Origin of the sequence: Corynebacterium bouchesdurhonense (assembly GCF_900078305.2) — a bacterium.
In the GTDB taxonomy this organism is placed as follows: domain Bacteria; phylum Actinomycetota; class Actinomycetes; order Mycobacteriales; family Mycobacteriaceae; genus Corynebacterium; species Corynebacterium bouchesdurhonense.
Genome location: NZ_LT546028.1, coordinates 982,112 through 1,037,526, shown reverse-complemented (window position 1 = coordinate 1,037,526; position 55,415 = coordinate 982,112). Strand labels below are relative to the sequence as shown.

55 protein-coding genes (2 of these 55 running past the window's edge) are annotated in these 55,415 nt (G+C 69.8%); 19 read left to right on the top strand and 36 right to left on the bottom strand.

The annotated features are described in order from the left end of the window. The 7 genes in view from BN4252_RS09675 to BN4252_RS09645 are tightly spaced (at most 19 nt apart) and all read right to left on the bottom strand, a layout consistent with a single transcriptional unit that may run on beyond the window. On the bottom strand, positions 1-463 hold the 5' portion of the coding sequence (locus BN4252_RS09675) for an NAD(+) diphosphatase (protein WP_066530116.1). It extends 275 nt beyond the left edge of the window; only the first 463 of its 738 coding nucleotides appear in the window; its start codon is at positions 461-463; its stop codon lies beyond the left edge, outside the window. Position 464: 1 nt separating this feature from the next. Further along, the gene (locus BN4252_RS09670) at positions 465-1,559 is read right to left on the bottom strand and encodes a potassium channel family protein (protein ID WP_066530919.1); all 1,095 of its coding nucleotides are present in this window, start codon (positions 1,557-1,559) and stop codon (positions 465-467) included. 2 nt (positions 1,560-1,561) lie between these two features. Continuing rightward, positions 1,562-4,969, bottom strand: a complete 3,408-nt coding sequence (locus tag BN4252_RS09665) for an ATP-dependent helicase (protein ID WP_066530115.1) — start codon at positions 4,967-4,969, stop codon at positions 1,562-1,564. A gap of 4 nt (positions 4,970-4,973) precedes the next feature. After that, a complete protein-coding gene (locus tag BN4252_RS09660) occupies positions 4,974-8,045 on the bottom strand; it encodes a PD-(D/E)XK nuclease family protein (protein ID WP_066530107.1) in 3,072 nt (1,023 codons plus the stop codon). A 19-nt stretch (positions 8,046-8,064) separates the two neighbouring features. After that, positions 8,065-8,808 (bottom strand): hypothetical protein, encoded by a 744-nt coding sequence (locus tag BN4252_RS09655; RefSeq protein ID WP_230208626.1) that lies wholly within the window; start codon positions 8,806-8,808, stop codon positions 8,065-8,067. 12 nt (positions 8,809-8,820) lie between these two features. Continuing rightward, the gene (locus BN4252_RS09650) at positions 8,821-9,786 is read right to left on the bottom strand and encodes a DUF3152 domain-containing protein (RefSeq protein ID WP_078056887.1); all 966 of its coding nucleotides are present in this window, start codon (positions 9,784-9,786) and stop codon (positions 8,821-8,823) included. A gap of 11 nt (positions 9,787-9,797) precedes the next feature. After that, a complete protein-coding gene (locus BN4252_RS09645) occupies positions 9,798-10,022 on the bottom strand; it encodes a DUF3107 domain-containing protein (protein WP_066530104.1) in 225 nt (74 codons plus the stop codon). Positions 10,023-10,229: 207 nt separating this feature from the next. Between BN4252_RS09645 and BN4252_RS09640 the strand changes: the two genes are divergently transcribed. From BN4252_RS09640 to BN4252_RS11645, 4 genes are all read left to right on the top strand, one after another. Then, positions 10,230-11,495 (top strand): DEAD/DEAH box helicase, encoded by a 1,266-nt coding sequence (locus tag BN4252_RS09640; RefSeq protein ID WP_066530910.1) that lies wholly within the window; start codon positions 10,230-10,232, stop codon positions 11,493-11,495. Further along, positions 11,492-12,586 (top strand): Rv3212 family protein, encoded by a 1,095-nt coding sequence (locus BN4252_RS09635; RefSeq protein WP_066530101.1) that lies wholly within the window; start codon positions 11,492-11,494, stop codon positions 12,584-12,586. Before BN4252_RS09640 ends, BN4252_RS09635 begins: the two co-directional genes overlap by 4 nt. 455 nt (positions 12,587-13,041) lie before the next feature. Beyond that, a complete protein-coding gene (locus BN4252_RS09630) occupies positions 13,042-13,305 on the top strand; it encodes a WhiB family transcriptional regulator (protein ID WP_066530093.1) in 264 nt (87 codons plus the stop codon). Between the two features lie 86 nt (positions 13,306-13,391). Next, the gene (locus BN4252_RS11645; RefSeq protein WP_096877815.1) at positions 13,392-13,466 is read left to right on the top strand and encodes a 50S ribosomal protein bL37; all 75 of its coding nucleotides are present in this window, start codon (positions 13,392-13,394) and stop codon (positions 13,464-13,466) included. Between the two features lie 137 nt (positions 13,467-13,603). On the opposite strand, the gene rsrA is transcribed toward BN4252_RS11645, so the two are convergent. Further along, positions 13,604-13,879 carry a mycothiol system anti-sigma-R factor gene (gene rsrA / locus BN4252_RS09620; RefSeq protein ID WP_066530090.1) on the bottom strand — a complete coding sequence of 92 codons (276 nt, stop codon included), beginning with the start codon at positions 13,877-13,879 and terminating at the stop codon, positions 13,604-13,606. Next, positions 13,879-14,505: a sigma-70 family RNA polymerase sigma factor gene (locus tag BN4252_RS09615; RefSeq protein WP_066530907.1), complete on the bottom strand. Its 627-nt coding sequence runs from the start codon at positions 14,503-14,505 to the stop codon at positions 13,879-13,881. Before BN4252_RS09615 ends, rsrA begins: the two co-directional genes overlap by 1 nt. A 28-nt stretch (positions 14,506-14,533) precedes the next feature. On the opposite strand from BN4252_RS09615, the gene BN4252_RS09610 reads away from it, so the two are divergent. Beyond that, the gene (locus BN4252_RS09610) at positions 14,534-15,007 is read left to right on the top strand and encodes an aminoacyl-tRNA deacylase (protein WP_066530087.1); all 474 of its coding nucleotides are present in this window, start codon (positions 14,534-14,536) and stop codon (positions 15,005-15,007) included. Between the two features lie 5 nt (positions 15,008-15,012). Here BN4252_RS09610 and BN4252_RS09605 read toward each other — a convergent pair whose 3' ends face one another. Further along, positions 15,013-15,675, bottom strand: a complete 663-nt coding sequence (locus BN4252_RS09605; protein ID WP_066530082.1) for an SOS response-associated peptidase — start codon at positions 15,673-15,675, stop codon at positions 15,013-15,015. 21 nt (positions 15,676-15,696) lie between these two features. Between BN4252_RS09605 and aroA the strand changes: the two genes are divergently transcribed. After that, complete coding sequence (gene aroA, locus BN4252_RS09600) at positions 15,697-16,980, top strand: 3-phosphoshikimate 1-carboxyvinyltransferase (protein WP_392389930.1); 1,284 nt, start codon at positions 15,697-15,699, stop codon at positions 16,978-16,980. Continuing rightward, the gene (gene rsgA / locus BN4252_RS09595) at positions 16,980-18,002 is read left to right on the top strand and encodes a ribosome small subunit-dependent GTPase A (protein ID WP_066530076.1); all 1,023 of its coding nucleotides are present in this window, start codon (positions 16,980-16,982) and stop codon (positions 18,000-18,002) included. Before aroA ends, rsgA begins: the two co-directional genes overlap by 1 nt. 4 nt (positions 18,003-18,006) lie before the next feature. Here the strand turns inward: rsgA and BN4252_RS09590 are convergent, their stop codons facing one another. From BN4252_RS09590 to BN4252_RS09580, 3 genes are all read right to left on the bottom strand, one after another. Continuing rightward, complete coding sequence (locus BN4252_RS09590; protein WP_066530904.1) at positions 18,007-19,317, bottom strand: MFS transporter; 1,311 nt, start codon at positions 19,315-19,317, stop codon at positions 18,007-18,009. 85 nt (positions 19,318-19,402) lie between these two features. Beyond that, positions 19,403-19,897: a DUF6912 family protein gene (locus BN4252_RS09585; protein ID WP_066530075.1), complete on the bottom strand. Its 495-nt coding sequence runs from the start codon at positions 19,895-19,897 to the stop codon at positions 19,403-19,405. Further along, the gene (locus BN4252_RS09580; RefSeq protein ID WP_066530067.1) at positions 19,898-20,311 is read right to left on the bottom strand and encodes an HAD family hydrolase; all 414 of its coding nucleotides are present in this window, start codon (positions 20,309-20,311) and stop codon (positions 19,898-19,900) included. A 154-nt stretch (positions 20,312-20,465) separates the two neighbouring features. Here BN4252_RS09580 and BN4252_RS09575 point away from each other — a divergent pair, with 154 nt between their 5' ends. Continuing rightward, a complete protein-coding gene (locus BN4252_RS09575; RefSeq protein ID WP_066530062.1) occupies positions 20,466-20,840 on the top strand; it encodes a hypothetical protein in 375 nt (124 codons plus the stop codon). 9 nt (positions 20,841-20,849) lie between these two features. Here BN4252_RS09575 and secA read toward each other — a convergent pair whose 3' ends face one another. From secA to BN4252_RS09530, 9 genes are all read right to left on the bottom strand, one after another. Further along, a complete protein-coding gene (secA, locus tag BN4252_RS09570) occupies positions 20,850-23,408 on the bottom strand; it encodes a preprotein translocase subunit SecA (protein WP_066530060.1) in 2,559 nt (852 codons plus the stop codon). A gap of 158 nt (positions 23,409-23,566) precedes the next feature. Further along, positions 23,567-24,256 (bottom strand): ribosome hibernation-promoting factor, HPF/YfiA family, encoded by a 690-nt coding sequence (hpf, locus tag BN4252_RS09565; RefSeq protein ID WP_066530054.1) that lies wholly within the window; start codon positions 24,254-24,256, stop codon positions 23,567-23,569. Between the two features lie 70 nt (positions 24,257-24,326). Further along, a complete protein-coding gene (locus BN4252_RS09560; RefSeq protein WP_230208625.1) occupies positions 24,327-24,956 on the bottom strand; it encodes a ComF family protein in 630 nt (209 codons plus the stop codon). A 24-nt stretch (positions 24,957-24,980) separates the two neighbouring features. Beyond that, a complete protein-coding gene (lpqB, locus tag BN4252_RS09555; protein ID WP_066530048.1) occupies positions 24,981-26,690 on the bottom strand; it encodes an MtrAB system accessory lipoprotein LpqB in 1,710 nt (569 codons plus the stop codon). Continuing rightward, positions 26,671-28,248: an MtrAB system histidine kinase MtrB gene (gene mtrB / locus BN4252_RS09550; RefSeq protein WP_392389929.1), complete on the bottom strand. Its 1,578-nt coding sequence runs from the start codon at positions 28,246-28,248 to the stop codon at positions 26,671-26,673. The genes lpqB and mtrB overlap by 20 nt, the downstream gene beginning before the upstream one ends. Before the next feature lie 78 nt (positions 28,249-28,326). Beyond that, the gene (gene mtrA / locus BN4252_RS09545; protein WP_066530034.1) at positions 28,327-29,010 is read right to left on the bottom strand and encodes an MtrAB system response regulator MtrA; all 684 of its coding nucleotides are present in this window, start codon (positions 29,008-29,010) and stop codon (positions 28,327-28,329) included. Between the two features lie 12 nt (positions 29,011-29,022). Continuing rightward, positions 29,023-29,628, bottom strand: a complete 606-nt coding sequence (locus BN4252_RS09540) for a dTMP kinase (protein WP_066530031.1) — start codon at positions 29,626-29,628, stop codon at positions 29,023-29,025. A 4-nt stretch (positions 29,629-29,632) separates the two neighbouring features. Continuing rightward, the gene (ahcY, locus tag BN4252_RS09535; protein WP_066530029.1) at positions 29,633-31,087 is read right to left on the bottom strand and encodes an adenosylhomocysteinase; all 1,455 of its coding nucleotides are present in this window, start codon (positions 31,085-31,087) and stop codon (positions 29,633-29,635) included. A 114-nt stretch (positions 31,088-31,201) separates the two neighbouring features. Beyond that, on the bottom strand, positions 31,202-31,570 hold the full coding sequence (locus tag BN4252_RS09530) for a DUF4259 domain-containing protein (RefSeq protein ID WP_066530025.1): 369 nt from the start codon (positions 31,568-31,570) through the stop codon (positions 31,202-31,204). A 292-nt stretch (positions 31,571-31,862) separates the two neighbouring features. Between BN4252_RS09530 and BN4252_RS09525 the strand changes: the two genes are divergently transcribed. Continuing rightward, positions 31,863-32,519, top strand: a complete 657-nt coding sequence (locus BN4252_RS09525; RefSeq protein ID WP_066530022.1) for a hypothetical protein — start codon at positions 31,863-31,865, stop codon at positions 32,517-32,519. Here BN4252_RS09525 and manA read toward each other — a convergent pair. Genes manA through BN4252_RS09505 form a run of 4 tightly spaced genes read right to left on the bottom strand, consistent with a single transcriptional unit; the run spans position 32,516 to position 36,596 of the window. Next, positions 32,516-33,679, bottom strand: a complete 1,164-nt coding sequence (gene manA / locus BN4252_RS09520) for a mannose-6-phosphate isomerase, class I (protein WP_066530019.1) — start codon at positions 33,677-33,679, stop codon at positions 32,516-32,518. The genes BN4252_RS09525 and manA overlap by 4 nt on opposite strands. Before the next feature lie 14 nt (positions 33,680-33,693). Next, positions 33,694-34,716 carry a hypothetical protein gene (locus BN4252_RS09515; protein ID WP_066530015.1) on the bottom strand — a complete coding sequence of 341 codons (1,023 nt, stop codon included), beginning with the start codon at positions 34,714-34,716 and terminating at the stop codon, positions 33,694-33,696. A 10-nt stretch (positions 34,717-34,726) separates the two neighbouring features. Continuing rightward, positions 34,727-36,094 (bottom strand): phosphomannomutase/phosphoglucomutase, encoded by a 1,368-nt coding sequence (locus BN4252_RS09510; RefSeq protein ID WP_066530008.1) that lies wholly within the window; start codon positions 36,092-36,094, stop codon positions 34,727-34,729. Between the two features lie 10 nt (positions 36,095-36,104). Continuing rightward, complete coding sequence (locus tag BN4252_RS09505) at positions 36,105-36,596, bottom strand: DUF3499 domain-containing protein (RefSeq protein ID WP_230208624.1); 492 nt, start codon at positions 36,594-36,596, stop codon at positions 36,105-36,107. Between the two features lie 94 nt (positions 36,597-36,690). Between BN4252_RS09505 and BN4252_RS09500 the strand changes: the two genes are divergently transcribed. Next, entirely contained in the window at positions 36,691-37,176 is a 486-nt protein-coding gene (locus BN4252_RS09500; protein ID WP_066529993.1) for a metallopeptidase family protein, read from the top strand. Positions 37,177-37,204: 28 nt separating this feature from the next. On the opposite strand, the gene BN4252_RS09495 is transcribed toward BN4252_RS09500, so the two are convergent. The 3 genes from BN4252_RS09495 to BN4252_RS09485 all read right to left on the bottom strand — a co-directional run bounded on the left by BN4252_RS09495 (position 37,205) and on the right by BN4252_RS09485 (position 39,791). Next, positions 37,205-37,453, bottom strand: a complete 249-nt coding sequence (locus BN4252_RS09495) for a WhiB family transcriptional regulator (protein WP_187370955.1) — start codon at positions 37,451-37,453, stop codon at positions 37,205-37,207. Positions 37,454-37,767: 314 nt separating this feature from the next. Continuing rightward, positions 37,768-38,862 (bottom strand): mannose-1-phosphate guanylyltransferase, encoded by a 1,095-nt coding sequence (manB, locus tag BN4252_RS09490; protein WP_066529976.1) that lies wholly within the window; start codon positions 38,860-38,862, stop codon positions 37,768-37,770. Positions 38,863-38,867: 5 nt separating this feature from the next. Beyond that, positions 38,868-39,791 carry a glycosyltransferase family 2 protein gene (locus BN4252_RS09485; protein WP_066529974.1) on the bottom strand — a complete coding sequence of 308 codons (924 nt, stop codon included), beginning with the start codon at positions 39,789-39,791 and terminating at the stop codon, positions 38,868-38,870. Positions 39,792-39,880: 89 nt separating this feature from the next. Here BN4252_RS09485 and BN4252_RS09480 point away from each other — a divergent pair, with 89 nt between their 5' ends. The 5 genes from BN4252_RS09480 to BN4252_RS09460 all read left to right on the top strand — a co-directional run bounded on the left by BN4252_RS09480 (position 39,881) and on the right by BN4252_RS09460 (position 45,446). After that, positions 39,881-41,461 (top strand): LCP family protein, encoded by a 1,581-nt coding sequence (locus BN4252_RS09480; protein ID WP_066529963.1) that lies wholly within the window; start codon positions 39,881-39,883, stop codon positions 41,459-41,461. Between the two features lie 20 nt (positions 41,462-41,481). Continuing rightward, on the top strand, positions 41,482-42,144 hold the full coding sequence (locus tag BN4252_RS09475) for a TIGR03089 family protein (protein ID WP_066529955.1): 663 nt from the start codon (positions 41,482-41,484) through the stop codon (positions 42,142-42,144). 94 nt (positions 42,145-42,238) lie between these two features. Further along, the gene (locus BN4252_RS09470; protein WP_066529954.1) at positions 42,239-43,495 is read left to right on the top strand and encodes an ABC transporter substrate-binding protein; all 1,257 of its coding nucleotides are present in this window, start codon (positions 42,239-42,241) and stop codon (positions 43,493-43,495) included. 86 nt (positions 43,496-43,581) lie between these two features. After that, positions 43,582-44,628 (top strand): carbohydrate ABC transporter permease, encoded by a 1,047-nt coding sequence (locus BN4252_RS09465; protein ID WP_078056885.1) that lies wholly within the window; start codon positions 43,582-43,584, stop codon positions 44,626-44,628. Continuing rightward, positions 44,625-45,446: a carbohydrate ABC transporter permease gene (locus tag BN4252_RS09460; RefSeq protein ID WP_066529952.1), complete on the top strand. Its 822-nt coding sequence runs from the start codon at positions 44,625-44,627 to the stop codon at positions 45,444-45,446. The genes BN4252_RS09465 and BN4252_RS09460 overlap by 4 nt, the downstream gene beginning before the upstream one ends. A 13-nt stretch (positions 45,447-45,459) precedes the next feature. Here BN4252_RS09460 and BN4252_RS09455 read toward each other — a convergent pair whose 3' ends face one another. The 4 genes from BN4252_RS09455 to BN4252_RS09440 all read right to left on the bottom strand — a co-directional run bounded on the left by BN4252_RS09455 (position 45,460) and on the right by BN4252_RS09440 (position 49,150). Then, entirely contained in the window at positions 45,460-46,602 is a 1,143-nt protein-coding gene (locus BN4252_RS09455; protein WP_066529947.1) for an HNH endonuclease signature motif containing protein, read from the bottom strand. Positions 46,603-46,989: 387 nt separating this feature from the next. Beyond that, complete coding sequence (locus tag BN4252_RS09450; protein WP_066529938.1) at positions 46,990-47,454, bottom strand: YdcF family protein; 465 nt, start codon at positions 47,452-47,454, stop codon at positions 46,990-46,992. Next, complete coding sequence (purE, locus tag BN4252_RS09445) at positions 47,447-47,947, bottom strand: 5-(carboxyamino)imidazole ribonucleotide mutase (protein WP_066529936.1); 501 nt, start codon at positions 47,945-47,947, stop codon at positions 47,447-47,449. The genes BN4252_RS09450 and purE overlap by 8 nt, the downstream gene beginning before the upstream one ends. Beyond that, entirely contained in the window at positions 47,948-49,150 is a 1,203-nt protein-coding gene (locus BN4252_RS09440; protein ID WP_066529930.1) for a 5-(carboxyamino)imidazole ribonucleotide synthase, read from the bottom strand. It abuts the gene before it with no gap. Positions 49,151-49,157: 7 nt separating this feature from the next. Between BN4252_RS09440 and budA the strand changes: the two genes are divergently transcribed. Next, complete coding sequence (budA, locus tag BN4252_RS09435) at positions 49,158-49,886, top strand: acetolactate decarboxylase (RefSeq protein WP_066529928.1); 729 nt, start codon at positions 49,158-49,160, stop codon at positions 49,884-49,886. A 7-nt stretch (positions 49,887-49,893) separates the two neighbouring features. Here the strand turns inward: budA and BN4252_RS09430 are convergent, their stop codons facing one another. Both BN4252_RS09430 and BN4252_RS09425 read right to left on the bottom strand, forming a co-directional pair. Beyond that, positions 49,894-50,343, bottom strand: coding sequence for a hypothetical protein (locus tag BN4252_RS09430; RefSeq protein ID WP_066529925.1), 450 nt, complete (start codon positions 50,341-50,343; stop codon positions 49,894-49,896). Positions 50,344-50,350: 7 nt separating this feature from the next. Beyond that, on the bottom strand, positions 50,351-51,073 hold the full coding sequence (locus BN4252_RS09425; RefSeq protein WP_066529917.1) for a biotin--[acetyl-CoA-carboxylase] ligase: 723 nt from the start codon (positions 51,071-51,073) through the stop codon (positions 50,351-50,353). A 138-nt stretch (positions 51,074-51,211) separates the two neighbouring features. On the opposite strand from BN4252_RS09425, the gene BN4252_RS09420 reads away from it, so the two are divergent. Next, the gene (locus BN4252_RS09420; RefSeq protein WP_078056883.1) at positions 51,212-53,443 is read left to right on the top strand and encodes a catalase; all 2,232 of its coding nucleotides are present in this window, start codon (positions 51,212-51,214) and stop codon (positions 53,441-53,443) included. Between the two features lie 4 nt (positions 53,444-53,447). On the opposite strand, the gene BN4252_RS09415 is transcribed toward BN4252_RS09420, so the two are convergent. After that, positions 53,448-54,743: a hypothetical protein gene (locus BN4252_RS09415; protein WP_066529915.1), complete on the bottom strand. Its 1,296-nt coding sequence runs from the start codon at positions 54,741-54,743 to the stop codon at positions 53,448-53,450. A 103-nt stretch (positions 54,744-54,846) separates the two neighbouring features. Here BN4252_RS09415 and BN4252_RS09410 point away from each other — a divergent pair, with 103 nt between their 5' ends. Together BN4252_RS09410 and BN4252_RS09405 are read left to right on the top strand one after the other, a co-directional pair. Continuing rightward, positions 54,847-55,251 carry a DoxX family protein gene (locus BN4252_RS09410; protein ID WP_066529911.1) on the top strand — a complete coding sequence of 135 codons (405 nt, stop codon included), beginning with the start codon at positions 54,847-54,849 and terminating at the stop codon, positions 55,249-55,251. A gap of 10 nt (positions 55,252-55,261) precedes the next feature. Then, on the top strand, positions 55,262-55,415 hold the 5' portion of the coding sequence (locus BN4252_RS09405) for a DUF3253 domain-containing protein (RefSeq protein WP_222859816.1). The gene runs 122 nt beyond the window's last position; 154 of the gene's 276 nt are visible here — the first part of the coding sequence; it begins with the start codon at positions 55,262-55,264; the stop codon falls past the right edge of the window.

Genomic DNA, 55,415 nt, shown 5'->3' with positions numbered 1-55,415 from the left:
CCTCCGCCGTCTCGCCGACGTCGATGTAGCCTGCGACGCAGGTGAAGTAGCCGGGGCGGCGGGCGTTCTCGCCGAGAAGGATGGCGTCGCCCGCGAGGTTTTCCACCAGCCCGATCACGCACGGGTCGATCCGCGGGAAGACCTCGCGCCCCGACGCGCCCCGCGCCGAACGGGCCGCCGGGTCCCAGGTCAGCTCGGAGCCGTCCGCCGGGTCGAAGCGGGTGCGCTCCACCGCCCGCAGCCGGCCCACGGCCTGCGCCCCCAGCGGGGCGCCCGCCCCGGCGCGGGCGGCTCCCCCCCGGTCGGCGAGGTCCGCGGCGCGGGTGCCGGCGAGGCGGGCCGCCGTGATCCCGCCGGGGAGGGCGACTTGGGTGGTGGTTGGCGCTGGGGGTGCGTCGACAAGCAAGAGCCCCCCATCGGCGCCGAGTGGGAAGGCGTTGTCCCTGTCAATAAGCAGGTACATGCTATTCCGGCAGGCGCTGCGAGTCGGAGGAATCCGTCGGCTTGGTCAGGCGCACGTACAGCAGGCGGTCCCCCGGCTCGACCGTCTCGGCCTCGGGCGAATCAATGCGGTAGAGCTCCCCGGAGCGGACCACACCCAGGACGATGTCCGCCAGGTGGCGGGGGTTGGCGCCCACCTCGTCGTCCGCGATCGGACGCTCCGCCACCGCGAACCCCTCGTCCGGGCTGAGCAGATCCTCCATCATCTCCACCACCGGCGGCGTGACGGTGGCGAGGCCAAGCAGGCGGCCCGTGGTCTCCGCGGACACCACCACCGAGTCCGCGCCGGACTGCATCAACAGGTGCTGGTTCTCGCTCTCGCGGGCGCTGGCCACGATCATCGCGCTCGGCGCCAGCTCGCGGGCGGAGAGGGTGACCAGGACCGCCGTGTCGTCGCTGGACGGGGCAACCACCACGGAGCGCGCCTTATTCGCGCCGGCTACGCGCAACACGTCGGACTTGGTGGCGTTGCCGTGCACCGTGACCAGGCCGCGCTTCTCCGCGTGGGACAGGGCGACCGGGTCCGTGTCGATGACCACCACGCTCGACGGCGCGGCACCGCCCGCGAGCAGCGCGTCCACGGCCGAGCGGCCCTTGGTTCCGTACCCGATGACAACGGTGTGATTGCGCACGTTTTGCCTCCATTGCTGGATCTGGAGTGTTTTGCGGGAGTCCTCCGTGAGCACCGACAGCGTGGTACCGACAAGGAGCATCAGGAAGGCCACCCGCGACGGGGTGATGAAGAAGATGTTCACGAGCCTGGCCCGCTCGCTCACCGGGGTGATGTCGCCGTAGCCGGTGGTGGAGAGGGATACCGCGGAGTAGTACAGCGCGTCGATGAACGACAGCGGCTCCGAGTACCCCTCCCGGTCCAGGTAGACCACGGCCGCGACCACCACCATGAGGATGAGCGCGTACGCGAACCGGCGGGCCATGAGCGCCCACGGTGTCACCCGGCCGGACGACGGAATGGTGATGACGTCCGTGAGCGTGTGGACGGGGACATCGAAGTCGGTGTCACCCCGGAACTTGCTGCCCCAGGCCGAAGAATAGGGCAGTTTCACCTCCGGCTCCTTTCCGCGCCACCCTCGCCCGCGTCGCGCTCTGCGGAGGGCTCAACGGGCTTGACGGGGGAAAGACTACCCCACCCGCGCGCCTGGGTGGGGTCCAGCAGCGCAGCGAGCTGGTCACCCCCGGGCAAATCCGCCGGCGCGAAATCCTCGCCGGTGCGGACGTAGAAGAACACCGCGCGGACATCCCGGCCGTCGTTAGCGATCCTGCGCCACGCTTCCCGGTACACCGCCAGCTGCAGCTTCGCCGCCTCCATCTCAGCCTTGCCGGGTTTGAGGCCCGTCTTCCAGTCCACCACGGTCCACCCGCCCGTCTCCGGGTCCTCGAAGATGGCGTCGATGCGCCCCCGGACCACGGACTCCCCCAACGCCAGCTCGAACGGCCGTTCCACGAATGCCGGCGTACGGCTGGCCCAGTGGCTCGCTTCGAACGAGCGCTTAAGCTCGGCCAGCGTGGCCGGGTCGACGTCCGCCTCGCCACTGCCCGGCAGCTCGTCCTCATCCAGCAGGGGGCGGGCGCCGTAGAAGTCTTCGAGCCATTCGTGGAACGCGGTGCCGCGCTTGGCGTAGGTGTTCGGTTTAAACGGCACCGGCCGCCTCGCGCGCCTGGCAAACTGCGCCGGGTCCGCGCGCATCGCCACCACATCGGAGGCCGTCAACTCCGCCGGCACCTCCACAGCAACCTCGGCACTCTGCGACGCCTCGTGTTCCTCGATCAGCGCGGTAACATCGCGCTCCCAGAGGCCGAAGAGCTCACCTTCGCTCAGGTTGGGCACGCTATCCAGTGCCCGTGCTACCTCGGTAGCGGCCGCGAGCTGCGACTCGTCGGGGCCCGTACCGGGCCAGGACCCCTCGCGCACGCCGGACGCGGCGGCTGCCTCCGCCTCGTTCTCCGTGGCCGGGTCGCCACCGGCATCCGAATCGGTGCCGTCTGCCCAGCACACCACGCGATCCTCCGGGACGAGGTCGCGCAGCGCGTCGAAGTGGGCGTAGGGCTTAGCCCCCTGGGCTGTCCCCGCGGCGGCGCGCGAACCGGTGACCATGAGTTTGCGCTCTGACCTGGTCACCGCCACGTAGAAGAGCCGGGCCGCCTCCTCCGCCTGGTTCTCGCGCACGGTGGCGATCCACTCCTCCGCCGCGCCCTGGAACTGGGTGCGGGTCTCCGCCTCGGCGAAGGCCGGGGTGACGTCTGGGTCGGCGAAGGTGTCCTCCTGCAGGACCTTGAGGTTGGTGAGGAACGTCTCGGCCTTGGCCGCGTACGTCCTGTCGTCCGCGTGGAGAACGGCGACGGTGTCCCACTCCAAGCCTTTGGCTTTGTGCGCGGTGAGGATCTGCACGCGGTCCGTCTTCACCGCGACCGGCCCGGGCGCGAACCCGCCCTCGTGCGCGCGTGCGAGGTCGAAGAAATCGAGCAACCCCTCCAGACTGGTGCCCGGGTACGCGGCAACCTCCTCGAGGAGGCGGGTGAGGTGGGTGGCGCCGGCCGCTCCGGGGTGGGCGAGCACTTCCGTGCGGATGCCGAAGACGGCGATGATGTCCGCGAACAAATCCACGAGCCTTTTTCCCATGCTGTGGGTGCGCAACCACCGCAGCTTGGCCGACAGCTCCCGCAGCCGTGCAAGTCCCTCCTCCGAGTAGCGCTCGGGCTCCCCCAGGTCCGCCACCGCGTCAGCCAGCCCCGCCGGGCGCTCGGACGCCGCGTCAATCGCCGCGGCCCGCTCGACGAGCTGGCCGAGTTGCGCCTGCAGCGCTGACAGTGCGGACGGGGCCGAAGAGCCCGACGGGTTCGACGGGTCCGACTCGGCTGCGTGGAGATCCTTCCCGGCCCGCTCCCCCTGCTCGCGTCCGCGGAGATTCGAGGCGCGGTTCGCCAGCGCCTGCAGGTCCGCAAGGCCCAGCCCAACCGCCGGGCCGGCGAGGACCCGCAGCGCCGCCTCCGAGTCGCTAGGGCACACCAGCATGGTGGCGATGGCCACGGTGTCCGCCACCTCCGGGACGTCCAGCAGGCCCGCCACGCCGACTACTTCGTACGGAATCCCACGCTGCTCGAGCGCCTCGGCCATCTCCGCGCTGTGGCGGTTCTTGCGCACCAGCACGGCGGCGGAGAAATCCGCCCCGCCTAGCTGCGCGGCCACGTACTGCGCGGCGAGCTCGTCGGCCACGTAGTCCACCTCCGCCTCGGCGTCCGGGAAGAAGCCGAGCACCACGTCGCCCTCGCCCGCCCCCGGCCGCGGCTCGAGCTGTTCCACTGCCCGGTTCGGGCCGTTGCCGAGGATTGCCGCGGACACGTTGTTGGCCAGCCCGAGCACCTCGGGCGGGTTGCGCCACGAGGTGGTGAGCTGTTTTTTGGGCGCCGGCGAGCCGTCCGCGAGCGGGAAATCGTCCACGAAGGCCTCTAGGTTCGCGGCGGTGGCGCCGCGCCACCCGTAGATGGCCTGCATGGGGTCGCCCACCGCCGTGACGGTCAGCTCGGAGTCCGCCCCACCGCCGAACAGGCTGCGCAAAAGCACGCGCTGGGCGTGGGAGGTGTCCTGGTACTCGTCCAGCATCACCACCCGGTAGCGGGCGCGCTGACCGCTGCCCACCGCGGCGTGGTCGCGCGCCAGTGCCGCGGCCACAGACATTTGCTCGTTGAAGGTGACCACGCCACGGCGGCGCAGCTCCGCGTTCAGCTCGGCGGCGAGCGGCAGGTACGCCGCCCGCTCCTGCTGCTTCGCGCGCCAACCGGCGAGCTTCTGGGAGAACTCCGTTCTGGAGCGCGGGCTGCGGGGCAGCGTTTCCGTCTCGGCGAGGAAGACCCGCGCCTGCTCTGCCACTTCCTCCGGATGCGCGAGCTCGTTGCCCATGGCGGTGGTGAGCCCGAGCACGTTTTCCACCACCGTGCCGAGCGAGGGGTTGGATCCGCCCTCCGCGATCAGCTCGCTCGGGTAATTGGTCACCACGTCCAAGGCGATGGCGTGCAGCTCCGCGTCGGTGATGAGGCGCGCGTCAGCCTCCACGGGCACGAGCAGGCCGTACTCGCGGATCAGATCGCCCGCGTACGCGTCATACGTGGACACGGTCGGGGCGATGACGGTGAGGGCATCCGCCAGCTCGCCGCTCGGGTCGAGGCGGCGCACTAGGGCATCGTCGCCCGCGAGCACCCCCAGGCGGTCGCGGATGCGCTTGCCCAACTCCTGGGCAGCCTTCCGGGTAAAGGTGAGGCCGAGGATCTCTTCTGGGCGGGCGTAGCCGTTGGCCACGAGCCACACCACGCGCGCGGCCATCGTCTCCGTCTTGCCCGCGCCGGCGCCCGCCACCACGAGTAGCGGGCCCGGTTGGGCGCCGATCACGTCCGCTTGCTGGGGCGTGGGCGCATGCTTCTGCCCGAGCGCCCGCGAGAGTGCCACGGGCCCCATTGCGCTACACATCGGTCAGCTCCCTTCCCTCGGGCTGCACGGGGCACAGGTGGCGCACCCGGCAGCGGTCGCAGTGCGGCCCGGTCCGGGCGGTGAGCTGCGGCCCCTCCATTTCACCCGGCAGCGGCCGGATCGCCTCGGCGAAGGCGGCGAGCTCCGCGTCGTCCTTCGCCGCCTGCTCGCGGGTGGCCAGCGTCTTCTTCTGCGCGTTGGGGTAGACCAGGGTCGCGCCGCCGACCTCGGATCCTGCGCCGGAGGACGTGGTCACGCGCCCACCCGCGAACTCCCCGGCGCGCAGCGCGAGTTGGTACGCCATCAACTGCGCGTTGGACTGCGTCTCCGCTTTGGTGGGCGGCTGGGACCCGGTTTTCAGGTCCACCACGTGGAGCGCCCCCGTGCGGTCGCGCTCGAGGCGGTCCACGCGGCCGCGGATGCGCACGTCCTCGTCCACGCGCACGTCCACCTCTGCCTCGACGGCAACCTGCTCGAAGGCCGCGCGCGAGGTGGCCAGCCACGTATCGATGCGGTCGAGCATCGCGGCGAAATCGGCTAGGTCCCGCTCCGCCTTCCACACCGGCCCCTCCTGCGCCTCTGCACGAGCGGCCATCACCAGTTCACGCGCGGCTGCCGGGTCCGCCCCTCCGCCCACCGCCTCGAGGTAGGCGTGGGCCATCGAGCCGTAGATCATCTCGCGGGTCTCATCGAGGCCGACCATCCGCTCGAGCACCTCCCGCATCGGGCACTGGAGCAGGGACTCGATCCGCGACGGGGAGAGCCCACCGCGAAGAGGGAGCTTTTCGCTTGTCGACGCTCCCCGCAGCCCCCACCACTGCCCCGGGTCCGCGCCCGCCACCCCGGCCGACGCGAGGCGCGCCAGCTGGCGCGCCGCCTGTGCTCGCTCCACCTCTGAGGAGGCCGGGTTGCTCACCGCGCGGCGCAGCTCCGCCACCACGTGGTCGCGCGAGAGGACCCGCACCACCGCGGCCTCCCCGTGCCGCGGCGCGGTGGCGGGTGCGCTCAGGCTCACCACCTCGGTGTCGAGCCCGTGCGCCTTGGCAAACTCCTCCACGAACCGGGAGGGCTGGACCACTTCGTCCGCGTCTTGGTCGTCCACGGCAGTGACCATCAGCGTCTCGGTGGCGCGGCTGGTGGCGACGTGGAACAGGCGCCGTTCCTCCACCATGCGCTCCGCCGTGTGCGAGACCGGCACGGCCGGGTCAATGCCCTCGTCGATGAGGTCTATCAGGTCCTCCTGCCGGAAGATCGTGCCCGTCTCGCCCAGGCTCGGCCAGCTCATTTCCTGCACCCCTGCCACGATGACGTGGGGGAACTCGCGCCCGGCCGCGCCGTGGGCGGTGAGCAGAGCGACGGCATCGGGCTTCGCCGTGCGCCGATCTCGTACGCCCGTGGGCAGCTCCTGTTCAGTGATCGACGAGATGAAGAGCTCGATGCCTGCCGACGGCCGGCGCTCCGTGAAGTCGCCCGCGGCGTCGAAGAGCGCCATCACCGCGTCCAGGTCGCGGTCCGCCTGGGAGCCCGTTGCCCCACCCCGCAGCGCCGCCGCGAGCAGCCTGTCCGCCAACCCCGTGGCCGACCACAGCGCCCAGAGTACCTCCTCCACGCTCCCGCCCGCGGCGTGTACCCCGCTCCCCTGGCGCAAAACGCCGCGGACGCGCTCGAGGATGTCCAGCTCGCGCTGGGTGAGCACAGTACCGAAATCGGGCAGCTCACCCTTGGCCACCAGCAGCTGGCGCAACGTCTCCTCGGCGCGCTGATCGGGTTTCCACCGGCGCAGGCCGCGCAGCAGGCGCCGTAGCGTGACCGGGTCCGCACCCCCGACGGGGCCGAGCAGCAGGTCGCGCCATTCCGAGGCGGTGAGCTCCTCTGACAGCGAGCGCAGGCCCAGCAGGAGCGCCCTGACAATGCGCTGCTCCGCAAGCACAACGTCCGTGGGATCCAGGCTCACGGGCACCCCGGCGTGTAGCAGGGAGCGGCGCAGCGGCTCGATCATCGGTGTCGAGCGCACGATCACCGCTATATCTCTGTATGCGGTCCCGGCCTCGAGGTGGGCGCGGCGGATCTCGTCCACCACGAACGCCTCGTGGGCCTGCGCGTCCGGGGCCTGCACCACCCGGCGCAGTGGCGCGCGCTTGGTTTTCCCCAGGTCGATCACGGTGTGCTCGAGGCCCCCGAGGGTGCGGAGGAACTCCGGCGTGGCCCCGCGGAAGCGGAACACGGCCTGGTCCACGTCGCCGCCGACCACGCCCAGGTCCGCCCGTTCGAGCAGGCGGGTAACGAGGGCGGCGGAGGCGGGCGCGAGCTGCTCCGCGTTGTCAACAAGCACGATGCTCCAGGGCGCGTCCAGCTCCAGCTCCGCCGCGCGCGAGACGAGCTCGGACGCCGAGTAGCGCGAGGTACCCGTGAGCGCCATGACCTGCTGGTACTCGGCCAGAAAGTCGCCCGCGGCGGACCAGATACCGATGCCGTGGGTCTGGCCGAGGCGGCGCAGGCTATCCGGGCCGAGCCCGCGCTCGACGGCCCGCAGGAGGAAGTCGCGCAGCTGGCGTGCGAAGCCGACCAGCGGCAGGGCGGGGCGCAGCTCCGCGGGCCACGTACCGCCGCCGTCCTCCGCGTGGCCGAGCAGTAGCTCGCGGATCACGGCGTCCTGCTCCGCGCCGGAGATCAGGCGGATCTCCGGCGCGGAGCGCTGCCTGAGCACCGCGAAGGCTAGGGAGTGCACCGAGCGCACCACCGGTTCGTCGGCGACGAAGCCGCTCGCCGCGAGGCGGTCTGAGAGCTCGGCCCGCAGCCTCGCCCCGGATTCCTTCGACGACGTGAGCAGCAGGACGCCGCGCTCCGCCGCGCGGGCCGGGTTTTCCGCGATGGCCTGCACCGCCGTGTCCACGAGGAAGCTGGACACGCCCGAACCCGCCTCGCCGGTGACCTTCCACCGCCCGCGAGTGGGCAGTTCCATCGGCCACCGCCTTGGCTCGGCCCGCCGCGTGCGCGCAACCAAGTGCGCGCGGGGGGTGACCGCGGGCGGCAGCGACGGCAGGTTAGGGCGTATCGGGTCCATGGCTCGCGATTGTGGCACGCTAGCCCGACACGATCCCCGACACGATCTTTGACACCCTCGTAAAGTTAGAACGCACGTTCGAATCCGCGCCGGCTGAGGTCAGGTCCCGGAACTCGAGCGCCTTCGCGGCCAGCTCGCCCAGGTGCGGAATGTGGGCCCACCGCCGCATCACCCCCGGGTCCACCGCCCCCGCCAGCAGCCCGTCCACAATCACCAGCGCCGCGGTAAACCCGCGCGGGCGCGGCTCGAAGGAGGGCGTGATGCCTGCCAGGGTGGGCGGCAACGAACCCTCGAACAGGCAGCTCGCCAAGAAGTCCAAGTGCGCCACCACGTGCTCGCCGCTCCAGCGCTCGGACGCCCAGACGTGACGGTCCGCCTCCGCCCACGCGTCCGGACGAGTGGGGGCTGCCGGGGGTTCGGTGGGCTCGAGGGCTGCGTCGAAAAGCAACGCCCCAGCAACCGCCTCATCCACGCGCGCGGCGGGCGCGCCCTCCGCAAACTCACTGGCTACGAAACCGCCCACCACCAGCCGGCCGTCCGTGGAACGCACCGGGCGGCTGATGCGCAGCCCGTCGAGGGTGCCGGCTAGGCGCTCGCGAACCTTGCCGGACCACGCGGCCGCCGGCCCCGCTGGGGAGACCACCACCCGGCCAAACCGCCGGCCGTTATCCCACGCGGGGGAGGTGGGCTCGCCGGTGCCCTCCAGCTGGAACGCCGCGAGGACGTGCTGCGGAATCTCGTGCGTCGCGTCTGGGGTGCTCACAGCTTGCAAAATCTACAGCACTGCCGGGCGCGGGTACGGCCACGGGTTGGAGCGGCACGTGTTGTTGTTGTCCGGGTAGACCCCGGTGGCTCCGAACGCGCGGAGCTCCGCGTTATTCAGGCTCAGGGTCTGTTGCATCATGATCGGCGCGAGCTCGCCGTCCGTGTGGCAGCCCTCGTGCTCCGCGAAGCCCACAGCGTGCCCCACCTCGTGGTTAATCACGTACTGGCGGTAGCGACCCAGGTCACCCTCGAACGGCACCGCGCCGCGGACCCAGCGGGACTCGTTGAGAATCACCGAATCCTCGCCCGTAATCGTGGTGCGGCAGCTGGTCTCCAGCCCGATGTCCGCGCCGCACAGCTCGCGGGTGGTGCCAACCGACGTCAGGCGGATGCGCAGCGTGGGGTTGTCCGCTGAGGTCACGTGCTCGAAACGGAAGCGCGGGTCATTGATCCACCCGCGGGGATCCGCCAGCGTGGCGTCGATCATGCGCGCGAACGCGTCGTCCCCGCCGTAGCCGGTCGTATCCACCCCGTGCTCGACCTCGACCACGTAGCGCTGCACCAGCTCATCGCCTTTGCCTGCCGACGCCCCCGGAGTGCCGACCTCATAAAACGTCTTCTCCCCCACCTCCGCGTATGGCCCGCCCGGGGGCAGGGTCTTTTCGTCCAGATCCCAGATCGGCAGGTCCGCCGGCACGATCTCCTCGGTCGGCTCATCCCCCTCCGCGGAGCGCGGGGTGCGGCCCGTAGTCCCCGCATCCGCGGACTGCGCGGTATCCACCACCGTGTCGCCCGGGTTCTGCACCATGTTGATGAGCACGAACACGGTCACCACGGCGAGCACCGGGACGGCGTAGGCGCGCCACCCGTACTCGCGCGCGAAGTGGACTAGGCGCCCCTCCCCGTCCTGATGATCCGAAGCCGCGCCGCCTGCACGGTCGGCGCGGCGGTGCAGCTGCGGATCCCTGGGTTTCATAAGCAGCTAATTTAGCGCATAAAGCCCACGGAATGAGCCGTGGCGCTCCCCTGCTCCACGTAGAGGATCTTCTCGGTGCGGATGAGGAACTGGCGGCCCTTCTCGTCCGCGAGCTGCATCACGGGGTTGCCCGCCTCGATCGCCTGCGCGAGCTGGGAAAGCACTGCCGCACCGTCCTCTGGGACGCGGATAACCAACTCGCGCGGGCTGTCTGCCAGGCCAATCTTGATGTCCATAGCCGTACTACCTTCCTTCACAACTTCTCTCGAATCGATTGCCCCGGCCATTGTAGTGACCCCACCACACGCCACGGTCAGCCCGCGGCCAGCAGTTATGATGAGGAGGTGCCCACACCCGCTGACACCGCCGCACGTGCCCGCCCGGACAAGCGCCCTGGCAAGCCTGACAAGCGCCCGGACAAGCGCGGCCCGACGTTCGCCGAACTGGGAGTCGCCGCCGAGTTAGTCGAGGCGCTCGGCGAGTTGGGGATCCGCGAAGCCTTCTCCATCCAGGAGCTGGCCGTACCCATCGCACTCGATGGCCGGGACATCATCGGCCAGGCCCGCACCGGCATGGGCAAGACATACGCCTTTGGCATCCCGCTTCTAGATAGGGTCTTCGACTCGGCGGACGTGGAGGAGCTCGACGGCACCCCCCGTGCGCTGGTGGTTGTGCCCACGCGCGAGCTGGCGGTGCAGGTGGGCGAGGACCTCGCGCGCGCCGCCTCCCGCACGCCGCTGCGCCTAGCAACGATCTACGGCGGCCGCCCCTACGAGGAGCAGATCGAGGCGCTCTCCGGAGGCATCGACGTGGTGGTAGGCACCCCGGGCCGGCTGATCGACCTGCACCAGCGCGGGGATCTCCGCCTGGACAAGTCCGCGATCTTGGTGCTCGACGAAGCGGACGAGATGTTGGACATGGGCTTCCTGCCGGACGTGGAAAAGCTGTGGGCTGCGGTGCCGGGCAGCGTGCAGACCATGCTGTTTTCCGCCACGATGCCGGGGCAGATCCTCACCCTCGCGCGCGCGAAGATGCGCCAGCCCCTGCACATCCGCGCCGAGTCCGCAGACGCCCCCGCCACGCACACCACCACCCGGCAGGTGGTATTCAAATCGCACCGCATGGACAAGCCGGAGGTGCTCGCCCGCATCCTGCAGGCCGAGGGCCGCGGCCGCACCATCATCTTCACCCGCACCAAGCGCACCGCCGCGGAGGTGGCCGAGGACCTCGGCCGCCGCGGGTTCGCAGTCGGCGCGGTGCACGGGGACCTGAGCCAGGGCGCGAGGGAGAAATCCCTGGACGCGTTCCGCGCCGGGGACGTGGACATCCTCGTGGCCACGGATGTTGCCGCACGCGGCATCGACGTCGAGGACGTCACTCACGTGGTCAACTACCAAACGCCGGATGACCCGATGACGTACGTCCACCGCATCGGCCGCACCGGGCGCGCCGGCCACAGCGGCACCGCAGTGACGCTGGTGGGATACGACGAGCTGCACAAGTGGCAGCTCATCGACACGGATCTACAACTGGGCCAGCCCAACCCGCCGGAGTGGTTCTCCACCTCCCCGGAGCTGTACCAATCGCTCACTATCCCCGAGTCCGCCGCCGAGCGTGTGGGCCCGGCGCGTAAAGTCCACGGGGCGCGTCCCGCCGGGGACACGCGCGACAAGCGAGACAACCCCAGCAGAGGAAGGAGGCGCCGGTGAGTGCCCCGCTGCGCCGCACACGAGGCGACCTCATCGCCACCGCCGCCATCGCCGCCGTATCGGCCCTGTTGGTGGGCACCGCGTACTTCACCGCCCCGATCCGCGCCGATCACCTCGCGCCGGCGGTGCAGGAGCTTGACAACGCCGGCAAACTCGCCGTCGCGCCGAGCTCCCTCACGGAGGCCTTCCGCCTGCCGGATCACTCCCCCGGCGTACAGCCGGTGGTGGCCAACGGCCTGATCATCACCTACAACGAGGGCACGCTGACCGCCACCACCCCGCAGGGCGATACGGCGTGGACCTACCACCGCGAGTTCCCGCTTTGTTCCCTGAGCCAGGCTTGGGGCAAGGTGGTGGCAAACTACCGGGGCAACGCGGGCTGCGGGGATGTTGTCGCACTCGACGCGCTGGGCGGCACGTACGCCGGCACCCGCTCCGCAATCGGCCCGGAGGAGGTTGCGGGCATCTCCTCGAATGACCGCGTGGGGTACGTGGGCGCCAACCGCACCGAGCTGTGGCGCTCCGACATGGTCCGCACCGTGGAGTACGGCGAGGTGGAGGCCCCGCAAGAGCCTGACATGCAGCCGAACCAGTGCCAGATCACCTCGGCCCTGACGCGCACCGAGCTGTTCGCCGTCACCGAGACATGCGCGGACGGCTCCTACCTGCGATTCCAAGACACTACCCCGGAGGACTCGCGCAAGCCGGAGCTCACCGCGAGCGTGGAGATCGCAGAGGGCGCCTACCTCGTTGCCATCTCGCAGGATTCCGCCGCGGTGTTTGACCCCGCAGCCTCCCGCATCACCACCTACAACAAGGACGGCAACGAGGTCAGCTCTTCGTCCATTCCGGCGCTGCCCGGCCCGATTACGCTGGACAGCGGCGTGCGCGTGCTGCCGGTCGCAGACCTGCCCCACCACATGACGTACCACGAGGGCGATTACCTCGTGCTCATGGAACCGGCCAAGCTCACGGCTACGGGCGTGTTCAAGGGCGCGTTGGGCACCGGCTTCGCGGCTGGGGACCGCCTGCTTTACGCCTCGGAGGGCGGAGTGGCGGTAATCAACTGGGACACCAATACCGTGGAATAGTAACTATCTCATCATACGCAGTTGATGAGTGTCTATCAGGAGTTACATTACATGATGCTTTGATGTATAGAGCTGCAAGAGCCCCCGTGCGCCCACCCGGGCAAGCCCGCCGCCGGCTTGAGTTGTGAAAAAGAGCCCCCCCCCGAGCCCGCCACTCGGGCGTACGGCCGGGCCCCTAGTCGGTGATTTACGCCACATTTCCGCGTTCACCCCTAGCGGGCTCCAGCGTATCGTGCCATTATTCACGGGTAGCAAAAACAACGGGCTGGTTACACAGCCCTTAACCCTCGGTCACCACAGGGTTAACGCCAGGGAAACCGGAAGACGGGGCCTCGCCAGGGGCACACCGCCTGGGACCTGGAATCAAACATTCTTTGCAACAACCCCGTTTAACCGGGGCTGAAGTGGTGCGCGTGAAATATATCGATGGATCGAATTTGAAGGAGTTTGTCACAATGGATTGGCGCCACGAAGCTGTTTGCCGCGACGAGGATCCGGAACTGTTCTTCCCCGTTGGTAACTCCGGCCCGGCCCTCACCCAGATCGCCCAGGCGAAGCTGGTGTGCAACCGCTGCCCCGTCACCTCCCAGTGCCTGAAGTGGGCGCTCGAGACCGGCCAGGACGCGGGCGTGTGGGGCGGCCTCTCCGAGGAGGAGCGCCGCGCCCTCAAGCGCCGCAACAAGGCGCGCGCCCGCAACCGCGCCCGCCTCGCCGTCTAGGCTCCGGCTGATTTCCGCCCCGCTGCGTGCGGACGATAGAGTAATTGCCCGAGTAACCCCCGCACCTATATATAAAGGAGGCCACGATGAGCAAGCGTGGACGTAAGCGCAAGGACCGCCGCAAGAAGGGCGCGAACCACGGCAAGCGCCCCAACTCTTAAACCGCGCCGCGGCCCGCGTACCGCGCGCGGCAGCGCGAACGCCGCCCCTTCTCCACCGCACGGTGAGAAAAGGGGCGGCGTTTCGCATCGCTGCCTACTGGCTGTCTACTCTTGGCGCCCATGTTGCGCCAGGCGGGCTAGCGGTAACGCACCTGCGTGTACGTCACGGTCGTGATCGAGGTGATGATGCGCTCGCGCAAGGGCTCCGGTGCTTTGGCTTTGCCGCAGCAGTCCCGCACGATACCGCGCACGGCCTGCTCGGACTCGAGCTGGGTGAAGCACTCGGGGCACCGGGCGATCTCGGCGCGGATCTCGCGAGCCCGCTGGGCGGTAGTTTCCGGGTCGAACAGCTCGTGCAGGAGCGCCTCGGCACCCCCGCATCCGCATCCGCAGTTCGCGTTCTCGCTACCCATCACTTCTCCTCCGGTTCGCGGTCGAGTCCTATGCCTTGCTCGTGGGCTACGTCTTTCAACAGCTCCCGCAGCTGTTTTCTTCCCCGGTGCAGCCGGCTCATCACGGTTCCGAGTGGGATATCCATCACTTCCGCGATTTCCTTGTACGCCAGCCCCTCCACGTCGGCGTAGTAGACCACCATGCGGTAGTCCTCGTTGATCGAGTTCAGCGCCTCGGAGATCCGCGAGTTGGGCATGTTCTTCAGCGCCTCAACCTCGGCGGATTCCAGCCCGGTCGAGTCGTGCGAGCTGGAGGTGTAGAGCTGCGAGTCGGTCACGTCCTCCGCGGATGTCACCAGCGGGCGGCGCTGCTTCTTGCGGTAGGTGTTGATGTACGTGTTGGTCATAATCCGGTACAGCCACGCCTTCAGGTTGGTCCCGGGCTTGAAGCTGTCAAAGGCGTTGTAGGCCTTCAGGTACGTTTCCTGCACCAGGTCCTCGGCGTCCTGCGGGTTGCGCGTCATGCGCAGCGCGCCGCCGTAGAGCTGGTCGAGCAGCGGCATCGCCTCCTGCGTGAAGCGCTCCTTCAGGTCGACCGCTCCGGCTGCGGTGTCGGGCGCTGCGGTGTCGGGCTCGGTTTCGGGCATAGTGGTCATTGTAAGGAAAGGAGCCGACATGGCCGCACGCACCCGCGCCCTCGCCGCGGCGCAGGACGCACCGCACACGGTGCTCGAGTATTCCCCCAGCCAGGATCACTTCGGCGAGCACGCCGCCGAGGAGCTCGGCACGGACCCCGCCGCCACGCTGAAGACGCTGGTGATCGCGCACGCCGGCAACGAGCGCGAGATGGCGCTGTGCTGCGTTCCCGTCGCCGGCCACCTCTCGCTGAAGGCCGCGGCGAAGGCGCTGGGTTGGAAGCACGCGGAGATGGCGGACCCGGCGAAAGCGCAGCGCGCGACGGGCTACGTCGTCGGAGGCATCTCGCCGCTCGGCACGCTTAAGGAGCTTCCTTTGCTTATCGACGCATCCGTCGAACCACTCCCCACCATCACCGTCTCCGCCGGCCAGCGCGGCCTGTCCATCGCGATCGCCCCGGCGGACCTCGCGCGCCTCGGCGGCGGGCGCTTCGCCCCCATCGGCACCCAGTAGCCCGCTTAGCCCTCGAACCCCATCAACTCCGCGTAGTCGTTGCGCACGTTGCCCACCGCCCGATCCGCCTCCCTCCACACCAGGTCCCCGGCGACGCGGGAGGGGTGCACCAGCTCGAGCGCCTCGGCGGGGCTACCGTGAACCCACTGCTCCACCTCGCCCGGCGCGAGGAAGAGGGGCAGGCGGTGGTGGAGCCACGCCATGTTCTCGGTGGCATCTGTGGTGACCATGGTCGTCGATAAGCGATCAAGCCCCGTATCCCACAGCGCGGCGGCGTAGAGCAGCCCGCGCTCCGGGCGGACGAAGAAGGGCTGCTTCCCGCCCTCGTCCTGGCGCCACTCGTAGTAGCCGTCCAGCACCATCAGGCCGCGGCGGGCCTTGAACGCCGAGCGGAAGGACGGCTTTTCCGCCACCGTCTCCCCGCGCGCGTTGAACAGCGGCGGGCCGGTCTCGTCCTTCTTCCAGTGCGGCAACAGCCCCCAGCGGGCGGCATCGAGTCGGGCGGTGGCGCCGTCGATGCGGATCAGCGGCACCTGCTGGGTGGGGGCGATGTTGTAGCGCGGCGGCGGGGTGCCGTCTGGAGCCTCCACGGCGGCGACACCGGGCAGGGCCGCGACCTCGTCGAGCAGGTCCTGGCCGGAGGTGAAAAGCACGAAACGTCCACACATGCCTTCATTATGATGGTGCGCATGACAAACCTGTGGTCCGCGCCGACGCCCGCCTCCCCCATCACCCACACCGTGGCGGTGCCGGGGTCCAAGTCGATGACCAACCGGGCGTACATCCTGGCGGCGTTGGCGGACGGGAAGTCCACCATCACCGGTGCGCTGCGCTCGCGCGACACGGACCTGATGGAGGCCGCGCTCGCCGAGATGGGCGTCGGGTTCGAGCATCGCGATGGCGTCATCGAAGTCACCCCCGGCGAACTCACCGGCGCGAAGGTGGACTGCGGGCTGGCGGGCACCGTGATGCGCTTCCTGCCGCCGGTGGCGGCGTTCGCACAGGGGCCAGTGCTTTTCGACGGAGACGAATACGCGCGCAAACGCCCCATCACCACCATCCTGGACGCGCTGCGCCAACTCGGGGTGGCCGTGGCGGGCGACACGCTTCCGTTCACGGTCCACGGCCGCGGCTCGGCCGAGGGCGGAGAGGTGGCCATTGACGCCTCCGGCTCCTCCCAGTTCGTCTCCGGCCTGCTGCTTTCCGCCGCCCGCTTCGAGCGGGGCGTGACGGTGCGAAACACCGCGGGCACCCTGCCCTCCATGCCGCACATCGAGATGACCGTGGCGATGCTGGCGGAGGCCGGCGTGCGCGTTGAGTCCCGCACCGAGGCCGGGGGCCAGAGCTGGCGCGTGGAGCCGCAGCGGATTGCGCCGGCGCGCTACGCCATCGAGCCGGATCTGTCCAACGCGACGCCGTTCCTGGCGGCCGCGGCCGTGACCGGCGGCGTGGTGCGGGTGCCGCACTGGCCGGTGGACACCACCCAGCCCGGGGACGTCATCCGCCTCATCCTGGAGCGGATGGGCGCGCTGGTGGAGCTGTGCGCCGACGGCGCCGGCTACGCGCTCGAGGTGGAGGGGCCGGTACCCGGCACGCTGCGGGGCATCCGTCTGGACATGTCGGACATCGGCGAGCTCACGCCCACCGTCGCGGCGCTGGCCACCCAGGCCACCACGGCGACGGAGCTGACGGGCATCGCGCACCTGCGCGGGCACGAGACGGACCGCCTGGCCGCGCTGACCCGGGAGATCAACAACCTCGGCGGCCGCTGCGAGGAGCTCGCGGACGGGCTGCGCATCCACCCGGCCCCGCTCCACGGTGGCAGGTGGAGCTCGTACGACGACCACCGCATGGCCACCGCCGGCGCCATCATCGGGCTGACCACCCCGGGCGTGGAGGTGGAGAACATCGGCACCACGGCCAAGACACTGCCGGACTTCGAGGCGATGTGGGCCGAGATGGTGCGCGCGTAATGGGCCGGGGCTTTCGCGACTACGACGAATCCGATGTCCGCGTCCGCCCCGGCAAGGGGTCGCGGCCCAGGTCGAAAGACCGCCCGTCGCACGCCGACGCCGAGTTCGGCATGGTGGTGAGCAAGGATCGGGGCCGCTGGGGCGTGGTGCTGGATTCCGGCACCGAGGTCACCTGCATGCGGGCGCGCGAGCTCAAGCGCGTCTCCGTCGAGGTGGGCGACCGCGTCGGCGTGGTGGGAGACACGTCGGGCCAGAAGGACACGCTCGCCCGGATAGTCAAGCGCGAGGACCGCACGTCGGTGCTGCGCCGCACGGCCGACGATACGGATCCGTACGAGCGCATCATCGTGGCCAACGCCGAGCTCATGCTGATCGTGGTCGCGGCCGCCGACCCGCCGCCGCGCACCGGCTTTGTGGAGCGCGCGCTGGTCGCGGCGTTCGACGGCGGCGTGACCCCCGTGGTGTGCATGACCAAGTCGGACATCGCGGACCCCGCCGAGTTCCAGCGCGAGATCGAGGACCTGGATGTCCGCGTGTTCGAGGTGGGCATCGAGGAGCCTATCGACGAGCTGGTGTCGGCCATTTCGGGCCACGTCTCAGCCCTGATCGGTCACTCCGGCGTGGGTAAGTCCACCCTGGTCAACCGCATCGTGCCCGAGGCTAACCGTCTCACCGGCGAGGTCTCCGGCGTGGGCAAGGGCCGCCACACCTCCACGCAGTCGGTGGCGCTGCCGCTTGCTCGCGGCGGGTGGGTCATCGATACCCCCGGAATCCGCTCTTTCGGCCTCGCCCACATCTCCCCCGACCAGATCATCGATGTCTTCCCGGAGCTCGCCGAGGCCGCCGAGCGCTGCCCGCGCGGCTGCACCCACCTCGGCCCGCCCGCGGACCCCGAGTGCGCCTGGGACGAGATCCCGGCCGATTCCCCGCTGGGCCGCCGGGTGCAGGCGGTGCGTCGCCTGCTAGAAGCCCTGCATTCCAACAACGAATGGGAGCTCAAGCAGCTGGACGAGGAGCGCTAGGCGCTTACAGCTCGTCCTGCAGAGGCACGCGCTTGCGCACCCAAAGCAGCGCGGCCACCGCGATGGCGGTCATGCCCATGAGGTATCCCGGCAGCGTGATTGCGCTGCCCTCCCCCAGGGTGAACTCGGCGATCATAGGGGCGAACGCGCCGCCGAGGATCGCGCCGAGCGCGTAGGAGATGCTCACCCCGGAGAAGCGGATGGGCCGCGGGAACATCTCGGCGTACAGCGCGCTCTGCGGCCCGTAGGACAGGGCGAGGCCCGGGGTCATCAGCACCACGCCCAGGAAGAACAGCGGCAGCTCCGCCGTGTTGATCAGGCGCCACGTGGGGATGACGGCGATGAACAGCAGACCGTAGCCGACCAGGAAGGTCTCAATGCGCCCGAGCCTGTCCGACAGCCCACCGGACCACAGGGTCAGCACCGCCCAGAGGATGGCCGCGGCCGCCAGGGAGGCGAGGACGGGCGTGGAGTCGAGGCCGAGGGTCTTGATGCCGTAGGAGCCGAAGAACGCGATGAGCATGTAGCCCGCGGCGTTGTTGGCCGCGAAGATCAGGGCCGCGAGCAGCACCGTGCCGCCATTGTGGCGCATCACCGTCTTCACCGGCGCGGACTCGGCCTTGCTCTCCTTCTCAATCTCGCGGTAAACCGGAGATTCCTCCACCCGGGAACGGATCCACAGGCCGACCCCGACGAGCAGCAGGGAGAGCAGGAACGGGATCCGCCAGCCCCAGGCCACGTAGGCCTCGTGGCCGAGCGCCATGTTGAGCACCAGGGAGACGATGGTGGCCAGCGCGAGGCCGCAGGGCGCGCCCAGCTGCGGGTACGCGCCGGCCCTGCCGCGGGACTCGCGCGGCGCGTGCTCGACCGCCATGAGCGCGGCGCCGCCCCACTCCCCGCCGGCGGAGAGGCCCTGGACGATGCGCAAAAGGAGCAGCAGGATCGGGGCGGCCACGCCGATCTGGGCGGCGGTGGGCAGGACACCGATCAGTGCGGTGGCAACGCCCATGACAATCAGCGTGAGCGTAAGCACCGGCTTGCGGCCGTACTTGTCCCCCAGGTGGCCGGCGAGCGCCGCGCCCACCGGGCGGAACAGGAAGGAGATGCCGAGGGAGACCCAGGAGACGATTTGGGCGAACTCGCTCGCCGCGGCGAAGAACTCCTTGGCAAAGATCAGGCCGGCGGCCTGGGCGTAGATGAAGAAGTCGAACCACTCGATGGTGGTGCCCACTAGGGTGGCCGAGGCGACTTTACGGCGCTCCGCGTTCGCGCGGGCGGGGCTGCTCAGCTTGGTGAGCGTTTCGGGAGACGGCATGCCGTTATTTTCCACAACACTGGTCACATCCGTCACATTACATTCAGGAAACGGCGGCGGTGGTTGCGGGAACGGCGCGTCGCTGCTACAGCAGCTCGACCAAGAACGGCAACTCGCTCGGGTCGTAGAACGCCATGTAGTTGTCCTGGGCGTCGCCCACGGCCAGCTCCGCGTCCTCGTCGCCGAGGTCGGCGGCGTCGATGGCATCGATCGCCTTTGCGGTGGCCTCCTCCGCCTCCTGCACGTCCACGTGAATCGCCGCGACGTCATTCAGCTCCACTGGGCCGGCCAGCTTGACTACGGATTCTCCCATCTCCGGCTGCGGCTGGACTTCCGCGTCAACGGACACCACCACGCGGCGGTGCGGGAACTGCTCCTCCCCGCCGATCGCCAGCAGGCGGATGGAGGCGAGCGCCGCGTCGTCGAACGCGACGGCCTCGATCTCCTCCTGGTCGCCGGAGGTGAAAAACTCGGTCAACTCCGGGGTGGCCGCGAAGCCCCAGCCGTTGCGGGCGTGGATCACGCCGTGTTCGTCGAGGGACTTGAGCATGGAAAACGTCGCCGGGATGTAGACGCGCATCTAGAACTCGCCCTCGACGTCGAAGAGGGACTGAATCTCCACGGCGGTGCGCTCGAAGGCGGTGTGGAGGATGCCGATCATGCCGCACTCGACGGCGGCGCGGACGTTCAAAATGTCGTCGTCGATAAGCACGCACTCGTGCAGGGGCACATCGATCGCGTCCGCCGCGGCCTGGAAGGCCTCGCGCTCCGGCTTCTCGTGGCCGATCGCGCCGGCCAGCACCACCGCGTCAACGTCGCCGCGGAACTCCCACTCGCGGATGGTGTCCGCGTCCGGGCCGTCCGCCGGCTCGTTGGAGAGGATGCCCGCGGAGACATCTTTCCCCCGCACCGCGCCGATGAGCCTCCGCCACCGGCGCTCGTCCTCCGGATCCATGTCGAGGACACCTGAGTAATCAAGAATCAAACCCTGCATGCGATGCATCCTTTCTGGTCGCTCGCGCGGTTCCGCGCCGCGCGCGCATTGAGATGGGCACGGGCAACCTAGCGCCCCGAGCGCTCGAACGTGCACAATCCTACCTGCACGCCCGCCCCAATCCGCCCGCACCGCCACCGAGGGAGACCCCGCCATGTACTACCCGGCCCCCGGCCACCAGCACGTGAAAGTGCTGGTGCCGCGCGCCACGTTCCCCAAAGTCACCCGCATGCCACCGGCCCGCACGGTACCCGAGAACCCCATGGCGCCGCTGGTGCGCCAGGCCCTAGAGGCGTCCTTTGGCCAACGCGACCCGGAGACGCTCACGGGCGCGCTGTTCGACATGGGCGTGCGCTCCCACGTGCGCTACCGGCGCAGACTGCCCCTGCCGGCCGGGCAGGTGCACGAGGTCACCTCGCACGCGCGCGAGGGCGGCGAATTCTTCGGCACCGTAGAGGTGGGCGGGCGCAGATACGCGTGGGCGGCCCGCATGCACGCGGGCCGCCTCGTGTCGTTCAAGGTGCTGTAGCGCGGCGGGCTACACCACGGTCGAGCCGCCGGCTTCGCCCTCGGCGGGTGCCTGCTCCTCGAACTGCTTGCGCATCATGAACAGCTGGCGCACGGTCTCCTCCTGGACGGCCTCGTTCATCGCGTTGAACATCTCGCCGCCCTCCTTCTGGTACTCCACCAGCGGGTCGCGCTGCGCCATGGCGCGCAGGCCGATGCCCTCCTTGAGGTAGTCCATCTCGTAGAGGTGCTCGCGCCACTTCGTGTCGATGACCGGGAGGATCACCATGCGCTCGATGTTGCGCATCTGGTCCTCGCCGCCGATCGCCGCGACGTTCTCCTCCAGCGCGTCGTACTGGGCCAGCGCGTCGTCGATCACGGCTTGGCGTAGCTGGGGGGCGGAGATCTCGCCGGGGCGTCCGTACTCGGGGCCGTCGATAAGCGATTGCGCCGAAACCGAGGGACCGTACAGGGAATCGAGCGCCTTCCACAGCTCATCGAGGTCCCAGTCCTCCACGTAGCCGTCGTGCGTCGCGCCGTCCACGTACGCGCCCACGGTCTCCTCGATCATGCGGCGCACCTGGCCCGCGATGTCCTTGGAATCCAGGATCTCCTGGCGCTCGGCGTAGACGACCTTGCGCTGCTCGTTGAGCACCTCGTCGTACTTCAGCACGTTCTTGCGCATCTCGAAGTTCTGGTTCTCCACGCGCGACTGCGCGCTCTTGATGGCGTTGGAGACCATCTTTGCCTCGATCGGGACGTCGTCCGGCACGTTGAGGCGGTTCATCATGTTTTCCATGGAGGTGCCCATGAAGCGCACCATCAGCTCGTCGCGCATGGAGAGGTAGAAGCGGGTTTCGCCCGGATCGCCCTGGCGGCCGGAGCGACCGCGCAGCTGGTTGTCGATGCGGCGCGACTCGTGGCGCTCCGTGCCGATGACGTACAGGCCGCCCGCCTCGCGCACGCGGTCGCCCAGCTCGCGGGAGCGCTCCTTGGCGGCCGGGAGCTGCTCGTCCCACGCCTGCTGGTAGCGCTCCTCGTCCTCGAACGGGTCCAAGCCCTGCTCCTGCAGCTTCGCGTCCAGGAGGATCTCCGGGTTGCCGCCGAGCACGATGTCGGTGCCGCGGCCGGCCATGTTGGTGGACACGGTCACCTTGCCGGGCAGGCCGGCCTCGGCGATGATGCGGCCCTCCTCCTCGTGGTGCTTGGCGTTGAGCACGTTGTGCTTGATGCCCTTGCGGGTGAGCAGCTGGGAGAGGTACTCGGAGCGCTCCACCGAGGTGGTGCCCACCAGCACCGGCTGGCCCTTTTCCACGTGCTCCGCGATGTCGTCCGCCACGGCGGCGAACTTCGCCTCCTGCGTCTTGTAGATCAGGTCGTCCCTGTCGCGGCGCTGGTTCGGCTTGTTCGGCGGGATGGCCACCACGTCGAGCTTGTAAATCTGGTGCAGCTCGCTCGCCTCGGTCTCGGCGGTACCGGTCATGCCCGCCAGCTTGGTGTACAGGCGGAAGTAGTTCTGCAGGGTGACGGTTGCCAGCGTCTGGTTCTCGTTTTTGATCTCGACGTTTTCCTTCGCCTCGATCGCCTGGTGCATGCCCTCGTTGTAGCGGCGGCCAGGCAGCACGCGGCCGGTGAACGAGTCCACGATCAGGACCTCGCCCTGGCGGATGATGTAGTCCTTGTCGCGCTCGAAGAGCTCCTTGGCCTTCAGCGCGTTGTTGAGGTAGCTGACCAGCTGCGAGTGCTCCGGCGCGTAGAGGTTGTCGATGCCGAGCTGGTCCTCGACGAACTCCACGCCCTCCTCGGACACGCCGACGGTGCGCTTGCGCTGGTCCACCTCGTAGTGGATGCCCTCGCGCATGCGCGGCGCGAGCTGGGCAAACACGGTGTAGAACTGGCTCGAGCCGTCCGCCGGGCCGGAGATGATGAGCGGGGTGCGGGCCTCGTCAATGAGAATCGAGTCCACCTCGTCCACGATGGCGTAGTTGTGGCCGCGCTGCACCATGTCCGCCGGCGAGCGTGTCATGTTGTCGCGCAGGTAGTCGAAGCCGAGCTCGTTGTTAGTGCCGTACGTGATGTCCGCGGCGTAGGCCAGCTTGCGCTCCGCCGGGCGCAGCTCGGAGAGGATCACGCCCACCTCAAGGCCGAGGAAGTGGTGCACGCGCCCCATCATCTCCGCGTCGCGCTTGGCCAGGTAGTCGTTCACCGTAACGATGTGCACGCCCTTGCCCTCGAGGCCGTTGAGGTAGGCCGGCAGGACGGAGGTCAGGGTCTTGCCCTCACCCGTCTTCATCTCAGCCACGGAGCCGAAGTGCAGGGCCGCGCCGCCCATGATCTGCACCTTGTAGTGCTTCTGCCCCAGCACGCGCCAGGACGCCTCGCGGGCGGTGGCGAACGCATCGATCAGGATGTCGTCCAGAGACGCGCCCTCGGCGAGCTGGGCGCGGAACTCCTCGGTCTTCGCCTTCAGCTCCGCATCGGTCAACGCGCTGTACTCATCATCCAGTGCCATGACCTGATCGGCGATCTTGGCCAGGCGCTTGACGGTGCGCCCTTCACCCGCGCGGAGCAACTTCGACAATCCAAACACGTTATGTGCATCCTTTACCTCGAGCTACCCGGGCACCTCCCGAGCACCTCGATAGTGTTCGTGGCAGTATCAGCCGTCTATTGTACGCGGGCGGCAAGGGAGCGTCGAGAAGCAAAAGCCCGCACCCGGTAAGGATGCGGACTCGTTGCGGGCCGGGGCTACTCGGCGGGAACTGCCGGAATCTCGGCTTCGGGGGCGAGGGCGATCAGGCCGTAGTCGAAGGCGTGGCGGCGGTAGACCACCGACGGGCGCTGGGTCTCGGCGTCGATGAAGAGGTAGAAATCGTGGCCCACCAGCTCCATCTCGCTCAGGGCGTCATCCACGCTCATGGGCGTTGCGGGGTGGAGCTTGTTGCGCACGATGTGGCCCGGCTCGAAGTCCTCGAACTGGCCGGCGTACGGGTCCACGTCGTACTTCCCCTCAGACTGGCGGGTCTGCTCCGCCTCCTGCGCCAACTCGGCCGCAACCTGGCCGGCACCCTTCGGCGCGCGGTGGCCGGAGCGGGAGATCTCGCGTCGCACCTTCACCTTGCGCAGGGAACGCTCCAGCTTGCCCACGGCCGACTCGAGCGCGGCGTAGAAGCTGTCCTCCTTCGCCTCGGCGCGTGCGAGGTGGCCCTTGCCGGTGGCGGTGATCTGCACGCGCTGCGCCTGCGCCTCGCGGCGCGGGTTCGGCTCGTGCTGCAGCTCCACGTGGAACGAGTTCAGCGACGGATCGAGCTTCTCAATCTTGGCCAGCTTGGCGTTCACGCGTTCCTGGAAGTGCTCCGGCACGTCGACGTTGCGGCCGGTGATGGTCACCTGGGCGGCGGGGCTCAAGGCGGCCTGGTCGTGCTCTGCGGAAGTCATTGCTGCGTCATCCCTCTCGGTAGTAGGAACGGGGTCATCCCCGAGTATACAACTGGTCATAACCAGATGGTTACGCCGCGCACAGCGCGATGCACGCCGGGACTTCCGCACCGTGCGCGAGCAGCTTTTCGACGCTCCCCTGCAACGTCGCCCCCGTTGTGACCACGTCGTCCACCACGATGCACGTGGCCGCGGGCTCAGGTGCCGCGCGCAGGCGCACGGCACCCGCCATGTTGGCCCGGCGCTGCGCCGCGGTGAGCTGCGACTGGTCCGCCGTACGCTCCGCCAGCCAGAGCACCGGCGCCACGTGCCGGCCGGTGGCGCGGCAGCACTGCGCAACCGGGTCGCCCCCGCGGGCGCGCGCCGAGGACGGCCGGGTGGGCGCGGGCACCAAGGTCGCGCCGTGCGGGATATCGCCGCGCGCCTCCAGGTAGTCCAGCGCGCCCGCCAGCACGGCACCCACGTAGCGGCGCACCGCCAAGTTGTCGCGCTCCTTCATCTCCAGCACCACCGAGCGGTGCGCGCCGGCGTAGGGTCCGAGCGCGAAGACGGGCACGTGGGGCGAGGTGGGCGGGAAGACGCGCTGGGGCGGGGCGGCCAGCGCGACGCGGCAGGCCGGGCACAACAGCTCGCCCGGCGCGCCGCAGCCGGCGCAGCGCCGCGGCAGCACCAGCTCGGCCAGATCCCCCAACACCCCCACGCGGGCGATTCTAGATGCCCGCGCCTAAGTGGACAGGATGGGCACCGAGCGCACGCCCTCCAGCCCGGGCACCTCGCGCCACAGCGGGTTGTCCGCTCCGGCGGCAGGCAGCTGCAGCACCGCGTTGGCGTCGGTGACGTAGAGCATGGTCGGCGACGCGGCCACCGCAACCACCGGCGCGGAGATGTTGCCCACGGACAGCACGGTGGTGGAGGAGCCGTCCTGCTCCACCCGCAGCACTGGCGAGGCGGAGCTGGAGGTGCCCACGATCAGCGAGCCGTCCGGCTGCCAGTCCGCGGCCACCACCGTGCCGCCGAGCTCCTGGGCGTACTCCTGCACGCCAACTACGGCGCGCTCGCCGGGGGTACGGCGCTCCACAATGCCGGTGTAGAGGTGGCCGTCGATGACCATCACCACCCGCGCCCCGGAGCGCGAAAGACGCAGCACGGAGATGTTCCCGTGCACGCCCTCCGGCAGCTCCGCGGCGATCTCGGCCGTGGTCAGCTCGCCGGTGGCGCTGGACTGCACGCTGCGCAGGATGCGGGTGCCGTCCGCCACCGTCCACACCGCGTTGGCCTCGGGCTCGACGGACGGGCGGGTGAACGTCTCGGCGCGCTGCAGCTCCCGGGCGGCCCCGCCGAGTTCCCCGGCGCGAAGCGACGCGCCCTGCTCCTCCTTGAACACCGCGGCCCAGGTGCCCTCGTTGGTGATCTCGGCGGACTGCACGTCGCCGGAGGCGCCGAGCTCCCCGGCAACCGCGGTGGGGCTTGCGGATTCGACGCGGGAGACGTGGCCGTCGGCAAGCGAAAAAAGCGTGGATTCGCCCGCGGCCTGCACGAGCGGGCTGAGCTCGACAAAGTCGTCGGTGCCGAGCGTCTGCGCGTCCACGAGCAGCGGCGCGCCGTCGGCTTTGAGCGTAAACGGTCCGGTGATGCCGGCGGACGCGAGGGTCCACACCACCTGCGCCGCGAAGCGCTGCCGGTCCGGCTCGCTCACCCCGCCGAAGCCGGAGAACGTGTACGCGCCGTCCTGCAGGCCCGTGTAGGACGCGCCCGCCGGCAGGATGCTGGACACGGCCGGCTGCAGGCGCTGCGCCGGGCCCTCCATGATCAGGGAGATCAGCGCGCTCGGCAGCGTCTCGCGCCGCGAGTAGACCCAGCGGCGGTCGGTGACCAGCTCCCGGCCCTGCGCGTCGAAGAAGTAGAGGTTGTAGGGCTGGTACTGGTTGCGCAGCTCGGTGCGCTCGAGCACCACACCCGCGGGCAACGAGGAGATGCGCCACTCCCCGCCCGACTGCTCCAGCTCGATGGTGGCCTCGTACGTGCCGCGCTCCGGGCGGTACGCGCCGCCGGTGCCCAGCGCACCCACCACGGTGCCGTGCACGGAGAATTTTCGGCGCGCCGCGGTGCCGCCCGGCAGGGTGGTCACGCCTATGCGATCCACCACCAGCATGTCCCCCGAGGGGTCCCAGGCCGCGGCCGCCTGCTGGGTGAGGAACGCGCGCGCGGCCTCGTAGTCCGCGGACGGGATCGCCGTGGCGGAGTAGAAGTCGCGCAGCAGAAGGTCCGGCTCGCGGCCCGCCTCCGGGGTGATCACCGGCGCGGACGCCGCCTCCGGGTTGTACTGCCGCAGCACGTGCGGGTCCGAGTTCGACGGCAGGCTCGCGCATCCCGCGGCCAGGCTCACCGCGAGCGCGCACGCCGCCGCAAGGGGCTTATTGCTTTTCGACGCCATCCGCCTCACCCTCACACTCCACATCCGCGACCACCTCGTCCGCGCCCTCCAGCTGGGCGCGTGCTTCGGCCACCTCGTCCGGCTCCCCCGGCGCCACCAGCTCCACCGGGGCGTGCGCGTAGCCCTCCCCGGGGTGGCGCGGCAGCACCAGGCGGAACTGCGAGCCCACGCCGGGCACGCCCGCCGCGTCCAGGGTGCCGCGGTGCAGCTGCGCGTCCTCCCTGGCGATGGCCAGGCCCAGCCCGGTGCCGCCGGAGTGGCGCTTGCGGGATTTGTCGGCGCGCCAGAACCGGTTGAACACCAGCTCCTCCTGGCCGGGCTTGAGCCCCACGCCGCAATCCGTCACGGTCACGGCCACCGCCTCCTCGTTTTGGTAGAGCCCGACCGCAACCGGGTTGCCTTCGGAGTGGTCGATGGCGTTGGCGATGAGGTTGCGCACGATGCGCTCGATGCGGCGCGGGTCCCCCTCGATCGAGACCGGCTCGGCGGGGATGTCGAACTCCACGGCCACGTCGAGCTCCTCGGCGAGGTGGCGGGTTTGCGCCCACGCCGACTCGATCGGCGCGCGCACGTCCATGACCGTGCTGGCAAGGTCCGCCACGCCGGCGTCGTGGCGCGAGATTTCCAGCAGGTCCGTCAGCAGGGCCTCGAAGCGGTCGAGCTCGCGCGTCATCAGCTCCGAGGCGCGCCGCGCGGCCGGGTCGAGGGACTCCTGGTCCGCGGCGATCATGTCCGCGGCCATGCGCACCGTGGTCAGCGGGGTGCGCAGCTCGTGGGAGACGTCGGACGTGAACTGGCGCTGCAGGTCGCCGTACTCCTCCAGCTGGTTGATCTGGCGGGAAAGCTTGTCGGCCATGTTGTTGAAGGACATGGCCAAAACCGCCATCTCGTCCTCGCCTTCCACGGGCATGCGCTCGCGGAGGTGGCCGGCGGCGAAGCGCTCCGCTGTGCGTGAAGCGGAGCGCACCGGCGCCACGATTTGCTGCGAGGCCAGCCACGCGATGCCCACCAGCAGCACGATCACGATCAGCGCCGCCGAGGCCAACAGGCCGCGCATCAGCGCCAGCGTGGAGGCCTCGTTGTCCATGTTGGTCACGAGGTAGAGCTGCAGGTTCGGTACGTCCGAGTCGGTGGGCGTGCCGATGATCAGCGCGTTGTACGGGGTGCCGTCGGGGCGCTGCACCACCGCGAACTGGTAGGCCACGTTGCCCTGCGTGACGTACTCCACCAGCTGCTCCGGCACGCGGTAGGACTCCGGCGAAGAGGTGGTCACGCCCAGCGAGCTCTGTACCAGCAGCACCGGCTCGTACACGTTGGCCACGTCCGAGCCCTGCTGGGCGCGCTGGGTCAGGCTCGCGCGCGCCGAGTTCAGCCGGGCCTGCAGGGAGGAGTTGGGGCTACTGGTGTCGATCGCCTCCTGCACCACCATGCGGGCCCGGTCGATCTCCGCGCTGGCGGCGTCGATCTTCGTTTGCGCGATGCGCTGCGAGACCACGGTGGCCAGCGTGAAGCCGAGCACCAGCATCACCACCGCAGACACCAGCAGCACGGTGCCCACGAACCGCACCTGCAGCGAGGTGCGCCAAGACTCGGCGGCGCGCTCGCCCGCCTGCCGGACGCGGTTGAACCCCAGGAGTTACACCCCCGACTTACCCGTCTTGTACCCCACGCCGCGCACCGTGAGGACGATCTCCGGGTTCTCCGGGTCGCGCTCGATCTTTGAGCGCAGCCGCTGCACGTGCACATTGACGAGGCGCGTGTCGGATGCGTTGCGGTAGCCCCACACGTTCTCCAAGAGCTCCTCGCGGGTGTGCACCTGGTTGGGGCGCCGCGCCATCTCCAACAGCAGGTCGAACTCGAGCGGGGTGAGCGCGATCTCCTCCCCGTCGCGGGTGACCATGTGCTGCGGCACGTCCACCTTCAGGTCCCCGATGGTGAGCACCTCGGCCGGGTCCTCATCGGTGCGGCGCAGGCGGGCGCGGATGCGGGCGACGAGCTCCTTCGGCTTGAAGGGTTTGGTGATGTAGTCGTCCGCCCCGGACTCCAGTCCCAGCACTACGTCCACCGTGTCGGTTTTCGCGGTGAGCATGACAATCGGCACGGCGGATTCCTTGCGGATCTCGCGGCAGATGTCCACGCCGTTCATGCCCGGCAACATGAGGTCGAGCAGGATCAGATCCGGGTTGTACGAGCGGAAGGCGCCGACCGCCTCGGCGCCGTCGGTCACCGACTCGGTGGCGAAGCCCTCCGCCTCGAGCACGATCGTGAGCATCTCGTTGATGGCGGGGTCATCGTCGACGACCAGGATCCTCGGCGGCATGGCGCTCCTCCTCTACGCAAGGCTACGAATGGTATCGATGATAACCGCCGGATCGCTCGTGACCACCCAGCGGCCCGCCCAGCCGCGCCGCGCGAGCTCGGCGTACGCCTCGGAGGTGGCGCGCTGCAGCGCGTCGTCGCGCTCGTAGCGGTCGCGGGTTCGTTGCGCATCAGTTGCTTCCCGACGCTCCGCCCGCTCACCCGCCACCCCCGGCGGCGTGGGCAGCAGCACCTGCAGATCCGGACGCGGCAGGCCGAGGCGGCCGAACTCGAGGTCCTCCACCCACGCAAGCGCCGCCTCGTCGCCGGTGCGCGCCCAGGTGTAGGCCGCGTTCGAGGCGCAGTAGCGGTCCAGGATCAGGGTGCGCTCCGGATCACCCGCGTACCCGCGCAGCACGTCGGCGGCGCCGTGGCGGTCCAGCGCGAACATGGCGGCCATGGCGTAGGCCGAGTCCGCCATGTCCCCCATCTTGCCGTGCAGGGCCGCCTGCGCGAGCTGGGCCGCGGCGGAGTCCGCGTAGCGCGGGAAGGCGAGGGTGGTTGCGGGAATGCGCTGCAAGGTTGCGTCGACAAGCGTGTGCTTCCCGGCACCGTCGATCCCCTCAACTGCGATGATCATGCGCCTAGTACCGGTAGTGCTCGGGCTTGAACGGGCCGGCCACGTCAACGCCGATGTACTCGGCCTGCTCCTTGGTCAGCTCCGTGAGCGTGCCGCCGAGCGCCTCGACGTGGATGCGCGCGACCTTCTCGTCCAGGATCTTGGGCAGGCGGTAGACCTCGTTGTCGTACTCCGCGCCGTTGGTGAACAGCTCAATCTGTGCGATGGTCTGGTCCGCGAACGAGTTGGACATGACGAAGGACGGGTGGCCCGTGGCGTTGCCCAGGTTGAGCAGGCGACCCTCGGACAGCACGATGATCGAGTTGCCGCTGGGCAGGTCGAACAGGTCCACCTGCGGCTTCACGGTGGTGCGCGTGACGTCGTCGCGGTGCAGCAGCGAGTGCATGTCGATCTCGTTGTCGAAGTGACCGATGTTGCCCAAAATGGCGTGGTCCTTCATCTGCAGCATGTGGTCGAAGGTGATGATGCCCAGGTTGCCGGTGGCGGTGATCACGATGTCCGCGTCTGCGATCGCGTCGTCCACGGTGACCACCTGGTAGCCGTCCATGAGCGCCTGCAGCGCGTTGATCGGGTCAGCCTCCGTCACGGACACGATCGCGCCCTGGCCGTCCAGCGCCTCGGCGACGCCCTTGCCCACGTCGCCGTAGCCGCACACCAGCGCGCGCTTGCCGCCGATGAGCACGTCGGTGGCGCGGTTGATGCCGTCGATGACGCTGTGGCGGGTGCCGTAGCGGTTGTCGAACTTGGACTTGGTCACCGCGTCGTTGACGTTCATGGCCGGGAAGGGCAGCAGGCCCTCCTTGGCAAAGTGGTAGAGGCGGTGCACGCCGGTGGTGGTCTCCTCCGTCACGCCCTTGACCTCGCGCGCGGTGGTGGTCCAGCGGGTGTTGTCCTCCGCCAGCACCTCGCGCAGCATGTTGAAGAACGCGATCTGCTCGTCCGAGTCACCCTCCTGCGGCTGCGGCACGGCACCGGCCTTCTCAAACTCGGTGCCCTTGATCACGGCCATGGTGGCGTCGCCGCCGTCGTCCAGGATCATGTTCGGGTACACGCCGTCGCCCCAGTCGAACACCTGGCGCAGGCACCACCAGTACTCGTCCAGGGTTTCACCCTTCCAGGCGAAGACGGGCACGCCCTGCGGGCGCTCGGCGGAGCCTTGCTTGCCGACGACCACCGCAGCCGCCGCCGCATCCTCCGTCGAGAAAATGTTGCACGACGCCCAGCGCACCTCCGCACCGAGCGCGGTGAGCGTCTCAATCAGCACCGCGGTCTGGGTGGTCATGTGGATCGAGCCGGCGATGCGCGCGCCCCGCAGCGGCTGCTCCGCGGCGTACTCCTCGCGCAACGCCATCAGCCCGGGCATCTCGTACTCCGCGAGCTCGATCTGCTTGCGGCCGGACTCGTGCAGTGAGATGTCCGCGATCTTGTACTGGGCCTGCTCGGCCTGCTGGTCCGCCATTGGTACCGCCTCCTGGGGTTACTGGTTCGCTCATGCGTTTTCCGGGCGCGCCAATGCGGGCGCGGCCTTGACCGCACCCACTGTAGCTGGCTGTCGCTGGCCGTAGCTGGCCGGTTAGGCGAGGGCTTCGAGGAACTGGTCGATATCCTCGGCTGCGTCCGTGCCGTCGGCCTGCGCGGCCTCGAGCACTGCGGCCGCGGCCTCGGAGAGCTGCTCACTGATCTCGCCCGGGTTGGAGCGGATGAAGGGGTAGGCGTCGGCGATCTCGCCCGCGGAGAACGGCGCGCCCGACCAGATAGCGGCGATGGTGGCAGCCGCCCGGCCGTTGAGCGTCTCCTCCTCGCTGGCGCTGGCGCCGTCCGCGGCGAGCAGCACCGCGTCGTTCACCGCCTCCAGCACCTCCTCCGGCTCGAGCTGCGCCAGCTCGTCGAGGAAGTCGGCGTTCTCATCGGCGGAGAAGATCTCCCGGTCCCACGTGCTCATCGGGGTGCCCCTTTCATGGGTTGTGCGTGCATACTCTCTTACGAGCTTTATATACGCCTGTTTACAGCGGCGCGAGACGCGCACTGGCACAGCGCTGGCACACGGCTGCCCGCAAGATGCCGACACGCGTACAAACCGCGCAAACTTTGTCCGTTCTGGCCTTTGTTTGAGCCTCGATTCATGTTATAAACAGGGCGTACGCGTGCTGTTATCAAAACGTGACTATCCCAGCGCTACTAGAAGGGCGGAGGTGAGCGGCGTGCGGCAGAACCAACGGGGAGCGATCCTATTTATGGCGGTCGGGCTCGCCGTGGCCCTCATGGTTGGTATCGCCGTGTGGAATGCGTCCAGCCCCGAGCACGCCGCGACGGCCGGCTACACCGTCCCCGAATCTTCCACCACCGCGCCAGCGCGAACCACCACCACCACGGCGCCACCCAGCTCCAAGCGCGCCACCGCACCGGCGAGCGCCGCCGACACCCCGGAGCGCGGCGGCGAGGACGTCCTCGCCCAGGCCACCGGCGCGGCCAACCCGAGCTACCGGGTTGAGGCGGATCCGCTGGCCCCACCGCACGCCGTGATGGCGGCGCCCAAGCCGTCCGCGGACCCGGCACCGGGAACCGTGTACCGGCCGACGAACGTGCTGCCCGCGACCGCGTCGTCCGCAACCGCCACCGCCGCCGGCGCCGCCGCGGGCACCGCTACCGGCTCCGACGACCCCGCGGCCACGGAGAGGACCACGCGCCCCACCGGCTCCGCGACTGTGCCGTCATCAGCGCCTACCGCGTCGCCGGCTACCAGCGAATCCGAGCCGACATCCAAGCCGGGCGCCGAGCCCCCGGCCACCTCCGAGCAGTCCCCGACGGAGCCGTCCGAGCCCACTCCGGCAACGGAGCAGACGGCGGTGCCGCAGCCGGAGCGCGAGGCAGCCGGCGCCGGGGCGCCCTAAACGCGCACGTAGAACAGGTCTGCGCCGGCCTCGCCCGCGGTGAGGTTTGCGGCGGTGTCGGAGGCCGGGATCCACACGGCCTGGCCCGGGGAGAGCTCGGCGGTGCCGCCGGCGGTGCACAGCACCACGGCGGGCCCGTCCCAGTCGGCGCGCAGCGCCTCCCCCGCGCCGAGGTGGTGCCTGCTGACGCGGAAGTACTCGCCCGGCACGTCAAAATCCGTGGTGGAGCCCGACTGGGTGCGCGGCGCCTCCGGGTCCTCCAGCGCGGCGAACTGCAGCACCCGGGCCAGCTCCGGCACGTCGACGTGCTTGGAAGTTAGGCCCCCGCGCAGCACGTTGTCGGAGTTGGCCATGACCTCCACGCCGAGCCCCGACAGGTAGGCGTGCGGGCGGCCGGCGGCCAGGAACAGCGCCTCGCCCGGCTGCAGCGACACCACGTTGAGCATCAGCGCCGCGAGCGCGCCCACGTCGCCGGGGTAGCGCTCCGCCAGCTGTAGGAAGGTCTCGGCGGCGTCGCGCATCCACGCCTCCGCGGCACCCGCGCGCAGGGACTCGGCCGACGCCGCGACCTCGTCCAGGAGCTCCAGGCGCAGCCCGGTTGGCAGGGAGATCAGCGTGGTGAACACCGCGCGCAGGCTCTCACCCGGCTGCTGCGGGTCGAACATCGCGGCGTAGCGCTCAATGCCGGGCAAGGACTCGAAGAGCTGGCGGGTGCGCTGCGGCGGCCGGAATCCGGCCAGGGCGCGGAACGGGGTGAGCGCGATGATCAGCTCAGGCTTTGGGTTCGGGTCCTTGTAGTTGCGCCGCGGGTCATCCAACGGGATGCCCAGCGCGTTCTCGCGGGCGAAGCCCTCGGCCGCTTGCTCCTTCGACGGGTGCGCCTGGATGGACAGGGGCTCGTCCGCCGCCAGCAGCTTGACCAAAAACGGCAGCTGCTCGCCGTGCTCGGCCACCACGCGCTCGCCGAGGGCCGCCACCGGATCCTGCGCGATGACCTGGTCCAGCGGCCGGCCGCCCACCAAAGAGGGCGCCGCCGGGTGGGCGCCGAACCACAGCTCCGCCTCCGGGGCCGCCGAGGGGCACTCGGTGCCGCGCAGCTGCGCGAGCAGGGTGCGTGACCCCCACGGGTATGCGCGCAGGGCTCCCTCGAGGTGTTCCATTGACTCCACTCCTCCTACTCCGCGGCGCCGTCGAACCCGCCGTCGAACCCGCCGTGGAACGCGGTCGCGGCGAAGGCGCGCGTCACCAGGCGCAGCGCCTCCACCGCCTCGCCCGCGGAAGCTGCCGCGTCGACCGCCTCGGCGCGCGTGTTGGGCGCAGCCGTGTCCCGCTGCGCCCAAAGAACGGTCTTCAACGGTACCAGCTGCAGCGGCCCGTCCAGGAACGGGTCGTGGAAGAGGTCCTGCCCGGCCGGAGCGGTCCCTCCGGCATCCTCGAGGGCCAGCGCCAGCTCCTCCGGGTGCACGTAGCCAGACGGGATGCCGCGCGCCGACCACAGGTGCGCGGCAAGCTCGGCAACCGCGGCCCCGGTGGGCCCAGCGCCGGAGTGTAGCACTCGCGCGCCCTCTGCGAACTCGCGCAGCTGGCGGGCGGGGTTCACGCCAGCGTCGCGCTCGGGCGACAGGGAGGCGAGCTCCTCGTCCACGGCGTCTGCGAGCAGATCGCACTGCTCGGCGATCACGGCCGCGTCGTGCGTCAGGGCGGCCAGCACCGCGCCCACGGCGGCCATTGTCCGCGCCGGGGAGGGCCCGGCGGCGGTGGGCAGGGCGGGGATGACGGTTGCGGCTGCGGGTGCGTCGTCAAGCAAAAGCCCCCTGGCGGGACCCGCGAGCACCGTCTCCGCCCCGCGGGCCGCGGCCGTGAGCAAGCCGCGCAGGTCCTCCTCGCGCGAACCGGCGTCGCCGGCGAACAGCACCACATCCAGCGGGCCGACGTAGGCCGGCAGCGCGCCGGCGACCACCACGGGCAGCTCTAGCGGGCCCTGTAGCGCCACGCTCGCGCGGGCGGCAGCGAGCGCGGTCTGGTCGGTGCCCACCACCACCAGCGAGCGCGGCTGCATCCCCCGCAGGCGCGCCAGCCGCGGCGCGGCACCCCCGACGGCCCGTAGCTGGGCGCCCTCGTGGGCGACGTCGAAGAAGCGGACGGTCTCGCGGTCATAGTGGCCCGCGCCTCCGTAGTACTCGCTGGCGTTGTCCATGCCGGCGAGCCTACGCGCGGATGAGCCCCAGGATCTCGCGCACCAGCTCGTCCACCTCGGCGCGCGTCGGCGCCTCCACGTTCAGACGCAGCAGCGGCTCGGTGTTGGAGGCGCGCACGTTGAACCAGGCCTTGGAGTCGCGCAGGGTGACGGTCACGCCGTCCAGGCGGTCCACCTGCGCGGTGCGGTCGGCGAACGCGTCGAGCACGCGCTGGGTGGCGGCGGCCTGGTCGGAGACCTCGGAGTTGATCTCGCCGGACGCTTCGTAGCGCTCAAACTGTGCCATCAGCTCGGAGAGCGGCGCGTCCTGCTCAGCCAGCGCCGCAAGAACGTGCAACGCCGCCACCAGGCCGGAATCCGCGTTGAAGAAGTCGGCGAAGTAGTAGTGGGCGGAGTGCTCGCCGCCGAACAGCGCGCCGCGCGACGCCATCTCCGCCTTGATGTAGGAGTGCCCCACGCGCGTGCGCACCGCAGTGCCGCCGAGCTCCTCCACCGTCTCCGGCACGGCGCGGGAGGTGATCAGGTTGTGGATGATGGTCGCGCCCGGCTCGCGCTCCAGCGTGCGCGCGGCAATCAGCGCCGTGATCGCGGAGGGGGACACCGGCTCGCCGCGCTCGTCCACCACAAAGCAGCGGTCCGCGTCGCCGTCGAAGGCGAGCCCGATGTCCGCGCCCTGCTCCACGGTGAAGCGCCGCAGGTCCTCGAGGTTTTTCGGGTCGAGCGGGTTGGCCTCGTGGTTGGGGAAGGTGCCGTCGAGCTCGAAGTACAGCGGGCGGATGTCCATGTCCGCCAGCACCGCCGGCACAGTCAGCCCGGCCATGCCGTTCGCGGCGTCCACCGCCACCGTCAGCGCGCGGTTCGCGGGCACTGGCACCAGTTGGCGCAGGAACGCCGCGTAATCAGGGAGCACATTTCGCTTCTCGACGCTCCCTTGCTCGGCCGCGGGCTCCAAGGGGGCGTCGACAAGCAATTGCTTGATCTCCGCGAGGCCCGTGTCCGTGGAGACCGGCGTGGCACCTGCGCGGCACAGCTTGATGCCGTTGTACTGGGCCGGGTTGTGCGAGGCGGTGAACATAGCGCCCGCGCAAGCTAGCGTGCCGGCGGCGAAGTACAGCTCGTCGGTGGAGGTCAGGCCAAGTTCGATCACGTCCAGGCCCTGGGACGCGGCGCCCTCCGCGAACGCGGCCGCGAGCTCCGGGGAGGAGGGGCGCATGTCGTGGCCGACGGCGATGGCGGTCTCGCCCTCGCGGCGCAGGATGTGCGCGAACGCGGCGCCGGCGCGGCGGGTGAAGTCCGCGTCGATGGTTTCGCCGACCACGCCGCGGATGTCGTAGGCCTTGATGACCTTGTCAAGCACGTCTGGTTCTGTTGCTGCCATGCCGGCTAGCTTAGTTCGCGCCCGGGTCCGTGCCCGGCTCTGCGCCCGGCTCCGGCACCACGCGCAGGTGGGAGCGGCGCGCCGCCTTCTGCGCCGCCGCCTGCTCCTCCACCCGCTTGGTGCGGTGCACGGGGTGGTTGGAGGTCTCCGGGTCGTTGAAGTCGTGCGCCGCGCCGTACTCGATCGGGTCCTTCGAGGTGTCCACCAGGCCGGTGGTCACGCGGCCCGCCTCGCGCACGGCCTGGGCGAGGGCGGTGAGGTCTTCCTCGTCCATCGCCTCGAGCTCGTCGTCGGTGATGTCCACCTGCTCCACGCGCACGAGTTCCCAGCCCACGGGGGCGGTGATGTGGGCGGAGTGGCGCTCGCACAAATCCCAGGCGTGCGGATCCGGCGCGGGGGCCAACGGGCCGATCACCGCGGTGGATTCCGCGTAGGCGTACACGAGCGTGGCCACAGCTGGGCGGCCGCAGCCCGGGCGGCAACAACGACGGAACGTACTCACGACTCGCAAGTCTAAACCCGAGGTTGAGTTTTTGGCGACGCGACGCGGCGCGCCCCACCCTCCGCCCGGCCACGCAGACCTATGATCAACCGCCATGCGCACCCCCTCCCCCGGCGGCGAGCCGCTGCACCTCAGGCCCGCCCGCGACCGCCACGGCCGCGGCGCCCGGGGCCCGCTGATGCCCGTGGGTGTGCCCCGTTACCGCACGCGCTCCATGGCGTTCGACCAGCTGGTGCTAGAGATGTACGCGCCGCTGCACAACGCCTACTTCGAGCAGCTCTCCGGCGTGGACTTGGCGGTGGACACCATCCCCCGCATGCGCCTGCGGGCCGACGCCGCGGTGCTGCCGGACGAGGTGGTGGCCGACGGCCCCGTGCCCCTGGGGCGCGTACTCGCCGCGGGCGTGGACCGGCTCGGCAACCCGACGCGTGCCAGGCTGGTAGTGTTCCGCCGCCCGGTGGAGCAGCGGGCGCGCACAACCGAGGAGCGCGCCGAGCTGGTGGAGTGGATCCTGACGGGCTTGGTGGCCAACTACCTGAACCTGGACCCCAGCGACATCAACCCCGATTTCCCCTGGTAAACCGGACCGGTGAGCGCGCGGGGCAGCCCTAGCCGAGCTGCTTTTTCAGGCGGCGGCGCTCACGGTCGGAGAGGCCACCCCAGATGCCGAAGCGCTCGTCGTGCTCGAGCGCGTACTCCAGACACTCGTCTCGCACCGCGCAGGCCTTGCAGATGCGCTTCGCCTCGCGGGTGGAGCCGCCCTTCTCCGGAAAGAAGGCCTCCGGGTCAGTCTGGGCGCACAGCGCCTGATCCTGCCACTCCTGCTCAACGGTGCCGAACAGTTCGTCCAGGGTCATACCTCCCGCGGCCGCGCCGCGGAGGATTGCGTCATCGCCCATTGTCCGCACCCTTCCTTGCTCCGTTGCCGTCATTTCCCTGATGCCGCGGCGACTCACCGCTGCGACTTACACGCTTGCGATTCAACACTGGGCCCCTAAATAGCCGCAACCTCGACGGCCGCATCGCGCAACATTTGGGACGGATTCCCAGGCGGCCCGTCACATGCGTCACACCAGTTTCAGGCCCGCCGTTTCGGGGGTGGGTAGCGGGGGTACTACATGTTGTGGGCGCAACCCGCCGGAGCAACTAGTTTCCCGTTTTCGCGTGTCGCTTATGCATCCGGCGAAAAACGCACTCCCGAATCCGGGATGGCCACGCCCGGCCACACGCGCATCCCGCCCTGCAGCTCGCAGCGCGCCCCGATGGTGGCGCCCTCGCCGATCACGCAGTCCTGCATCCGCACGTTCGCGCCGATGGTCGCGCCCGCCGCAATGATGGAGTTGCGCACCACGGCACCCGGCTCGATGGTCACGCCGTCGAAGATCACCGAGTCGTCGATGCGCGAACCCGCGCCCACGATGGAGCCGCGCCCCACCACCGTGCCGCCCACCAGGATCACGCCGCCGGCGATGCCCGCCGACGGGTCCACCAGGCACTCGCCCGTCTTGCCCTCCAGCAACGGCGAGTACGCGATGCCGCGCACCAGGTCCGAGGAGCCCTGCACGAAGTCGCTCGGCCGGCCCATGTCCCGCCAGTAGGAGGAATCGACGTGGCCGAGCACGCGGGCTCCGTCGGAAAGCAGGCCCGGAAACACCTCGCGCTCCACGGACACCACCCGGCCGGCCGGGATGTCCGCGATCACCGAGCGCTTGAACACGTAGCAGCCCGCGTTGATCTGGTCCGTCGGCGGATCCTCCGTCTTCTCCAGGAACGCGAGCACGCGCCCGTCGGCGTCCGTGGGCACAGAGCCGAACGCGCGCGGGTCCGGCACCCGCACCAGGTGCAGCGTCACGTCGGCGTCGCCCTCGGCGTGCGTGCGCAGGATCGCGCCCAGGTCAGCGCCGGAAAGGACGTCGCCGTTGAACACCATCGCCGTGTCGAAGCGCAGCTTGTCGTACACGTTGCGGATCGCGCCGCCCGTGCCCAGCGCCTCCTCCTCCACCACGTACTCGATCTCAAGGCCGAGCTCCGAGCCGTCGCCGAAGTACTCCTCGAACACCTCCGCCTTGTACGACGTGCCCAGCACCACATGCTTCATCCCGGCCGCCGCGATGCGCGCCAGGAGGTGGCTCAGGAACGGGTGCCCGGCGGTGGGCAGCATCGGCTTCGGGGTGGAGACGGTCAGCGGGCGCAGGCGCGTGCCCTGCCCGCCGACCAGGATCACCGCGTCCGTCTCCGCGGCCCGCGCCGCGTTGTGTTCAACCATTCGTTTCACCTTTCTCGGGCATGTGCTTGTCGACGCCCCAATGAGACCGCGCCCCTTACCTTCAGACCGCCCCACAGCGCCAGCCGCAAGGGTGCCTGCCACCACCGCGGGTGGCGGTCGCGCTGGTACCGGTACGCGGAATCGTGGTGCGCCGGCACGGTGACGCGGGAGGCCTTGTTCGCGGCGTGGCCCTGGTCGTGCAGGATGACGGAGGAGGGGCAGTACAGGTTGTCCCACCCCGCGCGGCCGAGGCGGTCGCCCAGATCCACGTCCTCCAGGTACATGAAGTAGCGCTCGTCGAAGCCGCCGACGGCGTCGAACGCCTCCCACCGCACCAGCAGGCACGCGCCGGAGAGCCACCCGGCGGTGCGCTGCGTGTCCATGTCCGCGCCGGCCTTGTACTTGGCGGTGAACGGGTTCGACGGCCACACGCCGCTCAGCAGGGCGTGGCCGGTGCCGGTGATGAGGCTGGGCAGTTCGCGGGCGCTGGGGTAAGCCGACCCGTCCGCCTCCTCGATGCGCGGGCCGGCCGCCCCGGCGCGCGGGGCGCTGCGGGCGCACCGCAGCAGCTCGTCCAGGCTGCCTGGGGTGAAGGTGACGTCCGGGTTGACGATGAGGAAGAACTCCTGGTCGATCTCCCCGCGCCCGCGCCGCGCGCGCAGCTGAGCCGCGGCGGCGTTGATGGCCGCGCCGTAGCCGATGTTGCCGCCCGTCGCCATGAACTCCACGCCCTCGCGCTCGGCGGCCGCGCGCTGCGGCACGCCGTCGGTGGAGCCGTTGTCGGCGCACACCATAAGCGTCGGCTGCCGCGTGGCCGCCTCGAGCGAGTCGAGCAGGGCGCCCAGGTGGGGCCCCGGCGAATAGGTCACCGCCACCACGGCGAGCGGGGCGGGTACATGTTGAGCGTTCGTCACAATGCGCCACAGCATACCCAGCGCAAACGGCCCGGCCCGGCAGGCGCGCGCGAACGCGCCGCGACAGCTCAACCCGCCTGACCTGTGCCGTATACTCACCCGCTGTGACCGACAACTACAGGCGCGCCCGCGACATCCAGCCGGCCCCCTCCCGGGTTCGCGATATCAGCCAGTCCGGGCACCCTGTGGTCAAGTCCGCCCTGGCGTTCGCCTCGGCACTGATTCTCATTGTCAGTGGCGTTGGGTACGCGGCCGTCGGCAGGCTAGGCAATCAGCTCAGCGCCTCGGACCTGCACATCACCTCCCCCCGCAAGTCCGGCAAGGGTGCCGGCACCGGCGGCGAGGACACCCTCGACGGGGCCGTGGACATCCTCCTCGTCGGCTCCGACTCGCGCACCGACGCCCAGGGCAACCCCCTGTCCGAGGCCGAACTCGCGCGGTTGAACGCCGGCGTCTCCGACGGCGAGATTAATACGGACACGATCATGGTTTTGCGCGTGCCGGAGGACGGCTCCCGAGCCACCGCCGTGTCCATCCCCCGCGACACCTACGTGCACACCGAGGACTACGGCAACCTGAAAATCAACGGCGTCTACGCCGCCCACGCCGAGGCGAAGCGCGCCGAGCTCACCGAGGGCGGCATGAACCCCGGCAAGCAGCTCGAGCAGCAGGTCGCGCGCGCGGGGCAGGAGGGGCTCATCGACGCGGTGGCGGACTTAACCGGCGTGGAGGTGGACCACTACGCCCAGGTGGGCCTGCTCGGGTTTGTGCTGATGACCGACGCGGTGGGCGGCGTGGACGTCTGCCTGAACGAGGCTGTCAACGAGCCGCTGTCCGGCGCGAACTTCCCCGCGGGCGAGCAGACCCTCAACGGCGCGCAGGCCCTGTCCTTCGTGCGCCAGCGCCACGACCTGCCCCGCGGCGACCTAGACCGCATCGTGCGCCAGCAGGCGTACATGGCATCGCTGGTGCAGAAGGTGCTCTCCGCGGGCACGCTGACCAACCCCGCGCGACTGCGCGACCTCGCCAGCGCCGCCGAGCGCTCCGTCACGCTCGACCAGGGGTGGGACATCATGGCGTTCGCACAGCAGATGTCGGGCCTCGCTGGCGGCAACGTGACGTTCTCCACCATCCCGGTGACCTCCGTCAACGGCGTCGGCGATTACGGCGAGTCCATCATCACCGTGGACGTCGGCCAGGTGCACCAGTACATGGAAAGCGTGGTCGCGCCCGTGGAGGAGGCCCCGGAGACCACCACTGCGGCCGAGGCCGCGCCGGAACTGGCGCCGGCGGAGGCGTACGTGCTCAACGCGGGCGGGCGCCCCGGCCAGGCCGGCGCGGTGGGTGACCACCTCAAGGCCATGGGGGTGACGGTGGCGGAGGTGTCCAACGCTATGGAGGGCATCTACTCCCAGTCCCAGATCGTTGCCCCCACGGCCACGGACCCGGCCGCGGTGGAGCTGGCGGGGCGCCTCGGCGGCCTGCCGGTCACGGCCAACCAGAACCTCGAGCCCGGCAGCATCATCGTGGTCGTGGCGGATGACTACCGCGGCCCCGCCGCCGTGACCAGCGCCGCCGCGACCACCACGGCGGCACCGGTGGGCACCCCGGGCGAGGACTTCGGCGTGGCGGAGACCCCGCCGGAGATAACCGCGGGCGGCACGGGCCCGCGTTGCGTGAATTAAGTGGTCTACGCTGGGCGGGCATGAACATGCTCGCCCCGCTCCTGCGAACCGACCCGGCCAGCCCGCGCCTGACCGTCTACGACGAGGCCCGCGGCACCCGGATGGAGTTCTCGGCCCAGACGCTGGACAACTGGGCGAACAAGGTAGCCAACATGCTCGTGGAGGAGTTCGAGGCGGACGCGGACACGCGGGTGGGCATCGACCTCGGCGCGTCGTGGCAGTCCGCGGTGATTGCGCTGGGCGCGTACAACGCGGGGCTTTCTCCGCTTTTCGACGCTCCCTTCGCCACCCCCACCGTCATCTTCACCACGCCGGAGGCCGCCGGCCGGTTCTCCGCGGTGCCGGATTGCGTGGTGGTCTCGGACGACCCGTTCGGCCGCGGCGTGGTCGAGGCAGGCGGGCAGCTTCCCGAGGGCACCGTCGACTTCGGCCCCACCGTGCGCTTCTACGGCGACCAGTACTACGGCCCGAGCACCGACCTGGCCCGCTTCGCCCTGCCGGAGATCGGCGCCGAGCGCTACCTGGTTCCGCCGTGGGGCAGCGCCGCCGAGTTCGAGCGCGGTGTGCTCGCGCCGCTGGCGGCGGGTGGCTCGGTGGTCCTTATCACCGGCCTGTGCCCAGCCGAGCGCCTTGAGGAGATCGCGGCGGCCGAGAAGGTAACGGGCTTCTTAACCGAAGGTTAATTACCCCCGTTGTCGGGCAAACGGACAGTTTCCAGGTTTTCTTTCGGGGTTGCCCAATATGTTGTAACCAACCCCGATACGGAAAGGTCTGAGTATGAACCGTCACACCACCCGCCGCACCGGCGCCGTTCTGTGCGCCCTCGCACTGTCCACCACCATGGTCGCCTGCTCCAACGAGAGCGACGGCGGCAACGGCGACGCGGCCGGCGGCAGCACCGCCTCGGGCGCGGACCGCGGCCCCATCACCTTCGCCATGGGCCGCAACGACACGGACAAGATCATCCCGATCATCGACAAGTGGAACGCCGAGCACGCGGACGAGCAGGTCACCTTGAAGGAGCTCGCCGGCGAGGCGGATGACCAGCGCGACACCCTCGTGCAGTCCCTCCAGGCCGGCAACGCCGACTACGACGTGATGGCGCTCGACGTGGTGTGGACCGCGGACTTTGCCGCCAACCAGTGGCTCGAGCCGCTCGAGGGCGACTTGGCCGTGGACACCTCGGGCCTGCTGCAGTCCACCGTGGACTCCGCCACCTACAACGGCACCCTCTACGCCCTGCCGCAGAACACCAACGGCCAGCTCCTGTTCCGCAACACCGACCTGGCCAAGGACAAGCCGGACACCTTCGAGGACATCAAGTCCGCCTGCAAGGCCATCGAGAAGGACTGCCTGACCACCCAGCTCAAGCAGTACGAGGGCCTGACCGTGAACACCCTCGGCTTTATCAACGGCTGGGGCGGCGAGGTGCTGGACGCATCCGGCGAGCCCGCCGTCGAGTCCCCGGAGGCGAAGGCCGGGCTTCAGGCGCTTGTCGACGCATACAAGGACAAAACCATCTCCCCCGCCTCCACCGCCGCCACCGAGGAGGAGACCAACCTGGCCTTCACCGGCGGCGACACCGCCTTCGCCATCAACTGGCCCTACATGTACACCAACGCCGAAGAGGCCGGCCTAAACTTCGAGGTCCAGCCGCTGGTGGGCGAGAAGGGCGTGGGCGTGTCCACCCTGGGCGGCTACAACAACGGCATCAACGTGAACTCCGAGCACAAGGCCACGGCGCGCGACTTCATCGAGTTCGTCATCAACGAGGACAACCAAATGTCCTTCGCCGAGGCGTCCTTCCCGCCGGTGCTGTCGAAGATCTACGACGACAAGGAGCTCATCGACAAGTACCCCTACCTCCCGGCGCTGAAGGAGTCCCTGGAGAACGCGAAGCCGCGCCCGGTCTCGCCGTTCTACCCGGCCATCTCGAAGGCAGTGCAGGACAACGCCTACGCGGCGCTGACCTCCGGCAAGAGCGTCGACGACGCCACCCGCGACATGGCCGCCGCCATCAAGCAGGCCCAGTAACGGCGCTCAACACGCCCGAAAAACACGCCCGCCACGGATACAATCCGGTGCGGGCGTTCGCCCGTTGTAGACCCCGAAAGGCCCACATGAGCACCACCACCCAGCCACCGGCGCAGCGTGCGGGACGAGCCCGCGGCGGCGCGCGTAAGGGCACGCGCCCCGACGCGCGCCTAGGCGCGCGCACGGACACACGCAAGGCCTACGCGCTCGTCGCGCCGGCCCTCGCTGTCCTCGCCGTCGTCATCGGCTACCCGATCATCCGCGCGATCTGGCTGTCCTTCCAAGGCAACCGCCGCCTCGACCCGAAGACGGGCGTGTTCACCGACGGCGGCTTCAGCGGCCTCGAGAACTACATGTACTGGATCACCAACCGCTGCGTCACCCCGTCCGGCGCCGTCGGCACGTGCCCGCCCGGCGTCCTGGCCACCGACTTCTGGCCAGCGGTCCGCATCACCCTCTTCTTCGCCGTGGTCACCGTGCTGCTGGAGACGGTCCTCGGCCTCGCTATGGCGATGATCATGAACCACCCCTCCCCCGCCCGCGGCCTCATCCGCGCCGCCGTGCTCATCCCGTGGGCCATCCCCACCGCGGTGACCGCGAAGCTGTGGCAGTTCATGTTCGCCCCGGCCGGCATCGTCAACTCCCTGCTGGGCAAGGACATCGCGTGGACCACCGACCCGTGGGCCGCCCGCTTCGCCGTCATCATCGCCGACGTGTGGAAGACCACCCCGTTCATGGCGCTGCTCATCCTCGCCGGCCTGCAAATGATCGACCGGGACATCTACGAAGCCGCCCGCGTCGACGGCGCCTCCGCGTGGCAGACCTTCACCCGCATCACCCTGCCGCTGGTCCGCCCCGCCCTCATGGTGGCCGTCCTCTTCCGCACCCTCGATGCCCTGCGCATGTACGACCTGCCCGTGATCATGATCTCCGGTTCCTCCAACTCGCCCACGGCCACCATCTCCCAGCTCGTGGTCGAGGACATGCGCCAAGGCAACTTCAACTCCGCATCCGCCCTTTCCACGCTCATCTTCCTGCTGATCTTCGCCGTGGCATTTGTGATGATCCGATTTTTGGGCGCGGACGTTGGGGGGCGTCGACAAGCAAAAGCCCCGAAGGAGGCCGCGCGATGAAACGGGCCTTACACGCACTCGGCGTCATCTTCATCATGTTCTGGGGGCTCGCGCCGTTCTACTGGATGCTGATCACGGCGCTTCGCGACAAGCGCCACACCTTCGACACCACGCCCTGGCCCACGCACGTCACGCTGGACAACTTCCGCGACGCGCTGGCCACCGACAAGGGCAACGACTTCCTCGGGGCGATCGGCAACTCGCTGATCATTTCGCTGAGCACAACCGCCCTCGCCGTACTCGTGGGCGTGTTCACCGCGTACGCGCTGGCGCGGCTCGACTTCCCCGGCAAGGGCATCATCACCGGCATCATCCTCGCCGCGTCGATGTTCCCGGGCATCGCACTGGTGACGCCGCTGTTCCAGCTGTTCGGCGACCTCAACTGGATTGGCACCTACCGCGCGATGATCATCCCCAACATCTCGTTCGCGCTGCCGTTGACGGTGTACACGCTGGTGTCGTTCTTCCAACAGCTGCCGTGGGAGCTGGAGGAGGCAGCGCGCGTGGACGGCGCGACCCGCGGCCAAGCGTTCCGCCTCATCCTCCTGCCGCTGGCGGCGCCGGCGATTTTCACCACGGCGATCATCGCGTTCATCACCACGTGGAACGAGTTCATGCTCGCGCGCCAGCTGTCCACCAACAGCACCGAGCCCGTCACCGTGGCCATCGCGCGCTTCAGCGGCCCGAGCGCGTTCGAGTTCCCGTACGCGGCGATCATGGCCGCGGGGTCGCTGGTGACCATCCCGCTGATCATCATGGTGCTCGTGTTCCAGCGCCGCATCGTCTCGGGCCTGACCGCGGGCGGCGTCAAGGGGTGACGGGCTCCGCGGCCTAGCCTGGTGGTGGGTCTGTGCCGAACAGTTGTTCCATGGCGCCGAAGTGGGCGTGGTGCGGGTTTTTCGCGGGGTAGCCGCGCGGTGAGACCCAGGTGGGCCGCCCGTGGGCGGTGTCGATGCGGCCGCGGCCGTTGCTGCGGCCGGTTACCGGCTGGTCGTCGTCGTTGATGCGGTTGTGGTAGCGACACACCGGCACCAGGTTGGCAAGGTTCGTCTCCCCACCGTGTTTCCACGTCTGGATGTGGTGGATCTCGCACGCCTCGGCCCCGTGCCTGCACCCCGGCACCGGGCACACCGGCGTCACCGCACGCGCAAGGTCGCGCTGCTTCTGGTTAGCAAACCGGGCCGTGCGGTACAGGTTCACCGCCCCCTCCTGCGGGTGAAACAGCGCCGCCTCCAACTCGAATGCACCGGTTGCCACAACCTGGTTGAGAAACTCCGCCCCGGTCATGGTGGTGGCATCCGAAAGCCCCAGCACCGTGTCGTCGCCCTCGCCGCGCATGATGCGCACCCAACTGGCAAGCGGGATCAACAGCAACGGCCGCGGCACCGCCGCCGCCACCCCACCCGCACCAGCACCAGCACCAGCATCAGCATCACCGGCGGGGTCGAGCAGTTCCCACAGCGCGTCGTACATCTCCTCACCCGCCGGGCCCACCCCTGGGGCGCGGCCCATCAACGCGTGCTCCAGATCCGCCATGCGACGCTGCGAACCGACCACCGTCAGCGAACGCTTACCACCCCGGGTGCGTGAAACCCGCACCCGGTCCGGGCCCGCCGGCCGCTCAGGCGCGGGCGCGGCCTGCTGGGCCGCGCGGCGAAGCGCCGCGTGAGACCCGCGCACCGAAAGCAACTCGCGGCGCACCCGCCACCGCGCAGCGGCGTCGTCGATGTTCGCCATGTAGCGCTCGATGAGCACCAGCTTGTCCAAACTGTGCCCACCGGCGCGCGCCGCCTCCACCCCCAGGCGCTGCTGCGCACGAAACCGGGTGGGCCCGAAGTACACCTCGTGCACCCCGGCCAACGCCCGCACCCGAGCCGGATCCACCCCGGCCGCGATCAACGCGTCACGGTCGAAACCGGCCAGGGCATCAACACCCAGGGCGCGGACCGCGTCGAGAAGATCAGCAAACGTCATGACCGAAACGCTAACCCGCCCGCCCACACAACGAAACCCCCCACCACCCACCTGTGGACAACCCCGCACACCCACACCCCGCAACCAACACAGTTATCCACAACCACCACCCAACCCCTTGACCCGTCTCTTATACACATCCCCGAGCCCACCAGACGGACCCCTACCTCGGATGCCCATGACACTATCCCGACGTGTTTACTATCTGACGGAAGATACGTTACACAGTCATGTGTTTTATCTCACCTGAACCGCAGGGCACCGGCAACGACCCCGAGCGAAAGGACCGCGGGCCGCGTGGGGGGGGGGGGGGCGCCCCCCCCCCCCCCCCCCCCCCCCCGCCGTTATCCACAACCACCACCCAACCCCTTGACCGCGGCCCGCCGATCAGCTACGCAAACGCCGCCACGCCACGCGCGCCAGGGAATGCGGCAGCGCGACGCACTCGCGCGCGTAGTTCTTCGCGCGGCTCAGGGGCCGCCCAGGAGGCAGGGGGGCGCCCACCACGTGCACCGGGATTCCCAGGTGCCGGGCCCAAACGCGGGTACGGGGAACATGAAAGGTGGAGGTGATGGCGGTGAGCATGGGGGCGTCGGGAAGCAATGCCCGAGAACGCTCCAAGTTCTCGTTCGTGGAGGTCGCGAGCGGCTCCACCACGATGTGCTCCGCCGCCACGCCCCGCTCGGCGAGCCACGCCGCCATCACCTCCGCCTCGCCAAACCCGCTCACCACCACGGGCCGCGGGTCGGCGCGGTAGAGGCGCAGCGCCTCCGCCAGCCGCGACTCGAGCATGCGGGACGGCCGGCCGCCGACCACCCGCGCGCCGAGGACGACAAGCGGGCTGCTACTCACCGAGCAGGCGCGCGCGCAGTGCCTCGTCCTTGCGCTCCACCTCGGCGGCCATGCGCGCCTGGTAGTCCGCCATCTTGGCCACCAATGCCTCGTCGCCGGCGCCGAGGATGCGCACGGCCAGCAGCCCCGCGTTCTTCGCGCCGCCGATGGAGACGGTGGCCACCGGCACGCCACCCGGCATCTGCACGATGGACAGCAGCGAGTCCAGCCCGTCCAGGTCCGCTAGCGCGCGCGGGATGCCGATCACCGGCAGCGGCGTGGCGGCCGCGACCATGCCCGGCAGGTGGGCCGCTCCCCCGGCGCAGGCGATGATGGCCTTCAGCCCGCGCGTGTGCGCCTGTTTGGCGTACGCGAGCATCTTTTCGGGCGTGCGGTGCGCGGAGACCACGCCCACCTCGAACGGCACGCCAAACTCGGCGAGCACCTCTGCCGCGGGGGCCACGGTGTCCCAGTCCGAGTCCGAGCCCATGATCAGTCCAACTTGCGGTTCCATTTACGCGTCCCTCCACGCTGCGTTGATGATGAAGTGGGCGGCGTCCTCCGCCACCGCGCGCGCCTCGGCCACGGTGTCGGCGGAGACGTTCACGTGGCCCATCTTGCGCCCCGGGCGCCAATCCTTGCCGTACAGGTGCACCTTGGCCTGCGGGTAGCGGCGCATCACCTCCGCCACGCGCTCGCCCATCGGCATCTCCGGGTCGCGCTCGCCGCCGAGGGTGTTGACCATCACGGTGGCGGGCGCGGTCGCGTCCACGGCGCCGAGCGGCCAGTTCAGCACGGCGCGCAGGTGCTGCTCGAACTGCGAGGTCACGCACCCGTCCTGTGTCCAGTGCCCGGTGTTGTGGGGCCGCATGGCCAGCTCGTTGACCTGGATTTCGCCTCCGGCCTCGAACAGCTCCACGGCAAGCACGCCGGTCACGTCCAGCTCCTCGGCGATGCGGCAGGCCAGCTGGCTGCACTCGCGGGCCAGCTCGTCGGGGATGCCGGCCGGGCTGATCGCCACGCGGCACACCCCGCCGTCCTGGATTGACTCGACCACGGGCCAGGCGCGGATCTCGCCGGCGCGGTTGCGCGCCACCATCGCTGACAGCTCGCGGTCGAAGGGGATTTTGCGCTCGCCCATCAGCGGCGCGTCGAGCTCCTCCACCAGCGAGAGCAGTTCGCTTTTCGACGCAGGGAACCACACGCCCTTCCCGTCATAACCGCCCCTGGTGGCTTTCAGGCACACCGCGCCGTCCACGCTGTCCCAGAACGCTTCCGCGTCGGCCGCCGATTCGATGGCGGCGAAGGCCGGCACCGGCGCGCCAAGCTCGCGCAGCCGCCGGCGCTGCTCGAGCTTGTCCTGGGCGTAGATCAGGGCTTGGGGCCGCGGTTCGACGGGGACTGGGTCCACGGGTGCGTCGAGAAGCAATTGCACATGCTCGTTGGGAACGTGCTCGTGGTCGAAGGTCACCGCATCCGCACCGGCGGCCACCCGGCGCACGTCCCCGAGGTCGGTGTAATCGCCCAGGCGCACGTCGTGGGCCACCTGCGCCGCGGAGGCGTCCTCTTCCCCCGCCAGCAGGCGGATCTCGACGCCCAGCTCGATCGCTTCGGTCTGCATCATCCGTGCCAGCTGGCCGTCGCCGATCACGGCCACCACCGGCATCCCATACGCGTTAGTCACCCGCCCCACTGTAGTCCCCGGCCCAGTTACCATTGCAGGCATGGTTGCTGCGATCACCCGCCACACGATTTTCCAGAACTCGCTCATGACGGCGCTCCTCGACGGCATCTACGACGGCGAGCTCACCATCAGCGACATCCTGTCCAAGGGCAACTTCGGCCTCGGCACCTTCGACGCGCTGGACGGGGAGATGCTCATCCTCGACGGGGTGTGCCACCAGCTCACCAGCGACGGCAAGGCCCGCGTGGCCGACCTGGAGCAGCGCACCCCCTTCACCGTGGTGACCAACTTCGTGCCGCGAATCCGGGTCGACGCGCCGCGCGGGATGCGCCGCGGCGAGCTGTCCACCTTCATCGACGAGCTCGAGCCGAGCGGCAACTACTTCTACGCCGTGAAGATCACCGGCACGTTCTCCCACGTGGTCACCCGCACCGTGAGCAAGCAGGAAAAGCCGTACCCGCCGATGTCGCAGGCGGTGGGCGACGACGCGGAGCACCACTTCGAGGGCGTGCGCGGCGTGATCGGCGGCTTCCGCACCCCGGCCTACGCCAAGGGTATCGGCGTGCCCGGCTGCCACGTGCACTTCATCGACGAGGAGCGCTCCTCCGGCGGCCATGTGCTGGACTACACGGTGGACGAGGCCGTGATCGAGCTGTGCCCCGGCACCGACATGGAGCTGCACCTGCCCGTCACTGCGGATTTCCAGGCCGGCGACCTCTCCCCCGAGGACCTGGACGCGCAGCTGCACACCACGGAGATCAAAGGCTAGTGAAGGGCTAGCGACGGCCGTTGATCAAGCGCTCCACCTGCTTCGCCTTGCCAACCGACTCGTAGTGCAGCGGGCGCCCGAAGCCGTGCACGGCGATGTCCAGCCCGCCCTTGGCCCGGCGCGCGGAGTGGATCTGGCGGTGCGGGATCGAGTCCACCGCGCCGCGGGGGCCGCGCACGAGCACGCGCCGGTCCGTGACCACCAGCCGCCGGCGGCGGGCGCGCACCACGGGCAGGACGAAGCGCCACAGCACCACCAGCGCCCACACCCCCACGAGCGCGTTGCGCGCTGGCACCCCCACGGCCGGGGTGACATCCATCCAGCCGATGGCGATCCACGCCACGCCGGTGACCAGGACCAGCTCTAGCAGCGGGAAGATGAGGGAGGACAGGGGGGAGGCGACGTCGGCAAGCACAAGCTCCCCCTCCTCAACCTGAAACCGCACCTTATCCGCCATGTGCCACCTACGCCCGTGGCCGCAGGTGGTGGACGTCGCCCACGGCGTAGGCGGTGCCGTCGATGATCACTTCCCCCGCGTCGTTCACGCCGTCCACCGTGCCCGTCACCACGCCGTTGTGCAGCTCCATGCGCACCTCCTGGCCGATGGTGGTGCACACACGGCGGTAGTCCTCGAGCAGCCGCGGGTCCCCGTCGAGCCACTGCCCCAGGCGCTGGCCCATGGCGGTGAGGATGTCGATGGTGAAGTCGTCGAAATCCACCTCGATGCCCTCGAGGTTGAGCGCCGTGGCGGTCTCCACCGGCAGATCCTCGGGCCGCATGGCCACGTTGATGCCGATGCCCACCACCACCTTGGGCATGTCCAGGCCCGAGAGGATGCCGGCGATCTTTTTGCCGCGGATCTGCACGTCGTTGGGCCACTTCAGCTGCGCCTCAGGCACCACGTCGGTGACGGCCACGCCCGGCGCGATGGACAGCAGGCCGAAGTCGCCCGGGTGCTTCGAGGCGTCGAGCACCATGCTCATGGCCAGCTGCGAGCCCTTCGGCGAGACCCAGTGCCGGCCGAGGCGGCCCTTGCCGTCGGTTTGCTCGTCGGCGATGAGCACCATGCCCGGCTCGCCGTGCGCCAGCATGTCCGCGTTGGTGGACCCCGTCGACTCGACCCACTGCACGTCGCGCCAGTACTCGGCCACGGCTTCCTGGATCCGGTTGATATCTCGCACGCTCATGGTGCGCCAGTGTATCGGGGCTTTTGCTTTCCGACGCCCGCTTCCCACGCCGTCCCACGCCGGATCGACCTATGCTCGACGGTGGACCCATAACTCCGACGACATAGGTACACCTAGGGAAGACATAGGGAGATGCACATGAGCAAGGACAACCAGACGGGCCGCGGGCCCGGCGAGGCAACCCAGCAGGAGCGGGACGCAAAGGATGCCGCCCCCTCGGTGACGCAGGCGTCGCCGCAGGGGGATCAGGCTCCGGGGACGCCTGGCGGTGTGACGCCGGGCGTCGACAAGCACACTGCTCCCCCGGCACCGACCGAGGCGCAGCAGCCCCCGGCCGCGTACTCCGCCACCGGCTGCCCCTTCCACCTCGGCGCGTCCGATCCGGACCCGCGCGCGCAGCAGGGCGAGTACCTGACCACCGCGCAGGGCGCGCGGGTGGCCGAGACCTCCCGGTCCCTGACCGCCGGCGAGCGCGGCCCGCTGCTGATGCAGGACCACCACTTCCGCGAGAAGATCACCCACTTCGACCACGAGCGCATCCCCGAGCGCGCCGTGCACGCGCGCGGCACCGGCGCCCACGGCGTGTTTGTGGGCAACGGCAAGGCTTCGAAGATCACCAAGGCCGGCCTCTTTGCCAAGGACAAGGAGACGCCGGTGTTCGTGCGCTTCTCCACCGTGCTCGGCTCGCGCGGCTCCGCCGACACCGTGCGCGACACCCGCGGCTGGGCCACCAAGTTCTACACCGACGAGGGCACCTGGGACCTGGTGGGCAACAACATCCCGGTCTTCTTCATCCAGGACGCCATCAAGTTCCCCGACGTGATCCACGCCGGCAAGCCCCACCCGGACCGCGAGATCCCGCAGGCGCAGTCCGCGCACGACACGTTCTGGGACTTCGTGGGCCTGCACACTGAGGCCACCCACCACACCCTGTGGAACATGTCCGACCGCGGCATCCCGCGCTCCCTGCGCATGATGGAGGGCTTCGGCATCCACACCTTCCGCTTCATCAACGACGCCGGCGAGACCTCGCTGGTGAAGTTCCACTGGAAGCCGAAGTTCGGCGTGCACTCCCAGGTGTGGGAGGAGGCCCAGATCACCGGCGGCGTGGACCCGGACTTCCACCGCCGCGACCTGGCCGACGCGATTGAGGCCGGCGCCTTCCCGCAGTGGGACCTCGGCGTGCAGGTGTTCCCGGACACCGAGGATCAGATGTTCGAGGGCATCGACCTGCTCGACCCGACCAAGATCGTGCCGGAGGAGCTCGCGCCGGTGGAGATCATCGGCACGATGACGCTGAACAAGAACCCGGGCAACTACTTCGAGGAGACCGAGCAGGCGGCGTTCCACCCCGGCCACCTCGTGCCGGGCATCGACGTCACCGCGGATCCGCTGCTGCAGGGCCGACTCTTCTCCTACCTGGACACCCAGATCTCCCGCCTGGGCGGCCCGAACTTCTCGCAGCTGCCCATCAACCGCCCGCACGCGCCGGTGAACGACAACCTGCGCGACGGCATGTACCAGCAGGGCGCCCACACTGGCGTCGCGCCGTACAAGCCGAACTCGCTCGACGGCGGCAGCCCGCGCGAAGCGACCGTGGACGAGGGCGCGCTTATCGACGTCCCCGTGGCAGTGTCCGGCACCATCACCCGCGAGCAGCCGGCATCCTTCGACGACCACTTCTCCCAGGCCCGCCTCTTCTACATCTCGCTGACCGAGGTGGAGCAGCAGCACCTCGCGCAGGCGCTGTCCTTCGAGCTGGGCAAGTGCTACGAGGAGGCCATCAAGGTGCGCTACCTCGACGTGCTGGCCCACGTGGACCAGGACCTGGCGGAGACGGTGGCCGACAACCTCGGCCTGCCGCACCCGGCAAAGCAGGAGGTGGCGGACGTGGAACCGTCGCCGGCGCTGTCCCAGATCGGCCGCACCTGGCCTATCGACGGCCGCCAGGTGGCCGTCCTCATCTCCTCCGACCTGAGCGGCGACGACGCGGCGTCGGTGGGCAAGCTGGTGAGCGACCTGTTCGCCGCCGGCACCCCCCCGCTGCTGGTGTCCGAGAAGGGCGGCAAGGTTGCCCTCGGCGGCGGTGCCGAGGTGTCCGTGTCCCGCACCTCCCTCCCCGCGCGCTCCATCGAGTTCGACGCCGCCGTGGTGGTCACCCCGCCGGCGACGCCCGAGGTGGCGACCATGCTCGGCGAGCTCGAGCGCCACAAGAAGGCGATCGCCGTGGTTGGCAAGGCAGGCGCCGAGGCCCTCGAGGCCGCGCGCGTCCCCGCCGACCAGCCCGGCATTGTTGCCGTGGACACCGCCGAGGTCGCCGCGGCCCCGGTCAAGGAGCTGCTGGCCTCCCACCGCGTCTGGGACCGCTAAGGCCCTAGAACCTGGAGCGGAAGACCTGGACGCCGCGCATCGTGAGCACCTCCGGGTCAACCTCCGGGCCGAGGTCCACGGGGTTCAGGCGCTCCTTGTCGGGCATCCCGGTCGCCTCGAACTCCTCCGCCGGCTGGTCATCCAGCACCGCGATGAAGCGGCGCCCCGGCAGCGCGTTGAGGCCGGCCACGAGGCTCTCGGGGAGCTGCTGGTCAAGCTCGTCGTCCCACCCGGAGGGCACCAGCTCGCGCACGTCGCGCGGCAACCAGGCGTCGATGACGTCCGCCACGCGCAGCACCGCGTCGCTGCCGAGGTCCTCGTTCACCTCCCCCGCGAGCTTGGCCAGGTACTTCGGCATGGCCAGGTCCTCGCCGAAGAGGGAGACCACGATGAGGGCGGGGTACAGCTCGTCGAGCAGCTTGCGGCGGTAGATGCCGTCTTCGGCGAAGCGCTCCCGGCGCGCCAGCCAGCACAGCTGCTTCGCGTACGCCAGCTCGGTGTAGAACTCCAGCGGGGTGTGGCCGCGGCGCACCGTCGTGGCCACTTCGGCGGCGCTGCTCAGGGCGCGCAGGAGCGGGAAGTCTTCGCGGTCGGTGCGGAAGGTGCACAGGACCGAGAAGTCGTCGAAAAGCGAGCGCACGTCGGCGCGCGTGTCCAGCGTGCCCTCCGGGAACATTGGCACGGGCAGGACGCTGCGCCCGGTGACGGCGTAGTCCTCCTCCGGCAGCTCCGCGTCCTCGACCATCTTCACGCTCACCGCCGTGTGGTCGGTGGTGCGGGTGCGGAAGAAATCGCCCGCGCTCTGGCGGTCGTCCACCACGACGCGGCGCGGCGTGAAGCCTTTGCCCGCGTAGCGCTGGGGCATCCAGCTCTCGATGGCCTCGCACAGCTCCTCGATGCCGTCGATGTCGAAGTCGCCCGCGCGCTCCTCGCCGTGCCTGGCCAGCGTGTACGCCGCGGTGAAGCGCGAGTCCCACGCCTGCAGCACCTCGAGGTCCGAGGCGAGGTGCCAGAAGTACTCGCGCACGTCGCGCGGGCGGGAGTCCACGGACGCGCGGGCGAGGTCGAGCACCTGGAACGCGTCGGCGAGCACCACGTACGCGTCGAGCGACTCGTTGCGCGTGGCCTCTTCCGGCTGGTACTCGGCGGTGACGTCCATGAGGTGCGTGGTCAGCCCGCGGGCGAACTCGAGCTGCTCCTCGGTCACGGCGGCGGTGGTGCGCGGCGTCACCGAGATGTCCGCGCGCAGCTGCGTGCCGTGGACGGTGGTGGTGAAGGAAAGGGATTTGGTCTGGGTCATGGGCGGCCTCCTTGGTAGATGGGCCATCAGTATAGGAACGCGACCCCACACGGCCCCGCGCGTTTCGAACGCGCTTTCGCTTGCCCGCGCCTATAATGGACTCATGCGTATCCCCACCAATGCCCTCATCCCCGTCTTCGCCGGCGCGGGGCTCCTCCACTTCACAAAACCCGAGCCTTTTGACTCCATCGTGCCGCCGCAGCTGCCGGGCCGCGCCCGCACGTACACCCTGGTCTCCGGCGCGGCGGAGCTCGCCGCGGCCCTCCTCCTCGCCGCCCCGGCGCTCGGCCCCCGGAGCAACGCGGGCCACCGCCGCCGTTCCGCGTCGCTGCGGCGCGCCGGCGGGGCGTTCTCCGCGGCCCTGCTGGCGCTGGTGTGGCCGGCCAACTTCTACATGGCCTGGCAGTGGCGCGGAAAGTCTTGGCCGAAGCGGGCGTTGGCGGTGGCGCGCCTGCCGCTGCAGCTGCCCATGATCCGGGCCGCCTGGCGCGCCGCTACCGCGCGGTAGGCTCCCCGCGGTGACCTCTTTGAGCGACACGGCCAGCATCGAGCGGTGCATCATCGCGCTGCTCGCGTCCCGCAAACCCGAGTCCTCCATCTGCCCGTCCGACGCCGCCCGCGCGCTGTGGCCCGACGGCGAGCAGTGGCGCGAGCGCATGGACGACGTGCGCG

Excerpts from the sequence above, each read along its gene's own strand:
- BN4252_RS09650 (WP_078056887.1), bottom strand. The coding sequence starts at position 9,786 with ATGAAACCCAGGGATCCGCAGCTGCACCGCCGCGCCGACCGTGCAGGC.
- BN4252_RS09510 (WP_066530008.1), bottom strand. The coding sequence starts at position 36,094 with ATGGCAGCAACAGAACCAGACGTGCTTGACAAGGTCATCAAGGCCTAC.
- BN4252_RS09500 (WP_066529993.1), top strand. The coding sequence starts at position 36,691 with ATGCGCACCCCCTCCCCCGGCGGCGAGCCGCTGCACCTCAGGCCCGCC.
- BN4252_RS09485 (WP_066529974.1), bottom strand. The coding sequence starts at position 39,791 with ATGCTGTGGCGCATTGTGACGAACGCTCAACATGTACCCGCCCCGCTC.
- BN4252_RS09455 (WP_066529947.1), bottom strand. The coding sequence starts at position 46,602 with ATGACGTTTGCTGATCTTCTCGACGCGGTCCGCGCCCTGGGTGTTGAT.
- BN4252_RS09665 (WP_066530115.1), bottom strand. The coding sequence starts at position 4,969 with ATGGGGCCCGTGGCACTCTCGCGGGCGCTCGGGCAGAAGCATGCGCCC.
- BN4252_RS09610 (WP_066530087.1), top strand. The coding sequence starts at position 14,534 with ATGGCCGCACGCACCCGCGCCCTCGCCGCGGCGCAGGACGCACCGCAC.
- aroA (WP_392389930.1), top strand. The coding sequence starts at position 15,697 with ATGACAAACCTGTGGTCCGCGCCGACGCCCGCCTCCCCCATCACCCAC.
- BN4252_RS09605 (WP_066530082.1), bottom strand. The coding sequence starts at position 15,675 with ATGTGTGGACGTTTCGTGCTTTTCACCTCCGGCCAGGACCTGCTCGAC.
- BN4252_RS09630 (WP_066530093.1), top strand. The coding sequence starts at position 13,042 with ATGGATTGGCGCCACGAAGCTGTTTGCCGCGACGAGGATCCGGAACTG.
- ahcY (WP_066530029.1), bottom strand. The coding sequence starts at position 31,087 with ATGGCGGACCAGCAGGCCGAGCAGGCCCAGTACAAGATCGCGGACATC.
- BN4252_RS09585 (WP_066530075.1), bottom strand. The coding sequence starts at position 19,897 with ATGCGCGTCTACATCCCGGCGACGTTTTCCATGCTCAAGTCCCTCGAC.
- BN4252_RS09415 (WP_066529915.1), bottom strand. The coding sequence starts at position 54,743 with ATGACCCAGACCAAATCCCTTTCCTTCACCACCACCGTCCACGGCACG.
- BN4252_RS09575 (WP_066530062.1), top strand. The coding sequence starts at position 20,466 with ATGTACTACCCGGCCCCCGGCCACCAGCACGTGAAAGTGCTGGTGCCG.
- purE (WP_066529936.1), bottom strand. The coding sequence starts at position 47,947 with ATGGAACCGCAAGTTGGACTGATCATGGGCTCGGACTCGGACTGGGAC.
- BN4252_RS09430 (WP_066529925.1), bottom strand. The coding sequence starts at position 50,343 with ATGGCGGATAAGGTGCGGTTTCAGGTTGAGGAGGGGGAGCTTGTGCTT.
- rsgA (WP_066530076.1), top strand. The coding sequence starts at position 16,980 with ATGGGCCGGGGCTTTCGCGACTACGACGAATCCGATGTCCGCGTCCGC.
- budA (WP_066529928.1), top strand. The coding sequence starts at position 49,158 with ATGGTTGCTGCGATCACCCGCCACACGATTTTCCAGAACTCGCTCATG.
- BN4252_RS09495 (WP_187370955.1), bottom strand. The coding sequence starts at position 37,453 with ATGACCCTGGACGAACTGTTCGGCACCGTTGAGCAGGAGTGGCAGGAT.
- hpf (WP_066530054.1), bottom strand. The coding sequence starts at position 24,256 with ATGACTTCCGCAGAGCACGACCAGGCCGCCTTGAGCCCCGCCGCCCAG.
- BN4252_RS09420 (WP_078056883.1), top strand. The coding sequence starts at position 51,212 with ATGAGCAAGGACAACCAGACGGGCCGCGGGCCCGGCGAGGCAACCCAG.
- BN4252_RS09460 (WP_066529952.1), top strand. The coding sequence starts at position 44,625 with ATGAAACGGGCCTTACACGCACTCGGCGTCATCTTCATCATGTTCTGG.
- BN4252_RS09440 (WP_066529930.1), bottom strand. The coding sequence starts at position 49,150 with ATGGTAACTGGGCCGGGGACTACAGTGGGGCGGGTGACTAACGCGTAT.
- BN4252_RS09465 (WP_078056885.1), top strand. The coding sequence starts at position 43,582 with ATGAGCACCACCACCCAGCCACCGGCGCAGCGTGCGGGACGAGCCCGC.
- BN4252_RS09515 (WP_066530015.1), bottom strand. The coding sequence starts at position 34,716 with ATGGACAACGCCAGCGAGTACTACGGAGGCGCGGGCCACTATGACCGC.
- mtrA (WP_066530034.1), bottom strand. The coding sequence starts at position 29,010 with ATGCCGCCGAGGATCCTGGTCGTCGACGATGACCCCGCCATCAACGAG.
- BN4252_RS09615 (WP_066530907.1), bottom strand. The coding sequence starts at position 14,505 with ATGCCCGAAACCGAGCCCGACACCGCAGCGCCCGACACCGCAGCCGGA.
- manA (WP_066530019.1), bottom strand. The coding sequence starts at position 33,679 with ATGGAACACCTCGAGGGAGCCCTGCGCGCATACCCGTGGGGGTCACGC.
- BN4252_RS09470 (WP_066529954.1), top strand. The coding sequence starts at position 42,239 with ATGAACCGTCACACCACCCGCCGCACCGGCGCCGTTCTGTGCGCCCTC.
- BN4252_RS09475 (WP_066529955.1), top strand. The coding sequence starts at position 41,482 with ATGAACATGCTCGCCCCGCTCCTGCGAACCGACCCGGCCAGCCCGCGC.
- BN4252_RS09530 (WP_066530025.1), bottom strand. The coding sequence starts at position 31,570 with ATGAGCACGTGGGACCGGGAGATCTTCTCCGCCGATGAGAACGCCGAC.
- rsrA (WP_066530090.1), bottom strand. The coding sequence starts at position 13,879 with ATGGGTAGCGAGAACGCGAACTGCGGATGCGGATGCGGGGGTGCCGAG.
- lpqB (WP_066530048.1), bottom strand. The coding sequence starts at position 26,690 with ATGGCGTCGAAAAGCAATAAGCCCCTTGCGGCGGCGTGCGCGCTCGCG.
- BN4252_RS09645 (WP_066530104.1), bottom strand. The coding sequence starts at position 10,022 with ATGGACATCAAGATTGGCCTGGCAGACAGCCCGCGCGAGTTGGTTATC.
- BN4252_RS09525 (WP_066530022.1), top strand. The coding sequence starts at position 31,863 with ATGGCGGTCGGGCTCGCCGTGGCCCTCATGGTTGGTATCGCCGTGTGG.
- BN4252_RS09425 (WP_066529917.1), bottom strand. The coding sequence starts at position 51,073 with ATGAGCGTGCGAGATATCAACCGGATCCAGGAAGCCGTGGCCGAGTAC.
- BN4252_RS09580 (WP_066530067.1), bottom strand. The coding sequence starts at position 20,311 with ATGCAGGGTTTGATTCTTGATTACTCAGGTGTCCTCGACATGGATCCG.
- manB (WP_066529976.1), bottom strand. The coding sequence starts at position 38,862 with ATGGTTGAACACAACGCGGCGCGGGCCGCGGAGACGGACGCGGTGATC.
- BN4252_RS09410 (WP_066529911.1), top strand. The coding sequence starts at position 54,847 with ATGCGTATCCCCACCAATGCCCTCATCCCCGTCTTCGCCGGCGCGGGG.
- BN4252_RS09660 (WP_066530107.1), bottom strand. The coding sequence starts at position 8,045 with ATGGACCCGATACGCCCTAACCTGCCGTCGCTGCCGCCCGCGGTCACC.
- BN4252_RS09540 (WP_066530031.1), bottom strand. The coding sequence starts at position 29,628 with ATGATCATCGCAGTTGAGGGGATCGACGGTGCCGGGAAGCACACGCTT.
- BN4252_RS09590 (WP_066530904.1), bottom strand. The coding sequence starts at position 19,317 with ATGCCGTCTCCCGAAACGCTCACCAAGCTGAGCAGCCCCGCCCGCGCG.